Origin of the sequence: Micromonospora sp. NPDC049275 (genome assembly GCF_043197115.1) — a bacterium.
Lineage (GTDB): Bacteria > Actinomycetota > Actinomycetes > Mycobacteriales > Micromonosporaceae > Micromonospora.
This window is the reverse complement of record NZ_JBICSN010000006.1, coordinates 361,650-412,207: the sequence shown is the minus strand read 5'-3', so window position 1 is coordinate 412,207 and position 50,558 is coordinate 361,650. Positions and strand designations below refer to the sequence as shown.

Genomic DNA, 50,558 nt, shown 5'->3' with positions numbered 1-50,558 from the left:
AAACCCACCCTCTCCCCCCCCCCGGACCCGCGGCGCGCCCGGGGGCCCCGCCGGTACCCCAAATCCCCTCCCCCCCCGGGGGGGCCGGGCGGCCCCCCCCCCCCCCCCCACGTCGTGATCGGACCGCGTCCAGACCCGACAGAGGACAGTGACAATGGACGACACCATCCTCGAGATGCGTGGCATCACGAAGACCTTCCCCGGGGTGACCGCGCTGGAGGACGTCAGCCTCGCGGTGCGCCGGGGGGAGATCCACGCCATCTGCGGTGAGAACGGCGCCGGCAAGTCCACCCTGATGAAGGTGCTGTCCGGCGTCCACCCCTCCGGCTCGTACGACGGGGAGATCCTCTTCGACGGCAAGCCGATGCAGTTCCGGGGCATCCGGGACAGCGAGGCCAACGGCATCGTCATCATTCACCAGGAACTAGCCCTGGTGCCCTACCTGTCGATCGCCGAGAATCTGTTCCTCGGCAACGAGCGGCGTGGCCGTGGCGGGCTCATCGACTGGAACAAGGCCAACGCCGAGGCCGCCGAGCTGCTGGCGTCGGTCGGGCTGCACGAGAACCCGGTCACCCCGGTCATCCAGCTCGGCGTCGGCAAGCAACAGCTGGTGGAGATCGCCAAGGCGCTCTCGAAGAAGGTGCGCCTGCTCATCCTGGACGAGCCGACGGCCGCTCTGAACGACGTCGACTCGGCGCACCTGCTCGGCCTGCTGCGACAGCTCAAGGAGCAGGGCATCACCTGCATCATGATCTCGCACAAGCTCAACGAGATCACCGCGATCGCCGACTCGACCACAGTGATCCGCGACGGCCGCACGGTGGAGACCCTGGACATGCGCGCCGACGACGTGAGTCAGCAGCGCATCATCCGGGGCATGGTCGGCCGTGACATCGAGAGCTTCTACCCCGATCGCGTCTCGTCGCCCGGGGAGGAGGTGCTGCGGATCGAGGACTGGTCGGTGCGGCACCCGACCCAGGAGCGGATGGTCGTCGAGGGCGTCAGCGTGTCGGTGCGCGCCGGTGAGGTCGTCGGCATCGCGGGGCTGATGGGCGCCGGCCGGACGGAGCTGGCGATGAGCGTGTTCGGCCGCTCGTACGGCCGCGACATCAGCGGCAAGCTCTTCGTGCACGGGCGGGAGGTCAGCGCCCGTACCGTCGCGGAGGCCATCGACAACGGCATCGCGTACGTCACCGAGGACCGCAAGCGGTACGGCCTCAACCTTATCGACGACGTCCGGCGCAACGTCTCGGCCGCGGCCCTGGATCGGCTGGCCCGCCTGGGATGGGTGAACGGCAACGAGGAGATCAAGGTTGCCGAGGCGAGCCGCAAGGAGATGAACATCCGGACCCCCAGCGTCATGGCGGTGGTCGGCAAGCTCTCCGGGGGCAACCAGCAGAAGGTCGTGCTGTCGAAGTGGCTGTTCACCGACCCGGATGTGCTGATCCTGGACGAGCCCACCCGGGGGATCGACGTCGGCGCCAAGTACGAGATCTACACGATCATCAACCGACTGGTGGCCGCCGGTAAGGCGGTGATCGTGATCTCGTCCGAGCTGCCGGAGCTGCTCGGCATGTGCGACCGCATCTACACCCTCGCCGCGGGCCGGATCACCGGCGAGAAGCCGGTGGGCGAGGCGACCCAGGAAAGCCTCATGGAGCTGATGACCAAGGACAAGGAGCTCGTCGGATGACCAGCATCAAAACCCCTTCGACGGAGCGCCCGACGCCCCCGGACAGCACACCCGCCGTCGCCCTGCACAGTGGGACGAGCGACCTGCGGGCGCTGGTGTTGAACAACCTTCGGCAGAGCGGGATCTACGTCGCCCTGGTCGTCATCGTCGCGCTCTTCGCGCTCCTGACCGACGGTGTGCTGCTCAGCCCCGGCAACATCACCAACATCGTCCTGCAGTACTCGTACATCCTGGTGCTCGCGATCGGGATGGTCATCCTCATCATCGGCGGGCACATCGACCTGTCGGTGGGGTCGGTGGTCGCCCTGACCGGCGCGGTCTCCGCCGTCCTGGTGATCCAGCAGGGTCACCCCTGGTGGATCGGCATCGTGGCGGCACTGGCCGTGGGTATCGCGGTGGGCGCCTGGCACGGCTTCTGGGTGGCGTACGCCGGCATCCCGGCCTTCATCGTGACCCTGGCCGGCATGCTGCTCTTCCGGGGCCTCACCCTGCAGGTGCTCGACAACATCTCCCTGTCGCCCTTCCCGGCCGAATACCAGAAGGTCGCGGCGGGCTTCCTCAACGGGCTGCTCGGCGGCCAGGGCTTCGACGCGTTCACGCTGCTCATCGGTGCCCTCGCCGTGGCCGGATACGCGGTGAGCGGCTTCCGCACCCGCCTGGCGCGCATCCGCTACCAGCAGCCGGTCGAGTCGTTCCCGCTGTTCGTCGCCCGGGTCGTCCTGGTGGGCGCGGTGCTGATGTACTTCGCCTGGCAGTTGGCGCACGCTCGCGGGCTGCCGATCGTGCTGATCATCCTGGCCGTCCTGGTGCTGGTCTACGGACTGCTCACCCGGCGTACGGTCTTCGGTCGCCAGGTCTACGCGATCGGCGGCAACCTCTCGGCGGCGGCGCTGTCGGGTGTGAAGGTCCGCACGGTCAACTTCTGGATGTTCGTCAACATGGGCTTCCTCGCGGCGGTGGCGGGCGTCATCTACTCGTCGCGGTCCAACGGAGCGCAGCCCGCGGCCGGCAACATGTTCGAGCTGGACGCGATCGCCGCGGCGTTCATCGGCGGCGCGGCGGTCACCGGTGGCGTGGGCACCGTGGTCGGCGCGATGGTCGGTGGTCTGATCATGGCGGTGATGAGCAACGGCATGCAGCTGATGGGCATCGACCAGTCGACGCAGTCGGTGGTGAAGGGCCTTGTCCTGCTCGTCGCCGTAGCGTTCGACGTCTACAACAAGCGCCGCGCCGGCACGGCCCGCTGATTCGACAACAACGCGAACGTGTGCCCCTCCCCGTCTCGGGCAGGGGCACACGTCGTTCGGTGGTGCGGTGCGTTCGGTGGTGCGGCGTGTTCGGTGGTGCGGCGTGTTCGGTGGTGCGGCGCGTTCGGTGGTGCGGGGCGTTCGGCCACCCGGCTACGTCGGCTTCGCGCTGCGGCGCCCACCGATGCCCGCGCCGGGTCGTCGTCGGGGGAGGCGCGCGCCGATGCCGGAACCGCCTTGCCGGAGTAGGCCCCACCTACCTCGAACGCTGTAGAGCTGCCCCAAGTACGGGGCGGCATCCCGCACGGCACGTAACAGGCTTGCGGCTGCGGCACTCGTGCTGATGGTGGTCCTGCCGGGTGGCGACGGTCGCGCGGTCACGCCGCCCTTCCGCATGGACGTAGCTCGCCGACCGCGCGGAGCCATGCGGTCGTGGCCGGCCCGCCGCCCCAGAGAGACGGCGTCGCCGGGCTGTCGATGCCGCAGATCTTGGACAGTTTCCGTTCGGCGGCCGAACGGAAACTGTCCAAGATCTGGTTGGTGAGCAGCCGTGTTGTGCGCGTGGTCCATCTCCTGTGGTCTGTCGTGCCACTGGCGAGGGCAGGGGTCTGTGCCGCTGGTGATTGCACACGGTCCGCAAACTCGACTGGGGTGACGACTTCCGCGCCGGATGGGGCGTGGTCCATATCTGGGGCAGCTCTACAGGCAGCCGCACCGAACCCTGGGCCGCCGCAGCGCCGCCGCCGCCGTGCCGCCGTGCCGCAGCGCCGCCGTGCCGCCGTGCCGCAGCGCCGCCGCGCCGCCGTGCCGCAGGGCCGCCGTGCCGCCGTGCCGCAGGGCCGCCGTGCCGCAGCGCCGCGTGCCGCCGTGCCGCGGGGCCGCCGTGCTTCCGAGCCGCCGTGCCAGTGAAGCGGGGTTGCCCGGGTACCGGGGCACCCCCGGCGCGGGTGTTGCGGGTGGCGCGGGTGCTGGGGTGTTGCGCGCGCCGCTGCGAGGATGATCCCGCCGCACCGCTACCGGTGCGGCGGGATCACGCGGTCAGTGGCAGGCGCCGGTGCCGCTGTCGTTGTAGGTCTGCCCGGCGACCGGTACGAACTGCCAGTCGTAGCTGCCGGAGTGCAGGGTGAACTTCAGGACCCCGAACGCCGAGCTGTTGCGGGCCTCGCTGTTGGGCTGGATGGTGCCGAAGCCGTAGTGGTCGGCGCCACCCATGCCGGCCACGAAGCTGCGCATCCCCCGGCTGGCGTCGTAACCGCCGGCGGGGTTCATCGGGCCGAACCGCTCGTACACGTGGTTGTGGCCCCAGACCACGACGTCGGCGTTGTAGTCGTAGAGCGCCTGGTACAGCGGGCGCGTCGACGTCGATGGCGCGTGGTTGGAGCTGGACGTGAACAGCGGGTGGTGCCAGTACGCCAGAGTGCAGGGCTTGCCGCTGGCCGCCAGGTCCGCGCGCAGCCACTGCTCCTGCGTCGACCCCGCCGACATGCTGACGTTCGAGTTCAGCGACACGATGTGCCAGTTGCCGAGGTCGTAGGAGTAGTACCCGCGACCGCTCGGGCCGGCGGACGTGCCGAAGTAGGTGTAGTAGCCGGTGGCGCCGGACGTGTTGTAGTCGTGGTTGCCCGGTGACGGTCGGGTACGCGCCTTGTGCCGGCCCCAGGTGGGCTCGTAGTAGCTGGCGAACTGGGACGGGGTGCCGCTGTCGTACACGTTGTCGCCGGTGGTGAAGACGGTGCCGGAGATGCCGTCGAGCAGCGCGGCGGTGGCGGTGTCACCGGAGCCGGAGGTGGCGATGTCGCCGGCGCCGACGAGGACCGGGTCGCCCGATGGCGGTGTCGTGGTGCCGGTCGTGACCACCAGTTGCGGGGCATCGCCTCCGCTCTCCCGCGTGTCGTAGTAGGCGCCGTCGCCGCTGGCGGAGGTCGCGCCGAAGCTGTACGTCCCGTTGCCGGTGACGGCGGAGGTGACGTCGACCTCGTACCAGGTGTTGCCGGCGACCGCGCCCAGCGACCCGAGGGTGGTGCCGTCGATCGTCGGCTGGTTGCTCCAGGTGGTGGCGGTCTCCGACCAGGTCGTGTTGGCCATCGCCCGGAATGTGCCACCGGCGTCGCTGCCGTTGTTGCCGCTGATCGTGCGAAGCCGGAGCTTGGCGCTTGTCACAGTGCCGCTGACGCCGCTCACCGTGAAACGCAGGAACATCCGCCGCGCTGGTGAGTTGTCGACCACGACCTGCGTGGACGTGCCGTAGTTGGTGGACGCCGTGTCGCTCTGGACGTAGGTGTCGGCGACAGGCGTGAACGTCACGCTCGCCGCGGAGGCCGCGCCCGAGCCGGTCAGAACGACGGCCGCGGTGGCGGCGACGAGCACCGCTACCGTCCCGATCGTGACCGGTGGGCGGGCGATTCGAATGTCCATCCAGGACCCCTTCGTTGCGGGTGGAAAGCGCAAGGAATGTAGGAAGGTCGATGAACCGGCGGACTGCCGCCAGGTGAACAGTACGCTCAGGCAGCGAAACAGTTCGATGTTTGTCCGATGTTCACCCACCGCATGCCTGCCCGCCCCGCACGGTCCCTTGTGACGCCCCCGATCGTGTCGTCACGATGGCTGACCGTCGCCACCGACGCAGAGGAGATGCGCGTGTACCTGTCGACCGTCTCCCGGCCGGCCGCCGACCCGCCCGACCCCGGGCCACGCCGCCGGCGGCTCGCGCTGGTCAGCGGCAACGTGATCGCGCTCGGCACGGTCAGCCTGATCACCGACATCTCGGCCGAGATGGTGGCCGCCGTCCTGCCGCTCTACCTGGTGCTGGGCCTGCAACTCAGCCCGGTGGCCTTCGGCGTGCTCGACGGGGTGCACACCGGCGCCACCGCGCTGCTGCGGGTCGTCGGGGGCTTCGTCGCCGACCGGTTCCGGCGGCGCAAACTGGTCGCCGGCGTCGGTTACGCGCTCTCGGCGGTCGCCAAGCTCGGCCTGCTGCTCGCCGGCCGGTCGGTGCCCGCGATCGGCGCGGTCATCGCCGTCGACCGGCTCGGCAAGGGTGTCCGCAGCGCGCCCCGCGACGCGCTCATCACGCTCTCCAGCCCGCCGGAAGCCCTGGGGCGGGCGTTCGGGGTGCACCGGGCCATGGACAGCGTCGGCGCGTTCCTCGGGCCGCTCGCCGCGTTCGCCGTCCTGCTCGTCGTCGGGCAGTCCTACGACGCGGTGTTCGTCACCAGCTTCTGCGTCGCCGTCCTGGCCGTCGTCGTGCTCGTGCTGTTCGTCCGCGAGCAGCCGACCACCGGGCCGGCCACCGAATCGACAGTCGACCCGGCCGCCGCACGGACCACCGGGCTGGCCACCGACCCGACCGAAGGGCCGGACGATCCCCGGATCTCCGTCCGCGAGGCGTTCGGCCTGTTGCGCAGCCGGCCCGCCCGTCGGTTGCTGGCGGCCGCGACGATGCTCGGACTGGCCACCATCGGCGACGGCTTCGTCTATCTGGTGCTGCAACGCCGGGAGGACCTCGGCCTGCGGTGGTTCCCCCTGCTGGCGGTGGGCACCAGCCTGGCCTACCTGGTGCTCGCCGCGCCCCTCGGTGTGCTCGCCGACCGGATCGGGCGGCTACCGGTGGTGGTCGGCGGCTACGTGGCCCTCGGCGTCACCTACCTGCTGCTGTCCGGCCCGGTGCACGGCTGGCCGGCGCTCGCGCTGACGCTGGCGCTGTACGGCGCGTTCTACGCGTCCACCGACGGTGTGCTCATCGCGCTCGCCGGACCGGTGCTGCCACCACGGTTGCGGACCACCGGGATCGCGCTGGTCCAGACCGGGCAGGCGCTCGCGTACCTCGTCTCGTCGATCCTGTTCGGTCTGGCCTGGCAGGCGTGGGGGCCGCAGACGGCGGTCCGGGCGGCGGCCGTGGCCGTCGTCGGCGTCCTCGTCGTGACAGTGCTCCTGCTGGCCGTCCCGTCCCGCCCGCTTCCCCGGAAGGTGTCCCCATGAACGCGATGTCGACCCGGGCGAAGCTCGGCGTGGTGGCCGCCAGCGCGGTGCTGTTGGCAAGCGTGGCGGCCGGCTACGCCGCCATCGCCGCCGAGCCGACCCGGACCCCGCCGCCGGCCGCCGCCGCCGGGGACCAGGCGGTCACACTCGCGCCGGGCCCGCGCCTGCTGGCCATCACCGACAGGTACGTCTCCAGCGTCGCGACCGCCGACCCCGCGGGGCCGCGTACCGTCTCGGGTCTGGAATGCCTGCGGGTGTACGCCGCCGGCGGCACCGGTGTCTGCCTGAAGCCGGAGACCGCATGGTCGTACCGGGTCGTGGTGCTCGACGCGGCCCTGCGCCCGAAGCGGTCCCTCAGCGTGCCCGGGCTGCCCAACCGGGCCCGGGTCTCGGCCTCCGGCCGGATGGTCTCGTGGACGACGTTCGTCGGGGGCGACTCCTACACGGCGAGCGGCTTCTCCACCCGCACCGGGATCCTCGACACCGTCACCGGCGCCACCGTCTCGTCGCTGGAGGAGTTCGCCATCACGCGCGACGGGCGCGGCTACCGCAGCCCCGACGTCAACTACTGGGGCGTCACCTTCACCGCCGACGACAACGCCTTCTACGCGACCATGGCCACCGGCGGCCGGCGTTACCTCGTGCGCGGCGACGTGGCCGCCCGGACCGTCGAGACGATGCGGACGAACGTGGAATGCCCGTCGCTGTCACCCGACGGCACCCGGATCGCCTTCAAGGAGGCGATCGACGCCGACCCGACGAAGGGCTGGCGACTGTCGGTCCTCGACCTGGCATCCGGGCGGGTCACCGCGACGGCGGAGACCACGAGCGTCGACGACCAGGCCGCCTGGCTCGATGACGCCACGCTTGCCTACACGCTGCGCCAGAGCGACGGTCGGCCCGATGTCTTCAGCGTCCCCGCCGACGGGTCCGGTACGCCGAAACTGCTGATCCCCGGCGCCGAGTCGCCGTCGCCGCTGACCTGACCGGCCCGCCGCCCCGGCGACCGGTACACCTGACCGCCTTGCGGCGGTCAACGTCCCGTCATGTCGGCTTCCGCGCCGCAGCGTCTGCCGTTCATCGACGGCCCCGAAGGTACGGACCATGACAAGGCTGAGCCGCCGCATCTTCGTCCTCAGTGGACTCACTGCCGCCGGTGCCGCGATGGCGCCCTGGCAGGGTGCCCGCGCCGCCGTGCCGTACCCCTTCAAACTCGGCGTGGCATCCGGTGATCCGGCGTCCGACAGCGTGGTCCTGTGGACCCGGCTGGCGCCCTCGCCGCTGAACGCCGACGGGCAGGGCGGCATGGCCAACGCGGACGTGACTGTCGAGTGGCAGGTGTCCACGACCGACCGCTTCTCGTCGCTTGTCGCGTCCGGCTCGGTGGCCGCCCGCTACGCCGACGCCCACTCGGTGCACGTCGTCGCGGGCGGCCTCGCCGCCGACTCCGACTACTACTACCGGTTCCGGGCGCAGGGACAGATCTCTCCGGTGGGACGCACCCGGACCACTCCGGCCCCGGGCGCCTTCGGCCGCGACCTGGTCATGGCCTTCGCGTCCTGCGCCAACTACGAGGCCGGCTACTACACCGCGTACCGGCGGATGGCCGAGGAGAACCCCGGGCTGATCCTGCACCTCGGCGACTACATCTACGAGGGCGGTGTCAACACCTCCGCCGTGCGCCAGCACGTGGGTAACGAGATCGTGTCCCTGGCCGACTACCGCCGCCGGTACGCCCTCTACAAGTCCGACCCGGACCTGCAGGCGGCGCACGCGGCCGCACCCTGGTTGGTCGTGCCGGACGACCACGAGGTGGAGAACAACTACGCCAACATGGTCCGCGCCGACAGCAGCCCGACGCTGACCGCGGCCCAGTGGACCGCCCGGCGCACCGCCGCGTACCGGGCCTACTACGAGAACATGCCGCTGCGGCCGGCCTCCGCGCCGAGCGGCAACAGCATCCCGCTGTACCGCCGCGTGCGGTGGGGGCAGCTCGCCACGTTCCACATGCTCGACACCCGTCAGTTCCGCGACGACCAGGCGTGCGGTGACGGCTGGAAGGTCTGCGCGGACGCGGACCTGGCCTCCCGCTCGCTGACCGGCGCGACCCAGGAGGCCTGGCTGCTGGACGGCCTGGCCCAGCACTACGGCACCTGGGACATCCTCGGTCAGCAGGTGTTCTTCGCCCGCCAGTACGAGGCGAGCGGGGCGGCGAGCATGGACGCCTGGGACGGCTACCGGGCGTCGCGCAGCCGCGTCCAGAACGGCTGGCAGCAGCGTGGGGTACGCAACCCGCTCGTGCTCACCGGGGACGTGCACAGGTCGTGGGCCAACGAGCTGAAGGCCGACTACGCCAACCCGTCGTCCGCCACGATCGGCACCGAACTGGTCTGCACCTCGATCACCTCGACCGGCAACGGCACCGGCAGCACGACCATCCCGAACGCGGCCACCAACCCGCATTTGAAGTTCTACTCCGACCGGCGCGGCTACGTCCGTACCACGATCGGTCGCAGCCAGGTCCGCGCGGACTTCCGCGCGGTCAACACGGTGACCGAGCACGACGCTCCCGCATCGACGGTGCGCTCGTTCGTCATCCTCGACGGCCAGCCCGGCCTGCAGGCCGGGTAGAAGGAGCACCCCCATGACCGCACTCACGACACTGCTCGCCGCGTCCCTGCTGGCTCCGACAGTCGTGGCGCCGGCACCGACCGCCATGACCGCCGAGGCCGTCACCTGGATGGCCGCCAACAGCGTGGCGGCCGGCGACCAGGACCTGCCCGCCATCGCCATGAACCGCAACGGTCAGGTCGCGGTGGCCTGGGAGGACGACCGGGACAGCACCGCGCCCGAGGACGACACCCACAGCGAGATCTACCTGCGCCTGTTCCGCGACGGCACACCCGGCTACGAGCTGAAGCTCTCGACCGGCGGTACCAGCGGAGCCGCCTGGCGGCACATCAGCCCCGACGTGGGGCTCGACGACCGGGGCAACGCCGTGGTCGTCTGGGCCGCCGACGGCGACGGCAACGGCGTCTACAACATCCAGTACCGCGTGGTGTCGCCGGCCGGTGCGATCCTCGGCTCGGGGCAGGCCAACACCAGCGACGCCGGGCAGCAGATCTGGCCGAAGGTGGCGGTCGACCCCGACGGCGCACCCACCACCGCCGCCGTCGGCTTCACCGCCGTCTGGGAGGACGTGCAGGGGACCGCTCCGGCCACCGTCAAGGCCGCCGGCTTCACCTCCCCCACCACCAAGGGGTACGAGGTGACGGCCTCGCAGACGACCGGCTCGCACCACCGGCCCGACGTGGCGGTGTCCGCCTCCGGCGAGGCGCTTGTGGTCTGGGACGAGGACGCCGACGCCAACGGCTCGTACAACATCGGTCTGACCCGGCTCGCCCGGTCCACCGGCGCTGTGGTGCTGTCCCGGCGTACGGCCAACGCGCAGAGCGGCGGGCAGCAGCAGCGGGCGTCGGTCGCGACGACCTTCGCCGGGGACTTCACAGTCGGGTGGGAGTCGGACCACACAGGCACCCGGGGCGTGTGGGCGCGCTCGTTCACCGCCGACGGCGTCGCCCGGCACGGCGAGGTCCAGGTGTCCACCGGGACCGGGGCCGTCGCGCCCGGGGTCGGCATCGACGACGAGGACAACGTGGTGGTGGGCTGGACGGTGTCCGGCGCCAACCCGGACGTCTGGGCGCGCGGCCTCAACCCGGACGGCACCTCCAGCGGCCGGCTTCCGGCCCAGGCGCTGAGCCAGACCACCACCGGTCGGCAGGACCAGCTCGCCGTCGCCGCGTCCCCGTGGGGCGAGGTGAGCCTCTGCTACACCGACGACAACGACGGCAACCTCTTCGACCAGGTGCTCCTCGGCCTCGGGGCGACGAACTCCACCTGGCTGATGACTGCCGACGAACTGCGCCGGCGCAAGGAACGGGCCGCCACCGTACCGGCGCGCTGAACGGAGGAGAGGGTGCACGGGCCGCGTCTGGACGTCGAGGCGCGGCCCGTAAGCCGTGTGGCGTCAGCCGAAGAGCAGGTCGAGGTGGGCGTCCAGGGCTGCCAACGCCTGCTCGGCGGTGTACTGGCCACCGAGCAGGTAGACGCCCAGTCCCTCCATCAGCGCGAGTAGTCCCGTGGCGGCGGCGTCGCCCCGGTCGTCCGGCAGCAGGCTGGCGATGAACCCGGTGAGCTGCGTGGTGTCCTCGCGCAGGCTGGGCGCGGCCGATGGTCGTACCGCCGTGTAGGCGAGGAAGGCGAGCGCGACCCGACCGTCGTCGCGGGTGTGCTCGTCAAGAGGCAGGAGCGCGATGATCATCGTGCGCAGCAGCAGCCGGGGGGAGGGGTTCTCGCCCAGTCCCGTCACCGCCTCGGTGACCCGGATCTGGCTGCGCTCGCGGACCACGCTCAACGCGAACGCCATCATCTCGTCCTTGGTGCGGAAGTAGTGCTGGACCATCCCGGCGGACACGCCCGCCGCGCCTGCCACGTGGCGGAGACTGACCGCCTCCAGGCCCTGGTCCGCGGCGACCCGCATCAACGCGTCCGCGATGAGGGTGCGTCGCTGCTGGTGATCGACCTTCTTGGGCATGACCTCGATCGTTTCACAGTGGGCGGTCGGCAGACCCCGCCGCCGTGCGGCCCTGGCTGCGGGCGGTGTCGCCCCGGGCGCTGTGCAGCAGGCCGTCGGGGTCGTCGGCGTACAGCCGCAGCTCGTCCATCGGCGCGGACCGGCCCGACGGCAGGTCGAAGGTCGTCGGGCGGCGCAGCAGGACGTCGACGCTCGTCTGACTGCCGACCGAGAGGTGCAGGACCGTACGGTCACCCTCCCGCTCCACCTGGACGGACCTGCTGGAGGGCAGTGAGCGGTGGCGCTTGCGGAGCGCCTCGACGTCGGTCCACGGGATCCAGATGTCGATGCCCGAGTTGACCCGCACCCGCAGACCGGTGTCACCGACGACGTGGGGATGGATGGTCATGCTGGCGAAGAGGCCGACCATCCAGAGCAGACCCCAGATGCCGAGGCCGAGCACGATCCAGCGGGCCGGTCGCCACGGCACCACGTGGGTGACGATCAGGTCGAAGATCGGGATCTCGACGACCGACAGGCCGATGAAGATGCCGAGGATCGGCTTGACCACGCCGAGGTAGCCGAACGCCTCGTCGCCGGGCGCCAGCGGCAGGGGGCGGCGCCGCGCCCACGCGTAGAGGCTGCGCCACATCGCGGCCTCGGCCACGGCCGCCCGGCGCACCAGCGGCCCCACCGTCGCTCTTGTCGACGGCCTCGTGTCGGTCATCGTCGTCGCCTCGATCTCTTTCGCAATGCAACTGCATTGCGTCCCACGCTACCGCCTTTCCGATGCGACTGCAATGTCAGCCGTGTGGGCGGCAGGTGCTCGTGGCGTTGTCGGCGTCTGCCATGCTCGGGCGGGTGACGACCGGCAGCCCCTCCCGAGCCCGCAGCCACCGCCGCATCCGCCGCCGCCCGGCACTCCTCGTCCTTCTCGCGCTCGTCGCGGCGACGGCCGTTGTCGGCGTCGCCGTGGTCGTCGTGCCGTTGCTGCGGCCCGCGGGTCCCCGTCCGCTCTTCCAGATGCCTGTCACCTGCGGGGAGACGTGGCAGCTCAGCACCTACCCCGGTCACGACGACTTCGACGTCGACCTGTTCCCCATCGAGGGCGAGGCGTGGGGGCGGCCGGTGCTCGCGTCCTTCGGCGGCACGGTCACCGTGGCGGGGATCAACGGTTCGCTGGGTGGTCGTACGCCGGAGAATCCGGAGGGCCCGCGCGGACGCGGCGGCGGCTACTGGGTGAAGATCGATCACGGTGGCAAGTGGGAGACGCAGTACCTGCACATGCTCGAACCGCCGATGGTGAAGGTCGGTCAGCGGGTCGAGCAGGGCGACCAGATCGGGAAGCTCGGCAGCACCGGCGACTCGGGGGCTCCGCACCTGCACTACGAGCAGCGACGCGGCTGGGAGAAGGTGGAAACCCACTTCGGCGGTACACCGTCGGGCATCACCACCGACGAACGCGAACAGATCCTGCGACGGGTGAGTGACAACTGCCCGGCCGTCTCCTGAGGACCGCGGTTTTGCCCGCCACGACTCGGGGCACTGCACTGGTGACAGTCCAGACGCAGGGGAGGAGCGGGCGATGGTCAAGGGTGACGTCGACACGTACCAGGAAGACGGGCAGTGGAAGAACCGTCCGGAGGGCAACGACCGGGCCAGCAGCACCCATGACTCCAAGGCCGACGCGCAGGCGCAGGGTCGCGAGATGGCGGCCGACCGGGGCGTCGAGCACGTGATCAAGAAGCAGGACGGCACGATCGGTGAGAAGAACACGTACCCGCGCAGCCGCGACCCACGGGACATCGCGGGCTGACCGCCGCACCGCCTGCGACCGACCTCTTCGGCGTGACCGAGGAGGTCGGTCCGTTCTTATGTGTGTCACTTCCAGCGTTATCGCCGTCTGTCCCAGGTGGGGAATTTAGGGGGATATAGTCCGGTTCGGGGCTGAAGTGAAAGCTGGGAGTGGACATGACGTTTCGGGGTCGACGGCGTCGTCTCATGAGCGCAGCGGTTCTGGTGGTCGCCGTGACCGCGGGGACCCTCGCGCTCGCACCGCCCCCCGCGTGGGCGGTCGGGTCGGTTCTGTTCGACCAGCCGTTTCACAACAACACCGCGAACGGCATCGGCCCCGTGACGGTGCCGGGCGTCCCCACCCCCACCGCTACCAACGTCGCCTGCCTGAGCGCGGCCGGCAACACGACAAGCGGCCCGTTGCTGAGCTGCACCACATCCACCGACCCTCAGGGCGCGGGCAAGCTGCGTCTCACCCCGGCCACCGCCACTCGGCAGGGCGGGGTGTTCGGCGCGGTGAGCGTGCCCACCTCGCAGGGCCTGCACGTCTCCTTCAACACCTACCAGTACGGCGGCATCAACCCGGGCGCGGACGGCCTGGCGTTCGCGCTGGCCGCCGTCGATCCGGCGAACCCGCTGTCCCCGGCGGTCATCGGTCAGCCCGGCGGGTCCCTCGGCTACTCGGCGGCGTTCAACGGCGGCTCGGTGGGTCTGTCCAACGGCTACCTGGGCGTCGGCCTGGACGTGTTCGGCAACTTCAGCAACAGCCTCTACCAGGGTTCCGGCTGCACGAATCCGCCGTACATCTCCACCACCAACGGGCGGGTGCCCGGCCAGGTCGTGGTCCGTGGACCGGGCCGTAACGGTGTCGGCTACTGCGCCATCAACAGCACGGCCACCACCACCTCGTCGCCCGCGCTGACGTTGCGCGCCGCCACCCGCCCGGCCTCTGTGGTACCGGTCGAGGTGGTCGTCAACACCACCTCGTCCCCGTACACGACCGACACCGGGATCACCGTGCCGGCCGGCGAGTACCGGGTCCGGTTCACCCCGGTCGGGGGATCGGCGCGGACCCTGGCCGGCAGCCTCCCGGTCGTCTCGCCGGGCCTGTACCCGTCACCGACCTGGCTGAACGCCAGCGGCTTTCCTCGGCAACTCGCCTTCGGCTGGGTGGGCTCGACCGGTTCGGTCACCGACTTCCACGAGGTCGACAACGTCCGCGCGGTCACCTTCAACCCGGTGCCGGACCTGAACGTGTCGCAGACCAGCGCGGTCGGCCTCAGCCCGCAGCCCGGCGATCCGGTCACCTACTCGATCACCGCAGGGGTCGATGCCGGGGCCACCGAGACGGCGCCGATCTCCGTCACCCAGACCGTGCCCACCGGTGTCGTGCCGCGCGGGGCGTTCGGCTCCGGCTGGGTCTGCGGCGCACCCGTCGGGCAGACGATCACCTGCACCAACAGCAACGGCCCGTTTTCCGGCGGGACCTCGCTGCCGCCGATCACCGTCGTCGCGACCGTGACCGGTACCGGAGTGACGCCGGCGCTGATCCAGACCGCCACGGTGGCGACCTCGTCCTCGATCGACGCCAACCCGGGCTACTCCTCCGTCACGACGCCCGTCGCGCCGGGCACCGCACCGAGCGGCGTGACCGTCACCCCGGCGCAGAGTTCGATCGCCGGGGGCATCGCGGTCACCGTCGGCGGAAGCGACCTCACCGCGGCGACCGCGATCACCATCGGTACGGCCGCCGAACAGCAGGCCGGCACGTCGGTGCTGCTGCTGCCGTGCACGTCCGGCCCGGCCGCCGGCTGCTTCACCGTGAACTCCGACGGCACCCTCGGCATCTCCTCCATGCCCGCCCGCTCCAGCGCCGCAACGGTCACCGTCAGCGTCGTCACCCGTGGCGCCGCGGGATCGGCCAGCTACGTCTACGCGTCCGCGCCCGCCGCGCCGGCCACGCCCACGGCGGTCGCGGGCGTCACCAGCGCCACCGTGAGCTGGACCGCGCCGGCGAGCAACGGAAGCCCGATCACGACGTACCTGATCACCCCCATCCGGGACGGCGTCACCCAACCGACCCTCACCTTCGACGCCTCGACCACCAGCCGCACGTTGACCGGGTTGACCGCCGGCTCGTCGTACGCCTTCCGGGTGGCGGCCGTGAACGCGTACGGCACCGGGGCCGCCAGCCCGGCCTCGGCGGCGGTCGTTCCGTACACCCTGCCGGGCACCCCGACGATCACCTCGGCCACCGCGGGGACCACCGCGGCCACGCTGAGCTGGACGGCTCCGACCAACGGCAGTTCGCCGATCACCGGTTACACGGTGACGCCGTACCTCGGCGGTGTGGCGCAGACGCCGCAGACCTTCACCGGGACCGCCACGACCCAGACCGTCACCGGACTGACCGGCGGCGCGACGTACACCTTCCGGGTGGCCGCGATCAACGCGGCGGGCACCGGCGGGCAGTCGGCCCCCTCCGCGTCGGTGACTGTCAACCCGCAACCGACGCTCACCTTCGCGCCGCCCCCGCCGGGCAAGGCGTACGTCCCGTACCAGTACCAGCTCACGGTGGCCGGCGGAACGAGCCCCTTCGCCTGGTCGGTAAGCGCCGGGAGCCTGCCCGCCGGGCTGACCCTCGACCCGGTCAGCGGCCTGCTCTCCGGCACGCCCACCGCGTCCGGGACGTTCTCGTTCACCGTGCGGGTGACCGACTCGTCCAACCAGTCCGCCACCCGACCTGTCGACCTGATCATCAACCCGCTCGGCGGGCTCTCCATAAGCGTCCCGGCCATCACCCCACTCGGCACCGTCACAACGGATGAGACAGGCGTCTCCGGCCAGCTCGGCCCGGTGACCGTGAGCGACGACCGGGGTCCCTTCTCCGGCCGGTGGGTAAGCGTCGTCTCGACCACCAACTTCACGACGGGCGCCGGCTCGGGTGGCGAGACCATCCCGAACAACAATGTCACGTACGTCTCCGGGGCGGCCCTCGCCACCACCGGCGACGGAACCTTTGTCCCGCAGCCCGGCGCGGTGTTGGACACGCCGCGTACGGCCGCCGGGTGGTCCGGTCAGACCGGCGATCCGAACTCCGCCACCTGGAACCCGACGCTGCTGGTGACGCTCCCGCCCGGGCTGGTGGTCGGCGACTACACGGCGGTCGTGACGCACTCGGTCATCTAGGTTCTACCCGTCGCCGGGAGCCAGGAGCCAAGGCCCGGAATCCCCACGGCCCGGAAACGCCGCGGCCACGAGCCGTGGTCCGGGGAACGCCACTGCCCGGCCGCTTCCGGGAGGAAGGGCCGGGCAGTCGCCTTCAGGACGGGCTCTCAGGCCAGCCGCGTCCGCTGTCGACGCACGAGGTACCAGCCGCCGGCGGTGATCAGCGCCAGCATGGCGATCCCGCCGCCCGCGTAGGGCAGCCAGCCGGGTCCGGCGGATGTCGAGACGGCCATCGGCGCCGCGACGGGCAGGACGATCGTTCCGGTCGCGGTGCGTTCCACTGTGCCGCTGGCGAGCTGAGCCCGGACGTCCCAGGTCCCCGCGGGGAGGGCCTGGTCGACCTCGACCCGGACCTGACCGGTGTCACCGGGCAGGATCGTCACGCCGTTTGTCACCGTGAACGGACCGGCCCGCACCGCCGCCTTGCTCAACGTCACGGTCCCGGTCATGTCCACCGCGCGTCGACCGGTGTTGGTGACCCGCGCGGTGACCACGGGAAACTCCCCGGCGCCGGGCTCGGCGGCGAGCCCGTCGATGCGGAAGTCCGTCGGCGGCTCGCCGCCGGGGCCGATGTCGAGGTAGACCCGGATGCCCACCCGGTGAATCTGGGTGACGTTGCCGGTGCCCTGCTTCGCGCTGGTGACCTGCGCCCAGATCGCGGCGTACCGCTCGCCCTCGGAGGCCTTGCGCGGTACGGCGATCTCGACCCCGACCGGCTGCCGTTCGCCCGGGTCCAGCTCGATCCGAGCGGTCTCCAGTCGAATCCAACCACTGAGCTCGTTGCCCGTACGCCCGTCGGGCACGGTGAAGGCGTTGTTCTCGATCGACGCGCCGCCGGAGTAGAACTCGATCTTCTGTGTCTCGTCGGAGGTGTTCCGTACCTCGACCCGCCGCTTGATCGTCATCCCCGGCGTCAAATGGTCCACGATGTAGACCTGGGCGCGCGGGTCCTGCACCCGACTCGCGGGGATGTCCAGCATGCGGATGCTGATGGCAGCGGCGTCGTCGGCGGGCTCGTGTCGGTGTTCCCGCACGGCAACGGCTGGCGCCGCCGACACCCCGAGCGCCACGAGGGCGACGGAGGTCAGCAGCGCCAGCCGGCCGAGCGGCTCAGAACACCGAATGTGTCACCGTCCCCGTGTAGACACCCTGCACGGTGCCGACCGGCACGTTCACCACAAGCGTGGGGTCCCAGGTGGCGAAGTTGTTGCCCGTCCCGCCGGTGTGGGTCATCGCCGGCTGCGGGACGTTGATGATCACCTGTTGGGCCGAGGTCGGCTGACCCGGCGTGAAGGTGCCACTGCCGGCGGTGGCCGTCGCCGGGCCCGACCAGTAGAGGACGTTGATGTTCGGGATCGTCTCGCCCGAGGTGCCGCCGCCGGTGGTGAAGTCGGTGGAGACGACCGTGGCGGTCCAGTTGGGGGTGAGCGACCCCCGCTGGTCCAGCACCGTGACCGGGCCGAGCCGGCCGGAGACGCTCGTGCCCTCCACACCGTGCCCGATGTTCGTCGTCGCGGGCACCGTGATCGACAGGCCACCGGCGGCGTCGATGGTGAGGGTCACAATCGTCGAGCCTGTCGTGTCGGCTGCGGCCGGCCCGGCGAGAGCGAGAGCGGCGGCAATGCCCGCCACGCCCGCGAGAAGTTTCCTGCGCATCGAGTCTCCTTCGTCCTGAATCGCCCATGAGATGCGGTTCAGAGCGTATCTACGCATAAACCTATAAAACCGGCAAAAACCCAAAGTCCCCCGGAGCGGTCAGGCTGGCACGACGTACGGGAACGCGTCGGCGCGGGCGGCCTTCGTGACGTCGGGCGTGAGGCCCGAGGTGGTCCCGGTGTTGAGGATCAGGGAGAACATCACCTCGGGCGCGTTGTCGGCCATGGTGCGGCCGTTGTGCACCGCGAAGCCGTAGTTGGCGGCCGTGCCGACCGTGTACGACAGCACGTCCGGGTAGAGCGTCCGGGCGACGCTCCAGCCGTACGCCTGCGGGTCCGGTGCGGTGCCGTTCGCCGCGACGACCCCGGCGACCGCTTTGGCGATCTCCTCCCCGTCCTCCGGAAGGTCCTGACGAGGGTGCCGGAAGTTCGCCGGGTCGGAGAAGTCGGTGTCGTGTGGCCAGAAGACGGGCCACATCATGGGGTGGCCCGCGCGGTTGATCTGCCGCCACCCGCCCGCGTCGGTGGCCAGCAGGGTCCGACACCAGACGCCGATCTCGGTGCCCTCGCGCAGCAGCGGCTCGTCGTGGGAGACCTCCAGGACGATCGACTCGACCGTGGTGCCGGCGAAGCTGTTCTTGGCCTGGTCGGCCCGCCACGCCGAGCGGTCCACCTTCGCGCCGTTCTTGACCGCTCCGTTGATCGTGGCGAGTTCGTCGAGGTCGATGTAGAACGGGTCGGTGATCCGGCCGGCCCAGATCCGGACGCGCTGCCCCGTCGTCATCTCGCCGGTCCTGCCCTGGGCGATGGGAGTGCCCATGGCGGCGTCGTCACGTGCGTCCGCGCCGGTGAGTTCGTACAGCTCCAGGGTCTGCGTGGCGTTGCCGTCCGGCTCACCGAAGGCGAATCGGTAGGTCAACTCCTCCTGGTCCGAGCCGTTGAAGTGAATCTTGAACTCGTAGCGGGCCTCGGCGTGGAAGCCGCGCTTGATGTCGGCCTTGGTCACCGAGCTGTTGACGTCCATGACGAACACGGTGGCGCGGTCGCCGTTGAAGACGTACAGGTCGTCGATGTAGAGCTGACCGCCCTGGGCGGCGAGGGGGGTGTCGAGATGGTGCGACATGGGCTCACTCCCGTAACGGCTGTATCCGGATTAAACCGAACATAGCGGTCGTAAAGCGGCCGCCCACTTCATCGGCCGAATCCGGCTCCCCGGGGTGCGCGGTCGTCGCACGCGACGGCGGGCCGTCCGAGGCTGGTCTCGGACGGCCCGTTCGCTCGCGGTGGCCCCGTCAGAAGCGGGACCACTTCTGGTTGGCCGCGCCGAGGCAGTCCCACAGGTGCAGCTTGCCGCCGTTGTTGGGGTTGGCGTCCCGCACGTCCACGCACCTGTTGGCGCTGAGATTGACCAGGTCGCCCGCGCTGTTGAGGGTGAAGCGCTGGGCCGGATTGCCGTTGCAGCTCACCAGGTTGACCTCGGTGCCGTTGGCGGTGCCGGCCCAGGCCGGGTCCATGCACTTGCCCATCGCGCGGACGGTGCCGTCGGAGGCGAACGTCCACGCCTGCGCCGCGGTCGTGTTGCAGTCCCAGATCTGCAGCTTGGCGCCCTCGACCGGGTTGGCGCTCGGGATGTCGACGCAGCGCCCGCTCTGCGCCCCCCGGATCCGGGTGGTGCCGGGCGCCGGGTCGCCGCCGCCGGAGGTGTAGCTCGACACCCGGACGTAGTCGACAAGCATCTGCTGGGGGAACTGGGTGGACCCGTCCGGATAGCCGGGCCAGTTACCGCCGACCGCCACGTTGAGGATCATGAAGAACGGGTGGTCGAACACCCACCGGTTGCCGCCGAGCCGGGCGGGGTCGACCCGGTGGTACTGCACCCCGTCCAGGTACCAGGTGATCGCGTTCGGCTCCCAGTCCACGCGGTAGTCGTGGAAGCCGTCGGCGAGCGGACCGCCGATGCTCCGGCTGCCGGTGATGCCGCCGCTGCCCGAGTAGCCGGGCCCGTGCACCGTGCCGTAGACGGTGTTCGGCTCGCGGCCGATGTTCTCCATGACGTCGATCTCGCCGGCGTCGGGCCACCCGCCGCCGGTGCCGAGCATCCAGAACGCCGGCCAGATGCCCTGGCCGCGCGGGATCTTGATGCGGGCCTCGAAGCGGCCGTACGTCTGGGTGAAGGTCGCCGCCGTCAGCAGTCGTGCCGAGGTGTACTCGCAGCGACCGTAGTGGCACTGGTAGTTGGCCGGGTTCTCCCGGCGGGCGGTGATGACGAGGTTGCCCTGGCCGTCGTGCACCGCGTTGCTGGTGCTGTTGGTGTAGTACTGCCGCTCGTTGTTGCCCCAGCCGCCACCGCCGGTGTCGAAGCGCCATTTGCCCTGGTCGACGGGTGTGCCGGCCGGGGCATTGAACTCGTCCTGCCAGGTGATCGGGCCGATGGCGGCCTCGGCCCGGTCGGACTGGCCCGGAAGGGTGAGGGAGGCGAGGGTGGTGACGAGGGCGACCGCGGCGAGGGCGAGGGGCCGCAGACGCGGTGCGGGACGGGTTGTGAACACGGGAGGCTCCTCAGCGATCAGGTGGCGGAGGTGGCGGCGCCGGAGAGACAGAGAGCGCTCTCTATAACGAAGCATGTCGATTTAACGGGTTTCTGTCAAGAGTGTTTCCAATGCCGCGACGGTCCGTTACCGCCACAACACATCCCTCGATAGCTGTCGAATCGACTCTTCCTATTGCCGTGGAGCGTCCACGCGGGACAGGATGACGAGGTTCGCAGGAAACCTCCCCGTAACCTGCGTGCTGCTGGTCTCTGTCACAAGGAAGTGGGAGTCAGTCATGAGCGACGCGTCGACGGCGCTGGGTGTGCGCCTCTACCCGGACCTGGTCGAGCGGGATGGCCTGGCCCCCGCACTCATCGAGACCGCTGCCCGCCACCAGCTCGACATCGGGCGGGTGACCGCCCCCGAGCAGGGGCGCAGTCGGTTCACCTGCGCCGAGCTGCACTCCGACCAGGGTGTCGTCTGCGTCGGGCTGGGCTCGCAGGCCCGGTACTTCATGCTCGACCTGCGGTCCGCGGGGGAGGTTCTGGCGCGTGGCGACTGCATGGACCTCGTCCAGGTCGCCCAGGTGGCCGCGGCCTGGCGGGCCGGGCTGACGCTCGCCGAGCTGACCGCCCGCTTCGCGTTCATGGAGGAGATCAAGCAACGCCCCGCGTCGGTGGCGCAGACCGTCTAGCCCACGCGTACGCCACCAGCGCGGGCCGCCTGGCTCGCGGGCGCGGCGCAGGCCGTCTGCCCAGGGGCGTGTCAGCACCGCAGCCGAGGCGGCAGCGGTAGTTCGGCGCTGGCCTCCCGGTCGAGGTAGGACGCCTCGACGAAGGCCAGGAAGCGTTCCGCGTCGGAGGCGTTGGAGGCCAGGCCGAACGAGACCCGGACCGCGCCGCCGGTCGGCAACCGCAGCGCGCCGAGATAGTCGTCGATCGTGTCGACCCGGGCGAGCAGCCCGCGCCGCAACGAGGTCCCGCTGATCTCGAACGCGCCCTCACCGGCGCCCGGGTTGCAGAAGCAGCCGGTCCGCAGTGAGAAGCCTGCCGCCGCGGACTCCCGCGCGACCAGCCGCTCGTCGACCGGGGAGCCGTCCGGGCGCAGGAGGTTGAACGTCACGGTGCCGCCCCGAGCCACGCCCGTCGTCGGCCCGTACACCCGCACCAACGGTTCGCCGGTGCGGTGCCGCAGCGCGGTCAGACGGCCCAACAGCCACTCGGTGAGCAGACCGACCCGGGTGTGCACGAGGTCCACGCCTATCGAGTCGAGCCACCGCAGCCCGAACTCCACGTCCGGGATGCTCAGGAAGTTGAGCGTGCCGTCCTCGAAGGCCGACTCGTCGTCCATCGAGCGGTGCCAGTCGCCCTGCACGCTCACCGCGCGGATGGTGCCGCCGGAGAACCACGGCCGGCGCAGCCGGGCCAGCGCGTCGCGGCGGGCCAGCAGCGCGCCGATGCCGGTCGGGTAGCCGAAGAGCTTGTACCAGCTCAGGCAGACGAACTCGGGCCGGACGGACCGCAGATCCAGCCGGTTCGTCGCGGCGAACGCGGCGGCGTCCAGCAGCACGTCGTAGCCGTTCCGGTGGGCCAGCTCGACCCAGTCCAGCGGGTGCTGCACGCCGGAGAAGTTGCTCTGCGCCGGGTACGCGAACAGGCCACGGTGACCGGAGGGCCCCCGCCGCCCGGCGTCGAGCACCGTGACCAGGTCGGACTCGGCGACCCGCAGCTCCGGCCCGCTCAGCGGCACGTACCGCACCGGGGCGCCGGCCGCCCGGGCGTACTCCCGGATGCCGTTCACCGAGTTGTGGTTGTCCCAGGTCAGCGCGAACGACAGGCCCTGGCCGAAGTCGTACGCCTCGCCGACCAGTCGACAGGCGCCGCTTGCGTTAGGGGTGAAGACCACCGCGTACTCGGCCGGGTCGGCGTGGAAGAAGTCGAGCACCGCCCGCCGGGTCGACTCCACCAGCGACCCGGCCGCCGCGCTTGGGGGGCTCTCCGAGTGCGGGTTGCCGTAGAGGCTCGCCAGCAGTCGGTCGTGGTGCGCCCGCACCTGAGCCTGCGCGGTCACGCCGCTGCCTGCGTAGTCGAGGTAGACCTGGCCGTGCCGGTCGAGGTGCCGGTACTCGGTGGCCCGCAGCTCGTCGATCCGGGCGGTATCGGCGTACCCGGGCAGTGCCGCAGGGGTCTGCTCAGGACGCACGGCGGGCCTCCCGCCGCGCCAGCACCACCCAGGTCGCGGCGAGGAAGAGCAGCACGAACCCGCCGAGCACCAGCCAGTCGACCCAGACCGGCCGGGAGAAGCTGTCGCCGTACGTCTGCAGCAGCGGCGGCCCGAGCGGCGAGCCGCCGTCGCGCCACAGCCGCTCCACCCCGGCGGTGTGCCCCAACCCCTCGAACGCCCACCTGTTCGACATCGCGTAGCTGAGCCACCGGCCGCCGGCCGCCATGGCCGGCACCGGCAGGATCGCCCCGACGAACAGCACCTGCGGGAAGCACAGCATCGGCAGCATCAGCGTCGCCTGAGCGGCGTCGGAGACGGCCGCCGAGCAGAGCAGGCCGAGCGCGAGCGCGGCCGCCGAGGAGAGCAGCAGGGTCGCGTACAGGGCGGCGAAGTCGCCGCCGTCGACAGGTGGCAGCCGGTCCATGCCGCGCAGCACCCCGAGCAGCGCGAGGTCCACCAGTGCGAGCAGCGGCAGCAGCACCGCGACCTTCGCCAGCAGGTACGGGAGCAGCCGGACACCCGCCAGCCGCTCCCGACGCAGGATCGGCAACTCCGTGCAGATCTGGAGCAGCCCGTAGGTCAAACCGAAGAAGAAGCCGCCGAACGCGATCCAGAACAGGATCATCACGGTGACGGTCGGGCGGGGGTCGGCCGGGTCGAAGGCGCCGGGGCGGAACAGCAGCGCGAACATGCCGAGCACCATGAGCGGCGAGCCGAGCAGGATCGCCAGCGTGAGCCGGTTGCGGGCGACGATCTCGGCGTTGCGCCCGGCGAGAACCAGCCACTGACGCAACCGACCGACCCGCCGCGCAGTCCCGCCCCGACCGTCGGCCGGGCCCGGAGCATTCCCGTCCGGGCGGGGGCGAGCGGCGGAGGACGGGCCGGCCGGGGCAGGGTCGACGTCGGTGACGGTCGGTTCCGCATGGCGGTACGCGGCGAAGCGCTCGGGCCACCCGGCCGGGTCGGACTCCTCGTCGAGCCGCAGGTGCACCTCGGCGAGGGAGCGCAGGCCGAAGAACTCCCGGGCGGCGGCGGGCGTGCCGACGTACGCCAACCGGCCCTGGCGGGTCAGCACGACGACGCGGTCGCAACGGTCGACGTCGGTGACCTGGTGGGTGGTGAGCACGACTGTGGTCCCGGCGTCGGCGAGGGTGCGCAGCACCCGGAGCAGGTCCACGGCGATCGCCGGGTCCAGCCCCGAGGTGGGCTCGTCGAGGAAGAACACGCCGGGTCGGGTCAGTAGCTCGACGGCGATGCTGGCGCGTTTGCGCTCGCCGCCGCTGAGGCGGCCCACCGGCACGTCGGCCCGTTCGGTGAGCCGTAGGTCGGCGAGGACCTGGGCGACCCGACGGGACGCCTCGGCCGCGCCGGTTCCGGAGGGCAGCCGCAGCCGGGCCGCGTAGCGCAGGGTGCGGGCCAGCGGTAGCTCGTGGTGGATGATGTCGTCCTGCGGGACGAAGCCGACCGCGTGGGGCGCGGCGCTGCCGTCGTACGCCACGGTGCCCGCCGCCGGTCGGCGGACCCCGGCCAGCGTCTCCAGCAGGGTGGTCTTGCCGGCGCCGCTGACCCCGATGATCGCGACCAGCTCGCCCGGCGCGACGGTCAGCGAGATGTCGTCCAGGATGCGGCGTCCACCTCGGACACTCTGGCCCACGCCGTCGGCCACGATGGCGACGCCGGTACGCGATGGTGCGGCGGTCTGCTCGGTCGTCATGTCCAAGGTGCCCGATCCGGTCGGTGACATTGGTGCGCCTGACATCGTGCCTCGCCGATGCTACGTCGGAGCGGGGGCGCCGCCCGACCCCCCGATCACGACGTGCGACCGTTGCCGGGCGACCAGCGCGGGGTTGGACGCCATCGAAGAAGGACTGGCACGTGAACCTGCCCGATGACCTGCTCGCGCTGCTGCGGGCGCCGAGCACCTGCTACGTGACGACCTTGATGCCGGACGGCTCGCCGCAGCTCACCCAGACGTGGGTGGACACCGACGGCACGCACGTCCTGATCAACACGGTGGAGACCCACCAGAAGACGCGCAACGTCCGCCGGGATCCCCGGGTCGCCGTGGCGATCTCCGATCCGGACAAGCCGGGCCGCTACCACGAGGTGCGGGGTCGGGTGGTCGACAGACGCACCGAGGGCGCCGCCGCGCACATCGAGCGGTTGGCGCAGCGCTACCTCGGCGGGCCGTACCCGTGGTTCGGCGGTCGCGACCAGGTGCGGATCGTCCTCGTCATCGAGGCCGACCGGGTCCGCTCGATGGGCTGACCGGGCCGTCGGGCGGCCGACACCGGCATGAACCACCCGGCGGGGGGAAGCCGACACTCCCACCACCGGAAGGGGAGTCGGGATGAGAGCCGTCGTCTACGGGGGCGTCCGGACCGTCGCGGTGCGGGAGGTGCCCGACGCGACGCTGGAGGCCCCGACCGACGCGCTCGTGCGGGTCACCTCCACCGCGCTGTGCGGCACCGACCTGCACATGTACGACGGGCGCACCGGCGCCGACCCCGGGCTGGTGCTCGGTCACGAACCGCTGGGCGTGGTGCAGGAGGTCGGCTCGGCGGTGCAGACCGTGCGTCCGGGCACCCGCGTGGTGATCCCCACGCACCTGTTCTGCGGCACCTGCGTGATGTGCGCCCGCGGTCTCTCGGCCGCCTGCCTGCGGGCGCGGGCCGAGGGGCCGGGCGCCGCGTACGGCTACGCCGGGATGGGCCCGTACCGGGGCGCCCAGGCCGACCTGCTGCGCGTGCCGTGGGCCGACGCGAACTGCGTGCCCGTGCCGGGGGAGCCGGGTGACGCGTACGAGGACGACTTCGTGCTGCTCGCCGACGCGTTCGTCACCGGTTGGCACGCCGCGGCCACCCTCGCCGGAGTGGAGGCCGGCGACACCGTGGCGGTGTTCGGGGCCGGGACCATCGGCCTGCTCGGGGCGTACGCGGCGCTGCTGCGGGGCGCGCGGGTCGTCTACTGCGTCGACGGCGTCGACGCCCGGCTCGACAAGGCCGGCGAGATCGGGGCGGTTCCTGTCGACTTCCGCCTCGGCGATCCGGTCGAGCAGATCCGTGCCGACCGCGCGCGTGCCGGCCTGCCTCTCGGCGAGGAGAAGCTGGGCGGGATCGACCGGGTCATCGACGCGGTCGGGTTCCAGGCGCGCGACCGCGAGCGCCCCGACCAGGAGCGCCCGGACCAGGTCATCGCCGACGCGGCCCGACTGGTCAACCCGGCCGGCTCGATCGGGGTCGCCGGCGTCTACCCGGACAAGGACCTGCACCCCCGGCCCGGCGCGAGCGCCCGCGAGGATCTGGTCGCGCCGTGGGGGACGTTGTTCGGCAAGGGCGTCGCGGTCCGGTTCGGCCGTACGCACGACCGCCGCTACACAGTGCTGCTGCGGGACCTGGTCGTGGCCGGTCGCGCCCGGCCCAGCGTGATCGTGACCCACCACGGCACCCTCGCCGACGCGCCGGAGTTGTATCGCAGTTTCGACCGCCGGGAGAACGGGGTGATCAAGGCGGTGCTGCGCCCGAGCTGAGAGGCCGGCGCACAGTGCTCTTTGGGGCCCGATCCACACTTAAGGGGCGTTCAGCCGTCGAGCCGTTCGCTGGTGGCGGGCGCGACCCGATGACCGCCGTCGATCCTGCCGCCGGAAAGAGGCGCGGGTCACACCCGTAGCCGAGGGTGGTCGTCGTGCCCTCGGCGCAGTGCCGGCGGTGTCGCTTGATCAAGACTTGCCGATAGTTTCGTACTCGCGGGTAGGCTTGCCGTCGTCGGGCCGCGCCGGATCATCCCTGGTGGTGGGCCTGATGGCAGCGACCAAAGCTGATCATGGTGCGGCAGCGCATTTGACAACGTTGCCACCGACAGGCCATGGTGCCAGGAGGGGCTGCGGGGGCGGCCGTGACGGGCGAATACTCTGCTTCGTCTATATTGCCGGATTGTTACATTTTCAACAGTCCCTCGCCTTGCGGATGGCCTGCTCACCGCAATACGTTGCCGTCAACAACAAAACCAAGTGAAGGTTCAACCTTCCGGAGGCAACGATGACGTTGGCGAGGTGGAACGAGCGATGAACGACGTGCCCACCCTCCTTGAGATGCGCTCCATCACCAAGGAGTTCCCCGGAGTCAAGGCCCTCTCCGACGTCAACCTGGTGGTTCGCGCCGGCGAGATCCATGCCATCTGCGGCGAGAACGGTGCGGGCAAGTCCACGCTGATGAAGGTCCTCAGCGGGGTCTACCCGTACGGAAGCTACGACGGCCAGATCATCTACCAGGGGTCGGAGAGCAAGTTCTCCGACATCCGGGCCAGTGAGAACGCCGGAATCGTGATCATCCACCAGGAGTTGGCGCTCATCCCGGGCATGTCGATCGCCGAGAACATCTTCCTCGGCAACGAGCCGCGCAAGCGGGGCGCGATCGACTGGAAGGCCGCGAACCGGATGGCGCTCGACCTGATGGCCCGGGTCGGTCTCCAGGAGGACCCGGACACCCTGATCAAGGACATCGGTGTCGGCAAGCAGCAGCTCGTGGAGATCGCCAAGGCGTTCGCCAAGGACGTGAAGCTGCTGATCCTGGACGAGCCGACGGCCGCGCTGAACGAGGCGGACTCCAAGCACCTGCTGGACCTGCTGCGCGGCTTCCGCTCCCGCGGCATCACCTCGATCATGATCTCGCACAAGCTGAACGAGATCGAGGCGATCGCCGACCAGATCACCATCCTGCGCGACGGCCGGACGGTGGAGACCCTCGACGTCAAGGCGGACGGGGTCGACGAGGACCGGATCGTGCGGGGGATGGTCGGCCGTGAACTGAGCAGTCGGTTCCCGGACCACACCCCGAAGATCGGTGACGTCTTCTTCGAGGTCCGCAACTGGAACGTCCGGCACCCGATCTCGGCCGACCGCCAGGTCTGCAAGAACGAGAGCTTCGTGGTGCGCCGCGGCGAGATCGTCGGCTTCGCCGGTCTGATGGGCGCGGGCCGCACGGAACTCGCGATGAGCGTCTTCGGCCGCTCCTACGGGGTGTACGAGTCGGGCACGATCATCAAGGACGGCAAGGAGATCGTCCTGAAGTCGGTCGCGGATGCGATCGACAACGGGCTCGCGTACGTCAGCGAGGACCGCAAGGCGATCGGCCTCAACCTGCTCGACGACATCAAGACGTCGACGGTGGCCGCCAAGCTGTCCAAGATCCGGCACCGTGGCGTCCTGAACGAGGTCGAGGAGTACCAGGCGGCCGAGGCGTACCGCAAGGAGTTGCGGACCAAGGCCCCGACTGTCGACGAGGGCGTCTCCAAGCTCTCCGGCGGCAACCAGCAGAAGGTCGTGCTGGCGAAGTGGATGTTCACCGACCCGGACCTGCTGATCCTCGACGAGCCGACGCGCGGCATCGACGTGGGTGCCAAGTACGAGATCTACGGCATCATCCAGCGGCTCGCCGACCAGGGGAAGGGCGTCGTCGTCATCTCCTCGGAGCTGCCTGAGCTGATCGGGCTCTGCGACCGCATCTACACCGTGTTCGAAGGCGCCATCACGGGCGAGATCGCCCGGGCCGACGCCACCCCGGAAAACCTCATGAAGCAGATGACCTCGACGAAGAAGTTGGCCTCCCGATGAGCCGTATCAAGGACCTTCAGAAGAATCTGTTTGGAGGTACGACCTCCAACGCGCGCCAGTTCGGGATGATCTTCACCCTGGTGGCGATCGTCCTGATCTTCCAGATCTGGACCAACGGGCTGACGCTGCGCTCGGACAACCTGATCGCGCTGTTCCAGCAGAACTCGTACATCCTGATCCTGGCCATCGGCATGCTCATGGTGATCGTCGCCGGGCACATCGACCTGTCGGTCGGCTCGGTCGCGGCCTTCACCGGCATCCTGGTCGCCAAGTCGATGACCGAGTGGGACCTGCCGTGGCCCGCCGCCATCGTGTTCGGTCTCGCCATCGGCGCGGTGATCGGCGCCTGGCAGGGGTTCTGGGTGGCCTACATCGGGGTGCCGGCGTTCATCGTCACCCTGGCCGGCATGCTGCTGTTCCGCGGTGGCAACCAGTTCATCGGCAACGCGCAGAGCATCCCGGTGCCGGAGGGCTTCCGGGACATCGGCTCCGGGTTCCTGCCCGAGTTCGGCCCGGACACCGGCTACAACAACGCGACGCTGCTGCTCGGCCTGGCCGCCGCGGTGGCGGTGGTGTGGCGCGAGCTCCAGGCCCGTAAGACCCGTCGGGCCATGGACGCCGACCCGGCGCCCATGTGGGTCTCGATCCTGCGGATGGCCATCATGGTCGGGGTCATCGCCTTCGCCACCCTGCGCTTCGCCAGCGGTCGCGTCGGCACCAGCTTCCCGATCTCCGGCATCATCCTGCTGGTCCTGGTGATCGCGTACTCCTTCTACACCCGCAACACGGCCGGTGGCCGACACATCTACGCGGTGGGTGGCAACTCCCGGGCGGCCGAGCTGTCCGGCGTGAAGCTCAAGCGGGTCAACTTCTTCGTCATGATGAACATGTCCGTCCTGGCCGCGCTGGCCGGCATGATCTTCGTGGCCCGTTCGGCGGCCTCCGGCCCGCAGGACGGCAACGGCTGGGAGTTGGACGCCATCGCCGCGGTCTTCATCGGTGGCGCGGCAGTCGCCGGCGGTATCGGCACCATCAGCGGGTCGATCGTCGGTGGTCTCGTCATGGCCGTGCTCAACAACGGCCTCCAGCTCGAGGGCGTGGGCACCGACAAGGTCCAGATCATCAAGGGCCTGGTCCTGCTGCTGGCCGTCGCGGTCGACGTCTACAACAAGAGCCAGGGGCGCTTCTCCATCATCGGGAGCCTGATGCGGCCGTTCCGCCGCGAGGACTCCGTTCCACCCGCCTCCCCGCCGGACGCGGAGCGCGAGCCCGCCAAGGCAGCGGTGTCCAGCTGACGGTCACCGACCCTCACCACCCCGTTACACATCCAGAAAGGCAAGTCCTCACCATGCGTAAATTCTTCGGCACGTCGGTGGTCGCTGTCGGCGCCGCCGCCATGCTGGCCCTCGCCGGTTGCGGCTCCGGCCGTGACGGTGACTCCGACGCCAAGGGCGGCGACGCCAAGGGCTTCGCGGCCAACTCGCTGATCGGCGTGGCCCTGCCGGCCAAGACCTCCGAGAACTGGGTCCTCGCCGGTGACCTGTTCACCAACGGCCTCAAGGAGGCCGGCTTCCAGGGTGACGTGCAGTACGCCGGCGCGTCGACCACTGTCGCCGACCAGCAGGCCCAGATCACCGCCATGGTGACCAAGGGCGCCAAGGTCATCGTCATCGGCGCGACCGACGCCGCGCAGCTGTCGACCCAGGTCGCGGCGGCCCACCAGGCCGGCGTGAAGGTCATCGCGTACGACCGGCTCATCAAGAACACGCCGGACCTCGACTACTACGTCGCGTTCGACAACTTCAAGGTCGGCCAGCTCCAGGGCCAGGCCCTGCTGGACGGCATGAAGGCCAAGAAGCCGAACGGCCCGTACAACATCGAGCTCTTCTCCGGCTCGCCGGACGACAACAACGCCGGTGTCTTCTTCGACGGCGCGATGAGCGTGCTCAAGCCGGAGATCGACAAGGGCAACGTCGTCGTCGCCTCGGGTCAGAAGGACGTCAAGCAGACTGCCATCCAGGGCTGGAAGGCCGAGGGTGCGCAGGCCCGCATGGACCAGCTGCTGACCTCGACCTACGGCACCAAGCCGCTCGACGGCGTCCTCTCCCCGAACGACACCCTGGCCCGCGCCATCCTGACCTCGGTCAAGGGCGCTGGCAAGCAGATCCCGGTCGTCACCGGCCAGGACTCCGAGGTGGAGTCGGTCAAGTCGATCGTCAAGGGCGAGCAGTACATGACGATCAACAAGGACACCCGCAACCTGGTGAAGGAGACCATCAACATGGTCAAGGCTCTCCAGGCCGGTAACGCCCCGCAGGTGAACGACACCAAGTCCTACAACAACGGCAGCAAGGTCGTGGACACGTTCCTGCTCCCGCCGGTCGCCGTCACCAAGGCGAACGCGGCCGAGGCGTACGCGAACGACCCGAAGCTCGCGCCGCTCACCAAGTAATCACCGCGCGGTAGGCAGCAACGCCGATGGGTCCCGGATCTCCTCTTCCGGGACCCATCGTCGTCCGCGCCGCCCCGCCCACCCGGCACCGATCCGGAAGGAGGTCTGACCGTGGAGACACCCGTACGGTCCAGGCCAGCCGGCGCCGGCCGTAACCCCGACTCCCCGCTGCCCCCGGTCCCCGGCGCGAGCCAGGAGGAGATCCGACGGCAGAACCTCGGCGCCGTGCTGCGCTACGTGCACCTGCACGGGCCGACGTCACGGGCCGAGCTGACCAGCCGCCTCGGCCTCAACCGCAGCACCATCGGCGCACTCGCCGCCGACCTGACCGCCAGCGGCCTCGTCACCGAGGAGGCGCCGACCACCGCTCGGCGGGCCGGCCGCCCCTCCCTCGTGGTCAGCCCCCGCTCCGACCGGGTCTACGCACACGCGCTCAGCATCGACGCGGACCGGCTGCGGGCGGCCCGGGTCGGCCTCGGCGGTCGCATCCTCGACAGGCGCGAGGCCGCCCGGCCCGGAGGCATGTCGGCGGTCGACGCCGTCGGCCCGCTCGCCGACCTGGTCCGCGACATGGAGCGCGGCGTCGCCTCCGACGCGCTGCTGGTCGGGGGAGCGGTGGCCGTCACCGACACCACCCGCGACGCGGACGGCACGCTCCGGATCGTCGGCGTCGACGAGGGCCTCAGCGTGGCACTCGATGCCGAACTGACCGCCGGGCCGGGTTTCGTGGCCGGCGACCTCGCCGACATCGCGGGCCTGGCCGAGCACATCCGGGGCGTCGCCCCGGGCATCGACGACCTCATTTACCTGCACGGCGACCTGGGCATCAGCGCCGGCATCGTCGTCGGCGGCCGATTGATGATCGGGCACCGGGGCCACAGCGGCAAGGTCGGCCACATGGTCGTCAACCCGAACGGGCTGCCGTGCGGCTGCGGCTCACGTGGCTGCTGGGAGACCGAGATCGGTGAGGCCGCGCTCCTGCGGCACGCCGGCCGCGACCCCGACGACCGCGCCGCCGTGACCGAGGTGCTGCGCGCGGCGGCGGACGGCGATCCGACCGCCCTGCGGGCCGTCGAGCAGGTCGCCGACTGGCTCGGCTTCGGCGTCGCCAACCTGGTAAACGTGGTCAATCCCGACGCCGTGGTGTTCGGTGGCTCGCTGCGCGACATCTTCATCGCCGGCGTGGACACGGTACGGCGGCGGCTGGACGCCATGCCGCTGCCCGCCTCCCGCGAGCACCTCCGGCTGCGCGCGGCGGCGCTCGGCCGCGACGCCGTCCTGATCGGCGCCGCCGAGCTGGCGTTCGACAAACTCCTGGCCGATCCGCTCAACGTCGGCGTCGTGGGCCAGCCGGGGGCTGCCGAGCCGGCGTAGCCGTGGGGTGGTCCCCGGCTCAACCCCGGCCTCCGCGCGGTCTGGTCTTCTTCGTCGCGTTGGTCCCCCTGCTCGGGGTTGCCGGTCTGCACGCCTCGCCCCGATAGCACCGCCCCCTGAATCCGTCGGTTGGGCCCGCCCGATCGAGGACGGCCATTGCCGTACATGCTGCCGTACAATGTACGACAGCAGTGGGCTGATGGCGGAGAGGGAGGGCGGCATGACGAGTGGTGACGCGATAGTGGCGGAAGGGCTGCGCAAGCGCTACCGGGACCGGGACGCGCTCAACGGCTTCGATCTGCGGGTGCGCCCGGGCGAGGTGTGTGGCCTGCTCGGCCCGAACGGTGCGGGCAAGACCACCTCGGTGCGGATCCTGTCCACCCTGCTCCGTCCGGACGGGGGTCGGGCCGAGGTCGCCGGGTTCGACGTGACCCGCCAGCCCGACCAGGTGCGCTACCGCATCGGGCTGGTGGGGCAGCACCCCGCGTTGGACGAGGCGCTCAGCGGCCGGCAGAACCTGGTCCTCTTCGGTGGACTGTTCCATTTGGGCCGCCACCGGGCCCGACGACGGGCGGACGAGCTGATGGAGCGGTTCGGCCTCGTCGAGGCGGGCGGGCAGCCGGTCACGTCGTACTCCGGGGGCATGCGCAGGCGGCTCGACCTGGCCGCCGGGATGATCCTGGCCCCCGCGGTGCTCTTCCTCGACGAGCCGACGACGGGGCTGGACCCGCGCGGCCGCAACGAGGTGTGGGAGTCCGTCCGGGAGTTGGCGCGCGCCGGCACCACAGTCCTGCTCACCACTCAGCACCTGGACGAGGCCGACCAGTTGGCCGACCGGATCTCGGTCGTCGACGCCGGCCGGGTGATCGCCGAGGGCACTCCGGACGACCTCAAGGACCGGCTCGGCGGTGACCGCATCGACATGGTCGTCGCGGATCCCGCCGACATCGCCGCCGCCGTCGCCCAGGTGCGTCAGGTGGCCGGTGCGGACCCGACGGTCGACCCGGACCGACGGTCGGTGAGCGTCCAGGTCGGGCACCAGCCCGGCGCGCTCGTCGAGGTGCTGCGGGCGCTCGACGCCGCGCGGATCCCGATCGCCGACGTCGCGCTTCGCCGTCCCACGCTGGACGAGGTGTTCCTGCACCTGACCGGCCACGGGGCGCCGGTCGCCGAGGGGGCCGCCGCATGAGCGCCCCGACCGTCGCGGCGCTCCCGCCGGTGGACCTGACGCCCGGGCGTCCCACCCTTCTGGCCGACAGCAGCACGCTGACCTGGCGCGGCCTCGCGCGTTGGCGCCGCGATCCCGGGCCGCTGATCGCCTCGCTCGGCTTCAACATCCTGATCGTGCTGATGTTCGCGTACCTGTTCGGCGGCGCGTTGCAGGTGCCCGGCGGCGGCAGCTACCGCGAGTTCCTGATGCCCGGCATCTTCGTGATGACGATGGTGTTCGGCATCAGCCTGACCACGACCGCCGTCGCCGAGGACCTGGACCGTGGGGTGACCGACCGGCTCCGGTCGATGCCCGTCTCGCCGCTGGCCCCGCTTGTCGCCCGTGCGGTGGCCGACATGCTGTTCGCCCTGGTCACCCTCGCGGTGCTGCTGCTCACCGGTCTCGCGATCGGTTGGCGGTCACACGGCGGCGCCGGTGCCACCCTGGGCGCCGTGGGCCTGATCCTGCTGTTGCGGTTCGCACTGGTCTGGGTCGGCATCTTCCTCGGCCTGGTCACCCGGGGTCAGACGGCCGTGGTCGCCGTACAGACCCTGGAGTTTCCGCTGGGCTTCCTGTCCAACGCGTTCGTCGCACCGTCCACCATGCCCGCCTGGCTCGGTGCGGTGGCTGCGTGGAACCCGTTGTCGGCGACCGTCGGTGCCGCCCGGGAACTGTTCGGCAACCCCGGCTGGACCGGTGAGTCGTGGGCGGCGCAGCACTACCCGTGGCTGGCGGTGGTCTGGCCGATCGTGCTGGTGGGGATCTTCCTGCCGCTCTCGGTCACCCGGTACCGACGACTGGGCCGCTGAGGCCGCCGAGGGCGTGCGCTGACTGGTGATCGCCGGGGCCCCCGTGGCTCCGGCGATCACCAGTCGTCGGCTACGCGATCCGACGCACCCGGCGGATGGCGAGGTAGAGCAGGAGCACGGCCAGGGCGACGAAGATGCCCGTCTCGATCCACTGGAACAGCCAGAACCGGTCCGCCGGCTGGTACAGCTCCCAGTTGTACGCGCCCGGCTTGAGACCCAGCTCGGCGCCGCAGACCCGACCTTCCGGCCCCTTGCCACCCGGCGCACACTGGATCCTGGTGTTCTCCGCCGCCATCGTTCCGTCGGGGTTGCGGATTCCCACGGCGAGAACCCAGTTGCCCCGGTCTCCCTCCGGTATCCCGGGTCCCTCGATCGGGAAGGTCTGGGTGCGGGCGGGCTGGTAGTGCGGTCGGGCCAGCATCTCCACCGCTGCCCGTACGCCGATGAACCCGGCCAGGGTGATGCCCATGGCGGGCAGCATCCGCTTGAAGATGGTGCCGGCGAAGATGCCGAGCGCCACGGCGAAGAGGGTGTAGCCGATCGGCACGATGCCCTGCAGATCGAAGACGATCACGCCGAGTCGGCCCTCGTGCGCGGCCTTGGTGAGTGGGTCGACCCACCACGACACACCCAGTCCGTAGCCTGCCGCGAGGAGGACGACGGCCCCGCCGACCAGCCCGAACTTCACCAGGGCCCAGTGGGTGCGGCCGACGCCCTGGGTCCAGACGAACCGGTGCGTGCCCTGCTCCACCTCGCGAGCGACGAGCGGTGCGCCCCAGAACAGGCCGACCAGCACCGGCAGCGTGATCAGCAGCACCGCCACCAGGTTCAGGCTGTCGTACCTGTCGCTGAAACGGCTGAGGCTCATGTCGCAGGTCCGCGCGGCGGCCTCGTCGAGGGCGGACGGGCGTAAGCACTCCGCCAGCCCGAGGTCGGCGAAGGTGTGCCGCATCGACAGGCCGATCGGCACCAGCACGGCGGCGAGCACCGCCAACCCCAGGAGGGTGTAGAACGCCAGCTTGCGGTGTTGCCGCCAGGTCAGCCAGATCATGCCGCCACTCCCCACTCGCTGTGACTGGTCTGCGTGACGCCGTCGGCCAGGTAGGCCAGGACGATGTCCTCCAGGCTGACGTCGCGTACCGCCCAGGCGGGGTCGGAGACCGGCCCGTCGGTGCGGACCAGCAGCGTGGACTGCCGGTCGGTGTGGCTGGCCCGGACGACGTGCGCGACGCCGCCGATCGGAGCGCCGTCGTGCCGTGGACCGACGAGCTGGCGGTGGGCCGCCACCAGGTCGTCGACCGAGCCGGTGAGCTGCACCTGGGCGGCGTTGAGCACGATCAGGTAGTCGCAGACGCGCTCCAGGTCGGCCAGCAGGTGCGAGGAGAGCAGGACTGTGGTCCCGGAGTCCGCGACGCTGCCCATCAGCGACTGGAGGAACTCCCGTCGGGCCAGCGGATCGAGGCTGGCCACCGGCTCGTCGAGCAGCAGCAGTCGGGGTTGCTTGGCCAGTGCCAGAGCGAGCGCCACCTGGGCCCGCTGCCCGCCGGACAGCTTGCCGACGGGCTTGTCGGGCGGAATGCCGAGCTGCGCCAGCCGGGTCCGGGCCAGCGTGGCGTCCCACCGCCTGTTCAGCTTGCCGCCGGCGACGACCAGCTCGGCGGCGGTGAAGTCCCGGTAGAGCGGGGTGTCCTGGGCGACGAACCCGATGTCGGCCAGCCCTTCCGTGTCGCCGTACGGCGACCTGCCGAACACCCGCACCGCGCCCTCGTCGGGCTTGAGCAGCCCGACGGCCAGGTGCAGCAGTGTGCTCTTGCCGGCGCCGTTGGGCCCGACCAGCGCGGCGATGCGGCCCGCAGGCAGGTGCAGCGAACAGTCCCGTAGCGCCCACGTCCTGCCGTACCGCTTGCCCAGCCGGTCGGCCTCCAAGACCATGTCCATCCTCTGTCCTCTCGTCGCGCCGCGTGCTCGCTGCGCTCGCCCGCTCACGCGGGCTCCTTCTGTGGGGTGTCGTCGGTGAGGGTGGCGCGCAGCGTGGTCTCCACCAGGGCGACGACGTCCTCGGCCGTGAGGCCGGCGGCCTGCGCCCGGTGCAGCCACGCCACGAGGTCGTCGCGCAGCTCGGCCTGGTTGGGCAGGGACGCGCCGGCCAGGGTGCGCTGCACGAACGTGCCCACCCCCGGTCGGCCGCCGACCAGACCCTCGATCTCCAGCTCCCGGTACGCCTTGAGCACCGTGTTCGGGTTGATCGCCAGTGACTGGGCGACGTCCCGGACCTTCGGCAGCTGGTCGCCGGGTGCGAGCAGGCCGACCCGCAGCGCCTGCTTCACCTGCTGCACGAGCTGCATGTAGGTGTTCACCTTCGACCGGCTGTCCAGCACGAACTCGATCACTCGTGATGATCCTTCCTGTTGTCCTACGACAGTAGGACTAATAGACAGCTTGGTGCGGAGCGCGTCCGCTGTCAAGCGGCTGTCCGCCCTGGCACCCCCGGGCCAGGGATTGGCACCGACGGGTCAACCGCCCGGGAAGGACACAGGCACGCGATCCCTGCGAGGGGAAGGTGCTCGATGGTCACCAACGAACTCACGACGCCGACGGCGACGCCGCTGCAGGTCGCCCGCGCCCGGGGCCGCGTACGCGGGCGGCTGATCCTGCTCGGCCCGGCGTTCGTCGCGGCCGTCGCGTACGTCGACCCGGGCAACTTCGCCACCAACTCGGCCGCCGGCGCCCGCTACGGCTACCTGCTCGTCTGGGTAGTGGTCGTGGCCAACCTGATGGCCATGCTGGTGCAGACCCTCACCGCCAAGCTGGGCCTGGCCACCGGCCGCAGCCTGCCCGAGCTGTGCCGCGAGCGCCTGCCCCGCCCGGTGAACCGGCTGATGTGGGTGCAGGCCGAACTCGTCGCGATGGCCACCGACCTGGCCGAGGTGATCGGTGGCGCGGTGGCCCTGTACCTCCTCTTCGGCACTCCACTGCTGCCCGGCGGGCTCATCATCGGCGGCGCCGCGTTCGTCGTGCTCGCCTTGCGCTCGCGCGGGTTCCGCGCGTTCGAGATCGCCATCGCCGTGCTGCTCGGCGTCATAGTCCTGGCCTTCGCGGCCAACCTGCTCGCCGCAGGCTCCGATCCGGGCTCCGCGATGGCCGGCCTGGTACCCCGGCTCCAGGGCACCGACAGCGTGCTGCTGGCCGCAGGGATCCTCGGCGCCACGGTCATGCCGCACGTCATCTACGTACACTCCGCGCTGACCCGTGACCGCATCCCCGCGACTGACGACGCCGAGCGCCGTACCCTCTTCCGCGGCCAGCGCACCGACGTGCTGCTGGCCCTGACGGCGGCCGGCGCGGTAAACCTCGCCATGCTGCTGATCGCCGCGGCCAGCTTCCGGGGCGGCGGCCCGGTGGGCGCCGACAGCCTGGAGGGGGTGCACGCCGGCCTCGGTCAGAGCATCGGCACCGCCGCCGCGTTCGGGTTCGCGGTTGCCCTGCTGGTCTCCGGGCTCGCCTCCACAAGCGTCGGCACCTACGCCGGCGAAGTGATCATGCAGGGATTCCTGCGCCGTCGGGTCCCGCTGCTGCTACGTCGGCTGGTCACCCTCGCGCCCGCGCTGGCCGTGCTCGCCATCGGCCTCGACCCCACCCGAGCACTGGTGCTGTCGCAGGTCATCCTCAGCTTCGGCATCCCGTTCGCGCTGATCCCGGTGGTCGCCTTCACCCGCCGCCGCGACCTCATGGGCAACCTCGTCAACCACCCGCTCACCACCGCCGCAGCGGCCCTGGTGGCCGTCCTCGTCGTCGCGCTCAACGCGTTCCTGCTGTGGCAGGTCGTCACCGGCTGAGCCGGTTGGTCGGCGCTGCCGGCTGAGCGGGCTGGTCGGCGCTGCCGGCTGAGCCGGTCGGCCCGGACGCGATCCACCCGCCGGGGGGGGGGGGGGGGGGGGGGGGGGGGGGGGGGGCGGGGGGGGGGGGGGGGGGGGGCGGGGGGGGGGCGGGGGGGGCCCCGCCCCCCCCCCCCCCGCGGGGGGGGGCGGGGGGGGCCCCCCCCCGGCGCGCTCAGGTGCGGCGGCCCTCGTCGCGTGTGGGGATTTCCTGACGCTGCTCGAGGGCGTCCGCCGGGTTGGCGTCGGCCGGCAGCGACGTGACCTCCTCGAGCGTGCCCGCCGGCAGGGCGCCCTGCTCGGCCAGGTCGGCCTCGGACGCCTCCGGGTCGACGTCGCCCGACATCCGGTCCGGCGGACCGACGTCGAACGCGTCCTGCCGCTGCTCGGCGGCGTCCGCCTCCGGAGGAGGGAACGGGTCGCCCTGATCATCCTGGTATGTGCTCATCGAAGGCCTCCTGCCCGGCGGGTGTCGACATGCCGCCGGGCCGCTGCCTACCCGCGGTCGTCGCGCTCACGCCTGGCCCACCACCCGCGCGGCGATCGCCTCGAGCGTGTCGGGATGCGTCGCCAACAGCGCGGCCACACCGCCCGGGTCGGCCACGTCGCCCGGGTCGGCCACGCCGCCCGGGTCGGCCGGGGCGTCGGTGACCGGAAGCCACCCGCCGTCGTGTCCGAGCAGTGCGGCGATCGCGTCGACCGCCTCCGGATGCGCGGCGAGGAGGACGCCCACCCGCCGTCGTGGCGCGGCGACGACGCGCTTGTCGCCCGCCCCCGGCCGAGGCGGGGACGCGACCCACGGCGGCACCCAGGAATCCAGCTCCGGAAGCGCCTCCGGGAAGGTGCGCCCCGCCTCACGGATCAGCAGCGGGACGAGCTCCGGCCCCTGGTCCCGCAGTGTCGTGATCAGGGTCGGCAGCCACGGCAGCAGCACCGGGTCGGGTAGCCGGGCGAAGGCCGTGGACATCGTCTCGACGACGAACGGCGCCAGCGTGGGCACCGGTTCCAGCGCGTGCACGAACCCGGCCAGATACTGCGGGAAGGCCGGGACCACCAGCGGGTTGGCCAGCAGCTCGGCACACCGGGCCCGCAGGTCGGCCAGCGGCAGCAGGCCGAGCTGGTGTTGGCCGGCCCAGAGCAGGGCGACCTTCGCCGGCGCCGTCGGGTGGGACTGCCCGACGGCCAACTCCAACTGGGACCTGTCGCAGCCCAGCGACAGCGCCAGACCCTCCATGGAGAACAGGAAGCCGAGCATCGCCCCGACCTGCCGGACCCCCGTCTCCTCGGCGGCGATGGCGGTCGGCAGCAGGGTGCAGTAGTGCGCGTACCCGGTGGTCACGAACGCCGCGCACCAGGGCGGAAGGGTCGGCGCGGTGGCCCGGTAGTGGGCCAGCAGGCGCCGGATGCGGCGCAGCACGTCCGGGGCGTCGTCGACGGTGCGCTCGGCGGCGAGCAGGTCCACCGCACGCGCCCCCAACTCGTCGACCAGGCGGGGACTGTCGAGCAGCCGGATGGCGTCCTCGACCGCGGCCAGCGCGCCCGAGGCGGTGGCGTCGGGGCCGCGTACCGCCCGCCGCAGTCGCTGCTCCAGGACCTGCTCGACTGTCACGCCCTCGTAGCCCAGCTCGATCAGCGCCCGCTGGTGGCGGCCGAGCGCCAGGTCCCAGCTCTCCTGGACCGAGCGGTGCCCGAGCCGCCGCTCGCCCATGATCGGGCGGACCGCGGCCGGTGGCAGCAGGTGCCGCAGGATCCACAGCAGGTCCGAGCAGCGGCCCAGCTCCGGCTGGGCGGCCAGATCCAGCAGCGCTCGCTGCACCGTCCGCTTCTCCAGGGCCAGGCCGAGTGGCTGGAGCCGATCGAGCACGTCACGGGCCAGCGGCGGCAGCGCGTCGTAGCCGACCTGACCGATCCGGTCGCCGCCCAGCAGGATCTCGCAGAGCCGCCGGACGTCGCGCCGGCCGGGCACCACGTCCTTCTCGATACAGGTGACCGCCGCGTCGGCGAAGTCGTACGGGGTGGGTCGGGCACGGTTGCGAAGGCCGGCCAGCAGGACCGAGGTCTCGAAGACGGCGATCGCGTCGGCGGTGCTGGCCAGGTATCCGTTGCGCCGGGCCAGCCGGACGATGTCCACGCACCAGCCGCGCAGCTCCGCCTCGTCCAGGCCGTCCAGGTCGGGCGCCGCGGCGAGGAAGCCGGTGAGCCGGTCGCTGACCGGCCCGGCGGGGGAGGGCGCCGTGGTGGTCCGGCCCCGCCGCCCCCGGCTGGTCGCGGTGCGCTGGCCGTCCAGCCGGTACGGGGACAGCCCGTGTCTGCTCACCGCCTTCGTCCAGGTCGCCGCCGCGATCGACACCGAGCCCGGCGCCAGCCCGAACTGGGCCTCGATCGCGGAGTGGCTGGACGGGATCAGCCCGTACCGCCAGCGGGTGTCGGTGCGCGGCGTGATCTCGAAGTCGGCCGCTGTGGAGTCCAGACCGAACTGCTCGACCCGGCTGGCGGCGTGGAACGCGCCGCAGACGTAGAGGCAGTCGGCCGGATCGACGCCGGAGGTGGCGAGGTGCTGACGCATCCGCGTCCACATGTACCGCTCGCGGTCCTCGTCGCGGTCCAGCCGATCCTCACCGGTCGGGCGCAGCCGCCGGAACAGGCTGCCGATCAGCACCATCACCTGCCGGTAGGTGTCGTGGTCGGCGTCGGCCAGCGGCCGTTCCACGTACTGGTCCCACCATTCCGACCAGTGCCGCACCTTGCCGTGGTGCAGCAGGTACGCCTCCAACTCCGCGAACCCGGGACGCAGGTCGCCGATCTCCACCCCGACGGCGTCGCCGTGCAGCCCGGACTCCTCGCCGGTGGCAGCCGGCCCGGCCGCGCCGCTTCCGTCGGCCGGCCCGGCCGCGCCGCTCCCGTCGGTCTGCTGGTGACGCGGTGACCACTGGAAGACGTGGTCGGTGGAGCGGTCCACCAGCACCAGCTCCACACCGGGAGTCTCCAGCGCGTACGCGATGGCCTGGTACTCCGCCGACGCCTCGGTGACCGGCGCGACGACACTGAGCGGCCCCCAGTCGGCCGGAAAGCCGGACAGCTCCGACGCGAACGCCTGCACCGCGACGGGCAGACGGCAGTTGCGCAGCTCGCCGAGCAGTGGCTGGAGATCTTCGCACAGCTCCAGGTAGATCACCCGGGGCTGCTTGGCCCGCAGCCGGCGCACCATGGCCAGCGCGGACGCCGGCGAGTGGTGGCAGACCGGGAAGATCTCCAGTCGCTCGCCGAGCGCCCGGTCGACGTCGTCGACGATGCCGGCGAGGATCGCGCCGAGCGCGTCGGCGGAGCCCGTGAACGCGGCCGCCGCGTCGGTCAGCTGCCCGCGGAGCGCGCCGAACGGGCCGGCGACGGTGGACACGGTCACGACAGGGACGCGATCGCCTGACGACCGCCGTCGAGGAAGCCCGCCCACCCGTCGTCGTCCTTGCGGGCCCGAGGCTCCACCACGCCGTGCAGGTACTTGTTGAGAATCGCCAGGTCCTCCGGGCTGCGCCGGGCCAGCGAACCGACAAGTGAGCCGGCGAGCGTCGCCGCGCGCAGCGTTTGGTCGCCGAAGAACTGGCTGTGCAGGATCGCGTCCTCCAGCACACCGATCTGTTCGGCGGTGGACAGCGCCGACTCCAATTTCTCGTCGTCGCTTGTCGCGGCGGCGGCGCCGGCGCGCAGGTCGGCGAAGCTCTGCAACAGGATGTCCAGGAGGGTGGGCGGCACGTCCAGCTCGATCTGGTGCCGACGCAGCAGCTCCTCGGTGCGGAACCGGACGATCTCCGCCTCGCTGCGCTTGTTTGTCACCACCGGAATCCGCACGAAGTTGAACCGCCGCTTGAGAGCCGAGGACAGGTCGTTGACGCCCCGGTCCCGGCTGTTCGCGGTCGCGATGATCGAGAAACCGGGTTGGGCGAAGACGATGTTGTCCTGGTCCAGCTCGGGGATGGCGACGTACTTCTCGGACAGGATCGAGATCAGCGCGTCCTGCACATCGCTTGTGGAGCGGGTCAGCTCCTCGAAACGCCCGACGACGCCACGCTCCATCGCCGTCATGATCGGCGACGGGATCATCGACTCGCGGGACTGACCCTTGGCGATCACCATGGAGACGTTCCACGAGTACTTGATGTGGTCCTCAGTCGTGCCCGCGGTGCCCTGCACGACAAGTGTCGAGTTGCGGCAGATCGCGGCGGCCAGCAGCTCGGCCAGCCAGCTCTTGCCGGTGCCGGGATCGCCGATCAGCAACAGGCCCCGGTCCGAGGCAAGGGTGACGATGGCCCGTTCGACGAAGCTGCGGTCGCCGAACCACTTCTGCGGGATCTCCCGGGACAGGCCGTCGGCCCGCTCCGAGCCGAGGACGAACAGCCGGACCATGCGCGGGCTCAGTCGCCACGAGAACGGCTTCGGGCCGGTGTCGACCGACTCCAGGAAATCCAGCTCGTCGGCGTACGTGACCTCGGCGGGGGCGCGCAGCATCTCGGACATGAGGGGTTGCTCTCCTAGGTGAGGAAGTTCTTCAGCTCGACGACGAGCTTGCGGATGTGACCGGAGATGACCGGGGTGCCCTGGTCCTTCAAACGCTGCCGGAACCAGGGGTTGACGCTCTGCTGCCCGGAGCTGCTGACCGAGCCGACCGGGATCACCTTGACGCCGGAGCGGTGCACGGCCTGGAGCCCGTCGAAGACCGCCTGGTGGTTGACCTCGTAGAAATCGGAGATCCACACCAGCACCGTGTTCTTCGGCTCGGCGATCTTGGGCCGGGCCAGCGTCAGCGCCGCCGTGCCGTCGGTGCCGCCGCCCAACTGGGTCCGTAGCAGCACCTCGAACGGGTCGTGCACCCACGGGGTGAGGTCCAGTGCCCGGGTGTCGTACGCGACGAGGTGCACGTCGACCTTCGGCAGCCCGGCGAAGATCGAGGCGAGGATCGTGCAGTTGACCATCGCGTCGACCATCGAGCCGGACTGGTCGACCACGACGATGAGCCTTGACGGCGTCGTACGCCGTGCGGTGTGCCGGTAGTAGAGCCTGTCGACGTAGAGCCGCTCGTCGTCCGGGCTCCAGTTGGTCAGGTTCTGCCAGATGGTCCGGTCGAGGTCCAGGTTGCGGAACACCCGCTTGGGCGGCACCGACCGGTCCAGCGCGCCGACGCTTGTCTGTTGCACCTGCGTCCTGAGCACCTCGGCGACCTCGTCGACGAAGCGCCGGATCAGTGCCTTCGCGTTGGCCAGCGCCACCCCGGACAGGTTGGCCTTGTCGCGCAGCAGCTGCTCGATCAGCGACATGCTCGGCGTCAACTGGCTGGCCAGCGCGGGGTCGGCGAGCACCTCCCGCAGGTGCATCCGCCGGACCAGGTCACCTTCCAGCCCGGCGAGGGCGCCGCCCAGCTCGCCGCGCTGGCGGCGGAGCTCACCGGGCTCGCAGCCGAGGGCCTGCTCGAACCAGCCGGCGTCGGACTGCCAGCAGGCCAGCTGGGTGGCGCTGACCGGACCGGAGCCGGTGGCGAACACGTTCAGCAGCACCTTCGACACCAGCGCCGCCCGGCGCACCTCGGCCGCCCCCGGCCGATAGGCCGAGCCGTCGCCCGCCGGGTCGCCCTCCGGCCCATCGCCATCCCGCACGGCGACGCTCGGCCCGGCCTCGTGCGATTCGTCGCCCTCCGGCCCGGCGTCGGGCGGCTGGGTTTCGGCGGAGGTGAGCAGGCCGCGTAGCTCCGCCGTGAGCGCCGGGAAGCGCTGCACGACGGTGTCCACCGAGACCGACGGGTCCAACAGGGCGGCGGGCAGCCCGAGGTCGTCGACCACCGCCACGCTCGCCGACTCCAGGCCGGGCTGCTCGTCGCGGTCGAAGAGGCGGGACAGCAGCCGCCAGTAGAGGACCTGACGGCGGTTGGCGTCGGCGTACCCGCCGGTGGGGATCGGCGCGGTCATCGGCGCAGCAACCGGCCCGCGCGCTCGCGCAGTACGGCCACGGCGTCGCCCGCCCGGGCCTCCTCCTTGGCGACCTTCGGATCGGTGACGCCGCACGCCCAGTCGCCGTTGTGCGCCTGCACCGTCCGCCGCTTCACGCCTGCCCGCACCGCCAACGGCTGGAGCAGCCAGCGGTCGTCGTCCCAGCGCAGGAGGCCCAGGCAGGCCGACGCGGCGGCGACCAGATCGGCGGTCAGCGGGCCGGCGGCCGGCAGTCGGTCGACGGCCAGCGCGACCCGTTCGCCGTCCACCTCGACGGCGAGGGTGCCGTCCTCGTCGCGGATCGCGGCGCCCTCGACGAGGACCGGCTCGGCGATGCCCGTCGGGTGCCGGTCGAGCGGGTCGGTCGCTGCGGCGCTCGCGGCGGGCAACAACACCCGGGCGGTGGCGAACGGGTCGGCGGGCTCGTCGAGCTGGACCCGGTCGTCCACCCAGCCCAGGTCGCCACCGCGCAGCGGCAGATCGGTCACGGTCAGCGCCCGCCGCTCGGCCAGCGCGGTGAGCAGCAGCGGGTGTGCCGACAGCAGCCGCCAGACCGCCGGACCGACGATCGTGTCGACCTTCGCGGCGGAGACCGCCGTGCGGACCAGCAGTGCCGGACCGCCGTCCGCCGGTTCCAGGACGGCGTGCACCTGAACCTGCACGGCGGTGTCGTGACTGTGCACGTCCACACCGAGCGGCAACAGCCGGCCGGAGACCATCGACGGTGTGCCGTCGGTGTCGGTCGCCGGCGTGCCCTCGGTGAGCAGGAGGCCACGGGCCCACAGGTCGGCCCAGCGGCGGGCCGGCACCTCCGCCATGGTGGCGACGGGCACACAGGCCCGCAGCTCCGCGGCGAGCCCGTCGAGCAGCACCGCGATCCGGCGCAGCTCCGGCACGGCCAGGCTTGCCTCGACCACCCCGGCGGCGGCGGAGAGCACCTCGTGGTCGACGCCACGCCAACCGGTGACCGCCACCTCGTGCCACCACGCCCGTGCGCCGGCGAGCGCGGGCGCTGCCTCGCCGGGCCGGGTGGTCGGCGTCGTCCACTGCGACCGGGTGCGACCCAACGCCTCGTCGAGCTGCCCGAGCAGGGCGTCGTGTGCCGCGCCGAGCAGCGCCGAGCGCGCCCCGGCGAGCGCGGCGAGGTGCTCCGGGGCGATCGACCCGGCGGTGACCGCGTCGACGGCGGCGGTCACCGGGCCAGCCAGTGGGGTGCCGGCCAGCGCGTCGGCGAGCCCGGCGAGAGCCGCGGCGCCGCGGTCGCCGATCCGGCCGAAGCCGTCGGTGAGGGCATCGTCGAAGCCGGCGACCACGTCGAGAGCGTCGCTCAGGCCGGCCGGGACCGCACGCAGGCGCGCGACCTGTGCGCCGCGCATCAGCGACCTGCCCCGGTGGCCGGGAACCAGTGCAGCTCGGGGAGCACGACGGTGCTGACGGGCAGCTCCAGGTAGGAGAGGTGGCGCAGGAAGCGACTGAACACCACAGCCGCCGAGGCCGGCTCGGGCTGGCCGTCGAGTCGGGCCAGCAGCTCGCTGCCGTCGGCCAGCCCGTCGCCGATGTCGACCCGCAGGTAGCGGGCCACCCGGTCGACCCCGTACTGGAGGACTGCCTCGTCGGCGAGCGCGTGCAGGTGCTTGCACGGCATGCCGCGCAGGCCGCCGCAGGGCCGGTTGTTGTTGGTGCTGCACTGGTAGGCGTGTGTGCCGGCGGTGACCGACGAGACGTAGACCCGCTCCACGTCCGATCCGCTGGAGACCACGCCCTGCAACCGCCCGTCGGCCAGCTCGACGAAGGGCACCTTGGCCAGCTTGCGCGGGCGGGCGGGCGGCACCACCGCCACCACGCTGCGCCGCCGCCAGCCGGCTCCGTCGGCGTTCGTCACGTCACGGCCTCCCAGATCGACAAGAATTCAGGGTGGTGCGCGCGCCGGCCGGTGCCGGCGCCGCTACGACGACACGATCATGGACCACGGGTACGACAGATCCGGCGGCGGCGCGGATGACGGCCGGTCCGCGTGGATGGTCGCCGCCGCCGGTCGCGATCGGCCAGGATGGGCGGGACGGCCGGGCCACGGTCGCGGCGAGGAGGCGGACGATGCGGGTACGCGGCTGGGTGACCGGGGAGCGGCGCGCCCGCGCGGCAGCGACGCTCGCCGCTCTCGTCGCCGGTGCGGTGCCGCTCGCCGCGCTGCCGTCACCGGCCCGCGCGGCGGGCGCCGCGGCGTCGGCGGGGGCACCCGTGTGTCAGGTCCGCGACGGCCGGCTCACCGAGATCTCCGGGATGGTCGCCACCGACGACGGGTACGTCGTGGTCAACGACGGCGCCGACGACGAGGCCCGCCTCCGGATCTTCTTCCTGGACCGACGCTGCGCGGTGACGCGGACGGTCAGCTACCCCTCCCGGCCGCGCGACACCGAGGATCTGGCCCTCGGCCGGGACGGCACCATCTGGGTGGCCGACACCGGTGACAACGACCGCAACCGGGAGACCATCGCGCTGTGGCGGCTCGCGCCCGGGACGGACCGGCCAGTGCTGTACCGGATGACGTACCCGGACAATCCGCACGACGCCGAGGCGCTGTTGCTCGACGCGGCCGGCCAACCGTTGATCGTCACGAAGGGCGGCAGCGGCACCGTCGTCCTCTACGCGCCGGCCACCGCGCTGAAGCAGGGGGCCACGACACCGCTGACCTCGCTCGGCAAGGTGGTCCTCCCCTCCACCACCACCAGCAACCCGTTCTCGTTCCTCGGGCGGGGCGTCGTCACCGGCGCGGCGAACGACCCGGACGGCCACCGGGTGGTGCTGCGCAGCTACGCCGACGCGTTCGAGTACGACGTGAGCGGCGGCGACGTGGTCGCCGCGCTGACCGGCGGCACCCCACGGGTCACGCCGCTGCCCGACGAGCCACAGGGCGAGTCGATCACCTACAGTCGCGACGGCCGGTCCCTGCTCACCGTCTCCGAGTCCGCCGACCAACCGGCCGGCAGCCGCCCGACGATCCTGCGGTATCCCGTCGCGGCGACGACTGCCGCCTCCCCGCATCCGGCGGAGCCCACCACGGCGCCCCCGCCGTCTACCACGGCGGCCCGCCCAGCGGCACAGGCAGCCGGCATCGGTGGCGGTCGGGCCTGGCCGTTGGCCGCCGGCGCGGGGACGCTGCTGGCTCTCGTCGCCGTGGCCGGAGTGCTGTGGCGGCGGCACACCGACCGGCGCTGACCGCCGGGGGATCGGCGCGGTGCGGCAGGATGGGCGGATGTCCGTACTGTCCGAGCTGCGCCATCCGATCATCGCCGCCCCGATGGCGGGTGGCCCGTCCACCCCTGCCCTCGTGTCGGCCGTCTCCGCCGTCGGCGGGCTCGGGTTCCTGGCCGCCGGCATGATCGACACCGCGCGGCTGGTCGCCGACATCGCCGAGGTGCGCGCGCGTACCGACCGGCCGTTCGGCGTCAACGTCTTCCTGCCCGGGGACGGGACTGTCGACGAGGCGGCCGTCGGGGCGTACGCGCGGCGGCTCGCCCCGCAGGCCGACCGCCTCGGCGTGCGGTTGGGCGAGCCGGTGGGCGGCGACGACGCGTACCCGGAGAAGCTGGCCGCGCTTCTCGCGGACCCGGTCCCGGTGGTGTCCTTCGCGTTCGGGCTGCCCGACCGGGCCGCGGTGGCAGCCCTGCGCGGGCGCGGCACCGAGGTGTGGGCCACGGTCACCGGCCCGGCCGGCGTCACGGCCGCCGCCGACCTGGGTGTGGACGCCGTCGTGGTGCAGGGCACCGAGGCCGGTGGGCACCGGGGCGGGGTCCCGGACGACGACGACTACGCGGTGTTGCCGCTGCTCCGGTTGGCCGCCGCGCGGTGTGACAGGCCGTTGGTGGCCGCCGGCGGCATCGCCGACGGCCCCGCCCTGGCGGCGGTGCTGGCCGCCGGGGCGCAGGCCGCCCAACTCGGCACCATGTTCCTGCGCTGCCCGGAGGCGGGCAGCTCACCCCTGCACCGGGCGGCGGTGGCCAGTGCCGCGCCGACGGCGTTGACCCGGGCGTTCACCGGCAAGCGGGCACGTGGCGTGGTCAACGACTTTCTGCGTGCCCACGATGCGGCGGCGCCGGCCGGCTACCCGCAGGTGCTGCACCTGACCCGCCCGCTGCTCGCCGCCGCCCGCCGGGACGGCGACGCCTCGGTAGCCAATCTGTGGGCCGGTCAGGCGCACAGCCTCGCCCGGGAGCTGCCGGCGGCCGAGCTGGTCGTCGAGGTCAGCGCCGACGCCCGGGTCGCGCTGGCGGCGGCGGCGCAGCGGGCGACCCGCTGGGGCTGACCAGGCCACCGGTCGTCGGTCCGGGCGGGCGGAACGAGCCGGATGCGGTACCCGTTAGAGTCTCGCCGTGATCGAGATCGGCGCGCACGTCGACCTGTCCCACCCGCCCGACCGGGTCTGGCTCGCGCTGACGGATCGGGAGCTGCTCGGCCGCTGGTTCGCCGAGGCGGACATGGTGGAGGGAGTGCCGGACCGGCTGCTGCTGCACACGGCCGGCCTGCCCGGCTTCGATGCCGACGTCGAGGTCGAGGTGACCGAGCGGCAGGTGCCTGAGCTGCTGTCGCTGCGCTGCGACGAGGCCGGTCGGCTCACCGAGCTGACCTGTGCCGTCATCGCCACCAAGCAGGGCAGCCGGCTGACCGTGCGGGAGGTGCCGACGCACGGCTCCTGGTCGGAGGAGCAGCACGAGCCCCGTGAGCAGCAGCTCCGGCAGGCGCTTACCGTACGCCTGCCGGCCATTCTCGACTGGCTCGCGTTCCAGCAGGTCGACCTGCGGCGCGGCGAGGCGGGGATGACGACCGAGCTGCCGGTGATCGGTGCGTCCGGCCCGGCGCGGGCCCGGCGTCGCCGCGGTGCGGCGGTCGCCGGGCTGGCCGGGGCCGTGCTCGTGGCAGCGGTGGTGGCGTGGCTGACGCTGCCCGGCGAGTCGGAGCCCGCCGCCGCGCCGTCCCCGTCCCCGACGACATCGGTGCCGACCATGGCGGGCGCCGCGCCGACCGCGCAGCCGAAGGGGACACAATCGACGCGGCCGTCGCGCAGTGTCACGCCGACCACCGCCCGTCCGAGCCGCACCCCGTCGGCGAAGCCGTCGCGTACGCCCACCGGGGCGGTGCCGCCACCACCGCCGCCGCTTGTGGCGCGCTACGACACCGACTCCAGCCGACTGTTCGGCTACACGGGGGAGGTGGTGGTCGACAACCCCGGCCGCGCGCCCGCCGAGCAGTGGGTCGTGGTGGTGACTCTCGCCGAGGGCAGCAGCGTCGACGACGTCGAGGGAGCGGACTGGCGACGGGACGGGCAGGCCATCACCTTCAGCGGCCTGGCGGTGCCGGCCGGCGGGTCGCGGACGATCCGGTTCGACGTCCGTGACAGCCGGCCGAAGGCGCGGGAGCCGGAGGGCTGCACGGTGGGCGGCAACCCCTGCGCGGGGCTCTGACTAGGCTCCTCGGTATGGCACTGCTGCACCGGGCGACGCTGCGCCCCACGAAGCTCGAACTGCTGACGACCTGGCTGCCCGACCGACAGTGGTGGCAGGGGCCGGCCGGCGTCGAGGTGGTGAGCCGGGGCGCGTACCGCTTCGACGACCCGGCCGGCGAGGTCGGCATCGAGACCATCCTTGTCGCCGCCCCCGACGGGCCGGTCCACCAGGTTCCGTTGACCTACCGCGCCGCGCCCCTCGCCGACGCCGACGAGTGGCTGGTCGGCACGACCGAACACTCGGCGCTCGGCCGCCGCTGGGTGTACGACGCCTGCGCCGACCCGGTGTACGCGGCGGCCCTGACCCACGCCGTCCTGGCCGGCCCCGGTCAGGCGGAGCAGTACTTCGAGGTCGACGGCCGGCGCGAGGTGCGACCGCCGACGGTGACGATCGAGGTCAGCGGCGACGGCGGGGCCGTGCCGGCGGTCGACGCCGTCCGGCAGGTCGTCGACGAGGTCGACACGGTCATCGTCACCGACGCGGTGGAGCTGGTCGTGGTCCGCCGGCCGGTCGCCGGGGAGGTCGGGGCCCGCGGCGCCACCCTGAGCGGCGCCTGGGACGGGCAGCCGACGCCCCTGCCGCTGGCGTACGTCCGGAGGCGGTGACGACGGTGGGCGGCCCGATCGGTCGGGCCGCCCACCGCGTTCACCACTGGGCCGGAGGCGGTGGCGGTGCCACCGGCGGTCGGTCGTCGCAGGTGAGGGTGTTGGGCAGCAGCCACGGGGCGAGCCAGCCGCCGTCGTTGCCGCCCAGGTCGGTAAGTGTGAACTCCGACCCGGCCGGGGTGAAGTGGAACGATCCGCAGTTGTTGACGCCCACCGCTCCCACG

Annotated in this window: 43 protein-coding genes (1 of these 43 only partly in view); 23 read left to right on the top strand and 20 right to left on the bottom strand. The window is 71.7% G+C overall.

Annotated features, from left to right (window positions below; genetic code table 11):
• The first annotated feature begins 154 nt into the window (after window positions 1-154).
• Together mmsA (ACGFIE_RS21315) and mmsB (ACGFIE_RS21310) are read left to right on the top strand one after the other, a co-directional pair.
• Window positions 155-1,693 carry a multiple monosaccharide ABC transporter ATP-binding protein gene (mmsA, locus tag ACGFIE_RS21315; protein ID WP_393296978.1) on the top strand — a complete coding sequence of 513 codons (1,539 nt, stop codon included), beginning with the start codon at window positions 155-157 and terminating at the stop codon, window positions 1,691-1,693.
• Complete coding sequence (mmsB, locus tag ACGFIE_RS21310) at window positions 1,690-2,940, top strand: multiple monosaccharide ABC transporter permease (protein WP_393296976.1); 1,251 nt, start codon at window positions 1,690-1,692, stop codon at window positions 2,938-2,940. Before mmsA (ACGFIE_RS21315) ends, mmsB (ACGFIE_RS21310) begins: the two co-directional genes overlap by 4 nt.
• 699 nt (window positions 2,941-3,639) lie before the next feature.
• Here the strand turns inward: mmsB (ACGFIE_RS21310) and ACGFIE_RS21305 are convergent.
• Together ACGFIE_RS21305 and ACGFIE_RS21300 are read right to left on the bottom strand one after the other, a co-directional pair.
• Entirely contained in the window at window positions 3,640-3,876 is a 237-nt protein-coding gene (locus ACGFIE_RS21305) for a hypothetical protein (protein WP_393296974.1), read from the bottom strand.
• A 102-nt stretch (window positions 3,877-3,978) separates the two neighbouring features.
• Complete coding sequence (locus ACGFIE_RS21300; protein WP_393296972.1) at window positions 3,979-5,355, bottom strand: DNRLRE domain-containing protein; 1,377 nt, start codon at window positions 5,353-5,355, stop codon at window positions 3,979-3,981.
• A 222-nt stretch (window positions 5,356-5,577) separates the two neighbouring features.
• Here ACGFIE_RS21300 and ACGFIE_RS21295 point away from each other — a divergent pair, with 222 nt between their 5' ends.
• From ACGFIE_RS21295 to ACGFIE_RS21280, 4 genes are all read left to right on the top strand, one after another.
• Complete coding sequence (locus tag ACGFIE_RS21295) at window positions 5,578-6,918, top strand: MFS transporter (protein ID WP_393296970.1); 1,341 nt, start codon at window positions 5,578-5,580, stop codon at window positions 6,916-6,918.
• Window positions 6,915-7,904, top strand: a complete 990-nt coding sequence (locus ACGFIE_RS21290) for a TolB family protein (protein ID WP_393296968.1) — start codon at window positions 6,915-6,917, stop codon at window positions 7,902-7,904. The genes ACGFIE_RS21295 and ACGFIE_RS21290 overlap by 4 nt, the downstream gene beginning before the upstream one ends.
• Window positions 7,905-8,022: 118 nt before the next feature.
• Entirely contained in the window at window positions 8,023-9,549 is a 1,527-nt protein-coding gene (locus ACGFIE_RS21285; RefSeq protein WP_393296966.1) for an alkaline phosphatase D family protein, read from the top strand.
• Window positions 9,550-9,562: 13 nt separating this feature from the next.
• On the top strand, window positions 9,563-10,882 hold the full coding sequence (locus ACGFIE_RS21280; protein ID WP_393296964.1) for a hypothetical protein: 1,320 nt from the start codon (window positions 9,563-9,565) through the stop codon (window positions 10,880-10,882).
• A gap of 63 nt (window positions 10,883-10,945) precedes the next feature.
• On the opposite strand, the gene ACGFIE_RS21275 is transcribed toward ACGFIE_RS21280, so the two are convergent.
• Window positions 10,946-11,512: a TetR/AcrR family transcriptional regulator gene (locus ACGFIE_RS21275; RefSeq protein ID WP_393296962.1), complete on the bottom strand. Its 567-nt coding sequence runs from the start codon at window positions 11,510-11,512 to the stop codon at window positions 10,946-10,948.
• Between the two features lie 13 nt (window positions 11,513-11,525).
• On the bottom strand, window positions 11,526-12,218 hold the full coding sequence (locus tag ACGFIE_RS21270) for a hypothetical protein (protein WP_393296960.1): 693 nt from the start codon (window positions 12,216-12,218) through the stop codon (window positions 11,526-11,528).
• Window positions 12,219-12,340: 122 nt separating this feature from the next.
• Here ACGFIE_RS21270 and ACGFIE_RS21265 point away from each other — a divergent pair, with 122 nt between their 5' ends.
• The 3 genes from ACGFIE_RS21265 (at window position 12,341) to ACGFIE_RS21255 (ending at window position 16,474) form a co-directional block, all read left to right on the top strand.
• A complete protein-coding gene (locus ACGFIE_RS21265) occupies window positions 12,341-13,003 on the top strand; it encodes a M23 family metallopeptidase (RefSeq protein WP_393297002.1) in 663 nt (220 codons plus the stop codon).
• Window positions 13,004-13,076: 73 nt separating this feature from the next.
• A complete protein-coding gene (locus ACGFIE_RS21260; RefSeq protein WP_007457642.1) occupies window positions 13,077-13,307 on the top strand; it encodes a DUF2188 domain-containing protein in 231 nt (76 codons plus the stop codon).
• A gap of 185 nt (window positions 13,308-13,492) precedes the next feature.
• Complete coding sequence (locus ACGFIE_RS21255; protein WP_393296958.1) at window positions 13,493-16,474, top strand: fibronectin type III domain-containing protein; 2,982 nt, start codon at window positions 13,493-13,495, stop codon at window positions 16,472-16,474.
• 146 nt (window positions 16,475-16,620) lie between these two features.
• On the opposite strand, the gene ACGFIE_RS21250 is transcribed toward ACGFIE_RS21255, so the two are convergent.
• The 4 genes from ACGFIE_RS21250 to ACGFIE_RS21235 all read right to left on the bottom strand — a co-directional run bounded on the left by ACGFIE_RS21250 (window position 16,621) and on the right by ACGFIE_RS21235 (window position 20,717).
• Window positions 16,621-17,583, bottom strand: a complete 963-nt coding sequence (locus ACGFIE_RS21250) for a hypothetical protein (RefSeq protein ID WP_393296956.1) — start codon at window positions 17,581-17,583, stop codon at window positions 16,621-16,623.
• 40 nt (window positions 17,584-17,623) lie between these two features.
• Complete coding sequence (locus ACGFIE_RS21245) at window positions 17,624-18,169, bottom strand: hypothetical protein (protein ID WP_393296954.1); 546 nt, start codon at window positions 18,167-18,169, stop codon at window positions 17,624-17,626.
• 99 nt (window positions 18,170-18,268) lie between these two features.
• Complete coding sequence (locus ACGFIE_RS21240) at window positions 18,269-19,291, bottom strand: DUF4331 family protein (RefSeq protein WP_393296952.1); 1,023 nt, start codon at window positions 19,289-19,291, stop codon at window positions 18,269-18,271.
• A gap of 169 nt (window positions 19,292-19,460) precedes the next feature.
• Complete coding sequence (locus ACGFIE_RS21235; protein WP_393296950.1) at window positions 19,461-20,717, bottom strand: family 16 glycosylhydrolase; 1,257 nt, start codon at window positions 20,715-20,717, stop codon at window positions 19,461-19,463.
• A gap of 277 nt (window positions 20,718-20,994) precedes the next feature.
• On the opposite strand from ACGFIE_RS21235, the gene ACGFIE_RS21230 reads away from it, so the two are divergent.
• Window positions 20,995-21,393: a hypothetical protein gene (locus tag ACGFIE_RS21230; RefSeq protein ID WP_393296948.1), complete on the top strand. Its 399-nt coding sequence runs from the start codon at window positions 20,995-20,997 to the stop codon at window positions 21,391-21,393.
• A gap of 71 nt (window positions 21,394-21,464) precedes the next feature.
• On the opposite strand, the gene ACGFIE_RS21225 is transcribed toward ACGFIE_RS21230, so the two are convergent.
• Window positions 21,465-22,901 (bottom strand): aminotransferase class V-fold PLP-dependent enzyme, encoded by a 1,437-nt coding sequence (locus ACGFIE_RS21225; RefSeq protein ID WP_393296946.1) that lies wholly within the window; start codon window positions 22,899-22,901, stop codon window positions 21,465-21,467.
• Complete coding sequence (locus tag ACGFIE_RS21220) at window positions 22,891-24,636, bottom strand: ATP-binding cassette domain-containing protein (protein ID WP_393296944.1); 1,746 nt, start codon at window positions 24,634-24,636, stop codon at window positions 22,891-22,893. Before ACGFIE_RS21220 ends, ACGFIE_RS21225 begins: the two co-directional genes overlap by 11 nt.
• A gap of 161 nt (window positions 24,637-24,797) precedes the next feature.
• Here ACGFIE_RS21220 and ACGFIE_RS21215 point away from each other — a divergent pair, with 161 nt between their 5' ends.
• The 8 genes from ACGFIE_RS21215 (at window position 24,798) to ACGFIE_RS21180 (ending at window position 34,378) form a co-directional block, all read left to right on the top strand.
• Window positions 24,798-25,190: a PPOX class F420-dependent oxidoreductase gene (locus ACGFIE_RS21215; RefSeq protein ID WP_393296942.1), complete on the top strand. Its 393-nt coding sequence runs from the start codon at window positions 24,798-24,800 to the stop codon at window positions 25,188-25,190.
• A gap of 82 nt (window positions 25,191-25,272) precedes the next feature.
• Complete coding sequence (locus tag ACGFIE_RS21210) at window positions 25,273-26,451, top strand: glutathione-independent formaldehyde dehydrogenase (RefSeq protein WP_393296940.1); 1,179 nt, start codon at window positions 25,273-25,275, stop codon at window positions 26,449-26,451.
• A 534-nt stretch (window positions 26,452-26,985) separates the two neighbouring features.
• Window positions 26,986-28,533 carry a multiple monosaccharide ABC transporter ATP-binding protein gene (gene mmsA / locus ACGFIE_RS21205; protein WP_363688468.1) on the top strand — a complete coding sequence of 516 codons (1,548 nt, stop codon included), beginning with the start codon at window positions 26,986-26,988 and terminating at the stop codon, window positions 28,531-28,533.
• Window positions 28,530-29,828: a multiple monosaccharide ABC transporter permease gene (gene mmsB / locus ACGFIE_RS21200; protein WP_363688470.1), complete on the top strand. Its 1,299-nt coding sequence runs from the start codon at window positions 28,530-28,532 to the stop codon at window positions 29,826-29,828. The genes mmsA (ACGFIE_RS21205) and mmsB (ACGFIE_RS21200) overlap by 4 nt, the downstream gene beginning before the upstream one ends.
• A 53-nt stretch (window positions 29,829-29,881) precedes the next feature.
• Window positions 29,882-30,985, top strand: a complete 1,104-nt coding sequence (locus ACGFIE_RS21195; RefSeq protein ID WP_363688472.1) for a sugar-binding protein — start codon at window positions 29,882-29,884, stop codon at window positions 30,983-30,985.
• Between the two features lie 111 nt (window positions 30,986-31,096).
• The gene (locus ACGFIE_RS21190; RefSeq protein ID WP_393296937.1) at window positions 31,097-32,359 is read left to right on the top strand and encodes an ROK family protein; all 1,263 of its coding nucleotides are present in this window, start codon (window positions 31,097-31,099) and stop codon (window positions 32,357-32,359) included.
• Between the two features lie 220 nt (window positions 32,360-32,579).
• Window positions 32,580-33,548, top strand: a complete 969-nt coding sequence (locus tag ACGFIE_RS21185; protein WP_363688474.1) for an ATP-binding cassette domain-containing protein — start codon at window positions 32,580-32,582, stop codon at window positions 33,546-33,548.
• Complete coding sequence (locus tag ACGFIE_RS21180) at window positions 33,545-34,378, top strand: ABC transporter permease (RefSeq protein ID WP_393296935.1); 834 nt, start codon at window positions 33,545-33,547, stop codon at window positions 34,376-34,378. The genes ACGFIE_RS21185 and ACGFIE_RS21180 overlap by 4 nt, the downstream gene beginning before the upstream one ends.
• Window positions 34,379-34,448: 70 nt before the next feature.
• Here the strand turns inward: ACGFIE_RS21180 and ACGFIE_RS21175 are convergent, their stop codons facing one another.
• Genes ACGFIE_RS21175 through ACGFIE_RS21165 form a run of 3 tightly spaced genes read right to left on the bottom strand, consistent with a single transcriptional unit; the run spans window position 34,449 to window position 36,768 of the window.
• The gene (locus ACGFIE_RS21175) at window positions 34,449-35,429 is read right to left on the bottom strand and encodes a transporter (protein ID WP_363688478.1); all 981 of its coding nucleotides are present in this window, start codon (window positions 35,427-35,429) and stop codon (window positions 34,449-34,451) included.
• Window positions 35,426-36,316 (bottom strand): ABC transporter ATP-binding protein, encoded by an 891-nt coding sequence (locus ACGFIE_RS21170; protein WP_363688480.1) that lies wholly within the window; start codon window positions 36,314-36,316, stop codon window positions 35,426-35,428. Before ACGFIE_RS21170 ends, ACGFIE_RS21175 begins: the two co-directional genes overlap by 4 nt.
• A gap of 44 nt (window positions 36,317-36,360) precedes the next feature.
• The gene (locus ACGFIE_RS21165; RefSeq protein WP_007457663.1) at window positions 36,361-36,768 is read right to left on the bottom strand and encodes a GntR family transcriptional regulator; all 408 of its coding nucleotides are present in this window, start codon (window positions 36,766-36,768) and stop codon (window positions 36,361-36,363) included.
• Window positions 36,769-36,945: 177 nt separating this feature from the next.
• On the opposite strand from ACGFIE_RS21165, the gene ACGFIE_RS21160 reads away from it, so the two are divergent.
• On the top strand, window positions 36,946-38,214 hold the full coding sequence (locus ACGFIE_RS21160) for an Nramp family divalent metal transporter (RefSeq protein ID WP_393296932.1): 1,269 nt from the start codon (window positions 36,946-36,948) through the stop codon (window positions 38,212-38,214).
• A gap of 214 nt (window positions 38,215-38,428) precedes the next feature.
• Here the strand turns inward: ACGFIE_RS21160 and ACGFIE_RS21155 are convergent, their stop codons facing one another.
• The 6 genes from ACGFIE_RS21155 to ACGFIE_RS21130 form a co-directional block, all read right to left on the bottom strand.
• Complete coding sequence (locus ACGFIE_RS21155; RefSeq protein ID WP_393296930.1) at window positions 38,429-38,701, bottom strand: hypothetical protein; 273 nt, start codon at window positions 38,699-38,701, stop codon at window positions 38,429-38,431.
• Between the two features lie 66 nt (window positions 38,702-38,767).
• On the bottom strand, window positions 38,768-41,656 hold the full coding sequence (locus ACGFIE_RS21150) for a DUF5682 family protein (protein WP_393296928.1): 2,889 nt from the start codon (window positions 41,654-41,656) through the stop codon (window positions 38,768-38,770).
• On the bottom strand, window positions 41,653-42,765 hold the full coding sequence (locus tag ACGFIE_RS21145) for an AAA family ATPase (protein WP_363688489.1): 1,113 nt from the start codon (window positions 42,763-42,765) through the stop codon (window positions 41,653-41,655). Before ACGFIE_RS21145 ends, ACGFIE_RS21150 begins: the two co-directional genes overlap by 4 nt.
• A gap of 14 nt (window positions 42,766-42,779) precedes the next feature.
• Entirely contained in the window at window positions 42,780-44,207 is a 1,428-nt protein-coding gene (locus ACGFIE_RS21140) for a VWA domain-containing protein (protein WP_393296926.1), read from the bottom strand.
• A complete protein-coding gene (locus ACGFIE_RS21135; RefSeq protein WP_393296924.1) occupies window positions 44,204-45,604 on the bottom strand; it encodes a hypothetical protein in 1,401 nt (466 codons plus the stop codon). Before ACGFIE_RS21135 ends, ACGFIE_RS21140 begins: the two co-directional genes overlap by 4 nt.
• The gene (locus ACGFIE_RS21130; RefSeq protein WP_393297000.1) at window positions 45,604-46,071 is read right to left on the bottom strand and encodes a hypothetical protein; all 468 of its coding nucleotides are present in this window, start codon (window positions 46,069-46,071) and stop codon (window positions 45,604-45,606) included. The genes ACGFIE_RS21135 and ACGFIE_RS21130 overlap by 1 nt, the downstream gene beginning before the upstream one ends.
• 251 nt (window positions 46,072-46,322) lie before the next feature.
• Here ACGFIE_RS21130 and ACGFIE_RS21125 point away from each other — a divergent pair, with 251 nt between their 5' ends.
• From ACGFIE_RS21125 to ACGFIE_RS21110, 4 genes are all read left to right on the top strand, one after another.
• On the top strand, window positions 46,323-47,444 hold the full coding sequence (locus ACGFIE_RS21125; RefSeq protein ID WP_393296922.1) for a hypothetical protein: 1,122 nt from the start codon (window positions 46,323-46,325) through the stop codon (window positions 47,442-47,444).
• 37 nt (window positions 47,445-47,481) lie between these two features.
• Window positions 47,482-48,531, top strand: a complete 1,050-nt coding sequence (locus ACGFIE_RS21120) for an NAD(P)H-dependent flavin oxidoreductase (RefSeq protein WP_393296920.1) — start codon at window positions 47,482-47,484, stop codon at window positions 48,529-48,531.
• A gap of 67 nt (window positions 48,532-48,598) precedes the next feature.
• Window positions 48,599-49,687, top strand: a complete 1,089-nt coding sequence (locus ACGFIE_RS21115) for an SRPBCC domain-containing protein (protein WP_393296918.1) — start codon at window positions 48,599-48,601, stop codon at window positions 49,685-49,687.
• A 14-nt stretch (window positions 49,688-49,701) separates the two neighbouring features.
• Window positions 49,702-50,334 (top strand): hypothetical protein, encoded by a 633-nt coding sequence (locus tag ACGFIE_RS21110; RefSeq protein WP_393296916.1) that lies wholly within the window; start codon window positions 49,702-49,704, stop codon window positions 50,332-50,334.
• Window positions 50,335-50,374: 40 nt separating this feature from the next.
• On the opposite strand, the gene ACGFIE_RS21105 is transcribed toward ACGFIE_RS21110, so the two are convergent.
• Window positions 50,375-50,558 carry the 3' portion of a glycosyl hydrolase family 28-related protein gene (locus ACGFIE_RS21105; RefSeq protein ID WP_393296914.1) on the bottom strand. Its footprint extends 1,847 nt past the window's final position, so the window shows 184 of its 2,031 coding nt (coding positions 1,848-2,031); the start codon falls outside the window, past its right edge; the stop codon is at window positions 50,375-50,377.

Excerpts from the sequence above, each read along its gene's own strand:
- mmsA (WP_393296978.1), top strand. The coding sequence starts at position 155 with ATGGACGACACCATCCTCGAGATGCGTGGCATCACGAAGACCTTCCCC.
- mmsB (WP_393296976.1), top strand. The coding sequence starts at position 1,690 with ATGACCAGCATCAAAACCCCTTCGACGGAGCGCCCGACGCCCCCGGAC.
- ACGFIE_RS21300 (WP_393296972.1), bottom strand. The coding sequence starts at position 5,355 with ATGGACATTCGAATCGCCCGCCCACCGGTCACGATCGGGACGGTAGCG.
- ACGFIE_RS21290 (WP_393296968.1), top strand. The coding sequence starts at position 6,915 with ATGAACGCGATGTCGACCCGGGCGAAGCTCGGCGTGGTGGCCGCCAGC.
- ACGFIE_RS21285 (WP_393296966.1), top strand. The coding sequence starts at position 8,023 with ATGACAAGGCTGAGCCGCCGCATCTTCGTCCTCAGTGGACTCACTGCC.
- ACGFIE_RS21280 (WP_393296964.1), top strand. The coding sequence starts at position 9,563 with ATGACCGCACTCACGACACTGCTCGCCGCGTCCCTGCTGGCTCCGACA.
- ACGFIE_RS21275 (WP_393296962.1), bottom strand. The coding sequence starts at position 11,512 with ATGCCCAAGAAGGTCGATCACCAGCAGCGACGCACCCTCATCGCGGAC.
- ACGFIE_RS21270 (WP_393296960.1), bottom strand. The coding sequence starts at position 12,218 with ATGACCGACACGAGGCCGTCGACAAGAGCGACGGTGGGGCCGCTGGTG.
- ACGFIE_RS21265 (WP_393297002.1), top strand. The coding sequence starts at position 12,341 with ATGCTCGGGCGGGTGACGACCGGCAGCCCCTCCCGAGCCCGCAGCCAC.
- ACGFIE_RS21260 (WP_007457642.1), top strand. The coding sequence starts at position 13,077 with ATGGTCAAGGGTGACGTCGACACGTACCAGGAAGACGGGCAGTGGAAG.
- ACGFIE_RS21255 (WP_393296958.1), top strand. The coding sequence starts at position 13,493 with ATGAGCGCAGCGGTTCTGGTGGTCGCCGTGACCGCGGGGACCCTCGCG.
- ACGFIE_RS21245 (WP_393296954.1), bottom strand. The coding sequence starts at position 18,169 with ATGCGCAGGAAACTTCTCGCGGGCGTGGCGGGCATTGCCGCCGCTCTC.
- ACGFIE_RS21240 (WP_393296952.1), bottom strand. The coding sequence starts at position 19,291 with ATGTCGCACCATCTCGACACCCCCCTCGCCGCCCAGGGCGGTCAGCTC.
- ACGFIE_RS21230 (WP_393296948.1), top strand. The coding sequence starts at position 20,995 with ATGAGCGACGCGTCGACGGCGCTGGGTGTGCGCCTCTACCCGGACCTG.
- ACGFIE_RS21220 (WP_393296944.1), bottom strand. The coding sequence starts at position 24,636 with ATGACGACCGAGCAGACCGCCGCACCATCGCGTACCGGCGTCGCCATC.
- ACGFIE_RS21210 (WP_393296940.1), top strand. The coding sequence starts at position 25,273 with ATGAGAGCCGTCGTCTACGGGGGCGTCCGGACCGTCGCGGTGCGGGAG.
- mmsA (WP_363688468.1), top strand. The coding sequence starts at position 26,986 with ATGAACGACGTGCCCACCCTCCTTGAGATGCGCTCCATCACCAAGGAG.
- mmsB (WP_363688470.1), top strand. The coding sequence starts at position 28,530 with ATGAGCCGTATCAAGGACCTTCAGAAGAATCTGTTTGGAGGTACGACC.
- ACGFIE_RS21195 (WP_363688472.1), top strand. The coding sequence starts at position 29,882 with ATGCGTAAATTCTTCGGCACGTCGGTGGTCGCTGTCGGCGCCGCCGCC.
- ACGFIE_RS21185 (WP_363688474.1), top strand. The coding sequence starts at position 32,580 with ATGACGAGTGGTGACGCGATAGTGGCGGAAGGGCTGCGCAAGCGCTAC.
- ACGFIE_RS21180 (WP_393296935.1), top strand. The coding sequence starts at position 33,545 with ATGAGCGCCCCGACCGTCGCGGCGCTCCCGCCGGTGGACCTGACGCCC.
- ACGFIE_RS21175 (WP_363688478.1), bottom strand. The coding sequence starts at position 35,429 with ATGATCTGGCTGACCTGGCGGCAACACCGCAAGCTGGCGTTCTACACC.
- ACGFIE_RS21170 (WP_363688480.1), bottom strand. The coding sequence starts at position 36,316 with ATGGACATGGTCTTGGAGGCCGACCGGCTGGGCAAGCGGTACGGCAGG.
- ACGFIE_RS21160 (WP_393296932.1), top strand. The coding sequence starts at position 36,946 with ATGGTCACCAACGAACTCACGACGCCGACGGCGACGCCGCTGCAGGTC.
- ACGFIE_RS21155 (WP_393296930.1), bottom strand. The coding sequence starts at position 38,701 with ATGAGCACATACCAGGATGATCAGGGCGACCCGTTCCCTCCTCCGGAG.
- ACGFIE_RS21145 (WP_363688489.1), bottom strand. The coding sequence starts at position 42,765 with ATGTCCGAGATGCTGCGCGCCCCCGCCGAGGTCACGTACGCCGACGAG.
- ACGFIE_RS21140 (WP_393296926.1), bottom strand. The coding sequence starts at position 44,207 with ATGACCGCGCCGATCCCCACCGGCGGGTACGCCGACGCCAACCGCCGT.
- ACGFIE_RS21135 (WP_393296924.1), bottom strand. The coding sequence starts at position 45,604 with ATGCGCGGCGCACAGGTCGCGCGCCTGCGTGCGGTCCCGGCCGGCCTG.
- ACGFIE_RS21125 (WP_393296922.1), top strand. The coding sequence starts at position 46,323 with ATGCGGGTACGCGGCTGGGTGACCGGGGAGCGGCGCGCCCGCGCGGCA.
- ACGFIE_RS21120 (WP_393296920.1), top strand. The coding sequence starts at position 47,482 with ATGTCCGTACTGTCCGAGCTGCGCCATCCGATCATCGCCGCCCCGATG.
- ACGFIE_RS21110 (WP_393296916.1), top strand. The coding sequence starts at position 49,702 with ATGGCACTGCTGCACCGGGCGACGCTGCGCCCCACGAAGCTCGAACTG.